Origin of the sequence: uncultured Phascolarctobacterium sp. (genome assembly GCF_934190775.1) — a bacterium.
Taxonomy (GTDB): Bacteria; Bacillota; Negativicutes; order Acidaminococcales; family Acidaminococcaceae; genus Phascolarctobacterium_A.
Map to the genome: position 1 here is coordinate 57,672 of NZ_CAKPTG010000001.1, position 57,671 is coordinate 115,342.

General features: G+C 47.7%; 49 protein-coding genes (2 of these 49 cut by a window edge). 6 read left to right on the plus strand and 43 right to left on the minus strand.

Going from position 1 to position 57,671, the window contains the following annotated elements; all coding sequences use genetic code 11:
* The 6 genes from pap to tnpA all read right to left on the minus strand — a co-directional run.
* On the minus strand, positions 1–1,248 hold the 5' portion of the coding sequence (gene pap / locus Q0G26_RS00215) for a polyphosphate:AMP phosphotransferase (RefSeq protein WP_293827421.1). Its footprint begins 228 nt before the window's first position; only the first 1,248 of its 1,476 coding nucleotides appear in the window; its start codon is at positions 1,246–1,248; its stop codon lies off the left edge, out of view.
* A 37-nt stretch (positions 1,249–1,285) separates the two neighbouring features.
* On the minus strand, positions 1,286–1,864 hold the full coding sequence (locus Q0G26_RS00220) for a hypothetical protein (RefSeq protein WP_293827424.1): 579 nt from the start codon (positions 1,862–1,864) through the stop codon (positions 1,286–1,288).
* Positions 1,865–1,878: 14 nt separating this feature from the next.
* Entirely contained in the window at positions 1,879–2,886 is a 1,008-nt protein-coding gene (gene floA / locus Q0G26_RS00225) for a flotillin-like protein FloA (RefSeq protein ID WP_293827426.1), read from the minus strand.
* Positions 2,887–2,890: 4 nt separating this feature from the next.
* The gene (locus Q0G26_RS00230; RefSeq protein WP_293827429.1) at positions 2,891–3,364 is read right to left on the minus strand and encodes an NfeD family protein; all 474 of its coding nucleotides are present in this window, start codon (positions 3,362–3,364) and stop codon (positions 2,891–2,893) included.
* A gap of 201 nt (positions 3,365–3,565) precedes the next feature.
* Positions 3,566–4,681, minus strand: a complete 1,116-nt coding sequence (locus Q0G26_RS00235; protein ID WP_366517706.1) for an RNA-guided endonuclease TnpB family protein — start codon at positions 4,679–4,681, stop codon at positions 3,566–3,568.
* A complete protein-coding gene (gene tnpA, locus Q0G26_RS00240) occupies positions 4,681–5,076 on the minus strand; it encodes an IS200/IS605 family transposase (protein ID WP_288190702.1) in 396 nt (131 codons plus the stop codon). Before tnpA ends, Q0G26_RS00235 begins: the two co-directional genes overlap by 1 nt.
* Before the next feature lie 332 nt (positions 5,077–5,408).
* Here tnpA and Q0G26_RS00245 point away from each other — a divergent pair, with 332 nt between their 5' ends.
* Entirely contained in the window at positions 5,409–5,894 is a 486-nt protein-coding gene (locus tag Q0G26_RS00245) for a hypothetical protein (RefSeq protein ID WP_293827437.1), read from the plus strand.
* 198 nt (positions 5,895–6,092) lie between these two features.
* Positions 6,093–6,152 carry a putative holin-like toxin gene (locus tag Q0G26_RS11430; protein ID WP_366517707.1) on the plus strand — a complete coding sequence of 20 codons (60 nt, stop codon included), beginning with the start codon at positions 6,093–6,095 and terminating at the stop codon, positions 6,150–6,152.
* Between the two features lie 472 nt (positions 6,153–6,624).
* Here the strand turns inward: Q0G26_RS11430 and Q0G26_RS00250 are convergent, their stop codons facing one another.
* From Q0G26_RS00250 to prmA, 11 genes are all read right to left on the minus strand, one after another.
* Positions 6,625–11,889, minus strand: a complete 5,265-nt coding sequence (locus Q0G26_RS00250) for a YadA-like family protein (RefSeq protein ID WP_293827439.1) — start codon at positions 11,887–11,889, stop codon at positions 6,625–6,627.
* A gap of 333 nt (positions 11,890–12,222) precedes the next feature.
* Positions 12,223–12,924 (minus strand): LytTR family DNA-binding domain-containing protein, encoded by a 702-nt coding sequence (locus Q0G26_RS00255; RefSeq protein ID WP_293827441.1) that lies wholly within the window; start codon positions 12,922–12,924, stop codon positions 12,223–12,225.
* 318 nt (positions 12,925–13,242) lie between these two features.
* Positions 13,243–14,637 carry a restriction endonuclease subunit S gene (locus Q0G26_RS00260; protein ID WP_293827443.1) on the minus strand — a complete coding sequence of 465 codons (1,395 nt, stop codon included), beginning with the start codon at positions 14,635–14,637 and terminating at the stop codon, positions 13,243–13,245.
* A 530-nt stretch (positions 14,638–15,167) separates the two neighbouring features.
* Positions 15,168–16,580: an N-6 DNA methylase gene (locus Q0G26_RS00265; RefSeq protein WP_293827445.1), complete on the minus strand. Its 1,413-nt coding sequence runs from the start codon at positions 16,578–16,580 to the stop codon at positions 15,168–15,170.
* The gene (hsdR, locus tag Q0G26_RS00270; RefSeq protein WP_293827447.1) at positions 16,577–19,852 is read right to left on the minus strand and encodes a type I restriction-modification system endonuclease; all 3,276 of its coding nucleotides are present in this window, start codon (positions 19,850–19,852) and stop codon (positions 16,577–16,579) included. The genes Q0G26_RS00265 and hsdR overlap by 4 nt, the downstream gene beginning before the upstream one ends.
* A gap of 219 nt (positions 19,853–20,071) precedes the next feature.
* Positions 20,072–20,521 (minus strand): GatB/YqeY domain-containing protein, encoded by a 450-nt coding sequence (locus Q0G26_RS00275; protein WP_293690183.1) that lies wholly within the window; start codon positions 20,519–20,521, stop codon positions 20,072–20,074.
* 15 nt (positions 20,522–20,536) lie between these two features.
* Complete coding sequence (gene rpsU, locus Q0G26_RS00280; protein WP_021720854.1) at positions 20,537–20,713, minus strand: 30S ribosomal protein S21; 177 nt, start codon at positions 20,711–20,713, stop codon at positions 20,537–20,539.
* Between the two features lie 118 nt (positions 20,714–20,831).
* Complete coding sequence (locus tag Q0G26_RS00285; protein WP_009145890.1) at positions 20,832–21,170, minus strand: histidine triad nucleotide-binding protein; 339 nt, start codon at positions 21,168–21,170, stop codon at positions 20,832–20,834.
* Positions 21,171–21,257: 87 nt separating this feature from the next.
* Positions 21,258–22,571: a tRNA (N(6)-L-threonylcarbamoyladenosine(37)-C(2))-methylthiotransferase MtaB gene (gene mtaB / locus Q0G26_RS00290; RefSeq protein ID WP_293827449.1), complete on the minus strand. Its 1,314-nt coding sequence runs from the start codon at positions 22,569–22,571 to the stop codon at positions 21,258–21,260.
* Between the two features lie 6 nt (positions 22,572–22,577).
* Entirely contained in the window at positions 22,578–23,321 is a 744-nt protein-coding gene (locus tag Q0G26_RS00295; RefSeq protein ID WP_293827453.1) for a 16S rRNA (uracil(1498)-N(3))-methyltransferase, read from the minus strand.
* A 12-nt stretch (positions 23,322–23,333) separates the two neighbouring features.
* Positions 23,334–24,269 (minus strand): 50S ribosomal protein L11 methyltransferase, encoded by a 936-nt coding sequence (gene prmA / locus Q0G26_RS00300; protein WP_293827455.1) that lies wholly within the window; start codon positions 24,267–24,269, stop codon positions 23,334–23,336.
* Positions 24,270–24,443: 174 nt separating this feature from the next.
* Here prmA and Q0G26_RS00305 point away from each other — a divergent pair, with 174 nt between their 5' ends.
* Complete coding sequence (locus Q0G26_RS00305) at positions 24,444–25,760, plus strand: ATP-binding protein (protein ID WP_293827456.1); 1,317 nt, start codon at positions 24,444–24,446, stop codon at positions 25,758–25,760.
* A 103-nt stretch (positions 25,761–25,863) separates the two neighbouring features.
* The gene (ilvA, locus tag Q0G26_RS00310) at positions 25,864–27,078 is read left to right on the plus strand and encodes a threonine ammonia-lyase (protein ID WP_249747864.1); all 1,215 of its coding nucleotides are present in this window, start codon (positions 25,864–25,866) and stop codon (positions 27,076–27,078) included.
* A 197-nt stretch (positions 27,079–27,275) separates the two neighbouring features.
* On the opposite strand, the gene glmS is transcribed toward ilvA, so the two are convergent.
* The 23 genes from glmS to miaB form a co-directional block, all read right to left on the minus strand.
* Complete coding sequence (gene glmS, locus Q0G26_RS00315; RefSeq protein ID WP_293827458.1) at positions 27,276–29,114, minus strand: glutamine--fructose-6-phosphate transaminase (isomerizing); 1,839 nt, start codon at positions 29,112–29,114, stop codon at positions 27,276–27,278.
* Between the two features lie 41 nt (positions 29,115–29,155).
* Positions 29,156–30,172, minus strand: a complete 1,017-nt coding sequence (gene galE / locus Q0G26_RS00320; protein ID WP_293827460.1) for a UDP-glucose 4-epimerase GalE — start codon at positions 30,170–30,172, stop codon at positions 29,156–29,158.
* A 119-nt stretch (positions 30,173–30,291) separates the two neighbouring features.
* Positions 30,292–30,876 carry a hypothetical protein gene (locus Q0G26_RS00325; RefSeq protein WP_293827462.1) on the minus strand — a complete coding sequence of 195 codons (585 nt, stop codon included), beginning with the start codon at positions 30,874–30,876 and terminating at the stop codon, positions 30,292–30,294.
* A gap of 16 nt (positions 30,877–30,892) precedes the next feature.
* Positions 30,893–31,693 (minus strand): uridine phosphorylase, encoded by an 801-nt coding sequence (gene udp, locus Q0G26_RS00330; RefSeq protein WP_293827464.1) that lies wholly within the window; start codon positions 31,691–31,693, stop codon positions 30,893–30,895.
* A 14-nt stretch (positions 31,694–31,707) separates the two neighbouring features.
* Positions 31,708–32,931, minus strand: coding sequence for a phosphopentomutase (locus Q0G26_RS00335; protein ID WP_293827467.1), 1,224 nt, complete (start codon positions 32,929–32,931; stop codon positions 31,708–31,710).
* 65 nt (positions 32,932–32,996) lie between these two features.
* The gene (locus Q0G26_RS00340; RefSeq protein ID WP_293827470.1) at positions 32,997–33,635 is read right to left on the minus strand and encodes a lactate utilization protein; all 639 of its coding nucleotides are present in this window, start codon (positions 33,633–33,635) and stop codon (positions 32,997–32,999) included.
* A gap of 38 nt (positions 33,636–33,673) precedes the next feature.
* On the minus strand, positions 33,674–34,225 hold the full coding sequence (pyrR, locus tag Q0G26_RS00345) for a bifunctional pyr operon transcriptional regulator/uracil phosphoribosyltransferase PyrR (protein ID WP_293827473.1): 552 nt from the start codon (positions 34,223–34,225) through the stop codon (positions 33,674–33,676).
* Between the two features lie 68 nt (positions 34,226–34,293).
* Positions 34,294–35,238, minus strand: coding sequence for an RluA family pseudouridine synthase (locus Q0G26_RS00350; protein ID WP_293827475.1), 945 nt, complete (start codon positions 35,236–35,238; stop codon positions 34,294–34,296).
* Positions 35,196–35,645: a signal peptidase II gene (gene lspA, locus Q0G26_RS00355; RefSeq protein ID WP_293827479.1), complete on the minus strand. Its 450-nt coding sequence runs from the start codon at positions 35,643–35,645 to the stop codon at positions 35,196–35,198. Before lspA ends, Q0G26_RS00350 begins: the two co-directional genes overlap by 43 nt.
* A gap of 124 nt (positions 35,646–35,769) precedes the next feature.
* A complete protein-coding gene (locus Q0G26_RS00360) occupies positions 35,770–37,164 on the minus strand; it encodes a sodium:alanine symporter family protein (RefSeq protein ID WP_210684046.1) in 1,395 nt (464 codons plus the stop codon).
* Between the two features lie 237 nt (positions 37,165–37,401).
* Complete coding sequence (locus Q0G26_RS00365; protein ID WP_021720018.1) at positions 37,402–37,914, minus strand: cob(I)yrinic acid a,c-diamide adenosyltransferase; 513 nt, start codon at positions 37,912–37,914, stop codon at positions 37,402–37,404.
* A 72-nt stretch (positions 37,915–37,986) separates the two neighbouring features.
* Positions 37,987–38,400: a nucleoside-diphosphate kinase gene (gene ndk / locus Q0G26_RS00370; protein ID WP_293827484.1), complete on the minus strand. Its 414-nt coding sequence runs from the start codon at positions 38,398–38,400 to the stop codon at positions 37,987–37,989.
* An 81-nt stretch (positions 38,401–38,481) separates the two neighbouring features.
* Positions 38,482–39,324 (minus strand): zinc metalloprotease HtpX, encoded by an 843-nt coding sequence (gene htpX / locus Q0G26_RS00375; RefSeq protein WP_293827487.1) that lies wholly within the window; start codon positions 39,322–39,324, stop codon positions 38,482–38,484.
* Between the two features lie 96 nt (positions 39,325–39,420).
* Positions 39,421–39,855 (minus strand): aromatase/cyclase, encoded by a 435-nt coding sequence (locus Q0G26_RS00380; RefSeq protein ID WP_009145909.1) that lies wholly within the window; start codon positions 39,853–39,855, stop codon positions 39,421–39,423.
* 14 nt (positions 39,856–39,869) lie between these two features.
* Positions 39,870–41,117: an aminotransferase class III-fold pyridoxal phosphate-dependent enzyme gene (locus tag Q0G26_RS00385; protein ID WP_293827490.1), complete on the minus strand. Its 1,248-nt coding sequence runs from the start codon at positions 41,115–41,117 to the stop codon at positions 39,870–39,872.
* A gap of 513 nt (positions 41,118–41,630) precedes the next feature.
* Entirely contained in the window at positions 41,631–42,902 is a 1,272-nt protein-coding gene (locus Q0G26_RS00390; protein WP_293827493.1) for a divergent polysaccharide deacetylase family protein, read from the minus strand.
* 15 nt (positions 42,903–42,917) lie between these two features.
* Positions 42,918–43,811 (minus strand): site-specific tyrosine recombinase XerD, encoded by an 894-nt coding sequence (xerD, locus tag Q0G26_RS00395; protein ID WP_293827496.1) that lies wholly within the window; start codon positions 43,809–43,811, stop codon positions 42,918–42,920.
* Positions 43,812–43,924: 113 nt separating this feature from the next.
* Positions 43,925–44,176 (minus strand): RNA chaperone Hfq, encoded by a 252-nt coding sequence (gene hfq / locus Q0G26_RS00400; RefSeq protein WP_210684039.1) that lies wholly within the window; start codon positions 44,174–44,176, stop codon positions 43,925–43,927.
* Positions 44,177–44,255: 79 nt separating this feature from the next.
* Positions 44,256–45,191, minus strand: coding sequence for a tRNA (adenosine(37)-N6)-dimethylallyltransferase MiaA (gene miaA, locus Q0G26_RS00405; RefSeq protein ID WP_293827499.1), 936 nt, complete (start codon positions 45,189–45,191; stop codon positions 44,256–44,258).
* Between the two features lie 3 nt (positions 45,192–45,194).
* A complete protein-coding gene (locus Q0G26_RS00410) occupies positions 45,195–45,983 on the minus strand; it encodes a class I SAM-dependent methyltransferase (protein ID WP_293827502.1) in 789 nt (262 codons plus the stop codon).
* A complete protein-coding gene (mutL, locus tag Q0G26_RS00415) occupies positions 45,983–48,013 on the minus strand; it encodes a DNA mismatch repair endonuclease MutL (protein ID WP_293827504.1) in 2,031 nt (676 codons plus the stop codon). The genes Q0G26_RS00410 and mutL overlap by 1 nt, the downstream gene beginning before the upstream one ends.
* Positions 48,013–50,595 (minus strand): DNA mismatch repair protein MutS, encoded by a 2,583-nt coding sequence (gene mutS, locus Q0G26_RS00420; RefSeq protein ID WP_293827507.1) that lies wholly within the window; start codon positions 50,593–50,595, stop codon positions 48,013–48,015. The genes mutL and mutS overlap by 1 nt, the downstream gene beginning before the upstream one ends.
* Positions 50,595–51,923, minus strand: a complete 1,329-nt coding sequence (gene miaB, locus Q0G26_RS00425; protein ID WP_293827510.1) for a tRNA (N6-isopentenyl adenosine(37)-C2)-methylthiotransferase MiaB — start codon at positions 51,921–51,923, stop codon at positions 50,595–50,597. The genes mutS and miaB overlap by 1 nt, the downstream gene beginning before the upstream one ends.
* Before the next feature lie 208 nt (positions 51,924–52,131).
* Between miaB and Q0G26_RS00430 the strand changes: the two genes are divergently transcribed.
* Entirely contained in the window at positions 52,132–53,166 is a 1,035-nt protein-coding gene (locus tag Q0G26_RS00430; protein WP_293827512.1) for a DUF2939 domain-containing protein, read from the plus strand.
* A 94-nt stretch (positions 53,167–53,260) separates the two neighbouring features.
* Here the strand turns inward: Q0G26_RS00430 and Q0G26_RS00435 are convergent, their stop codons facing one another.
* The 3 genes from Q0G26_RS00435 to Q0G26_RS00445 form a co-directional block, all read right to left on the minus strand.
* Positions 53,261–54,181 (minus strand): carbon-nitrogen hydrolase family protein, encoded by a 921-nt coding sequence (locus tag Q0G26_RS00435; RefSeq protein ID WP_293827514.1) that lies wholly within the window; start codon positions 54,179–54,181, stop codon positions 53,261–53,263.
* 86 nt (positions 54,182–54,267) lie between these two features.
* On the minus strand, positions 54,268–55,530 hold the full coding sequence (locus Q0G26_RS00440; RefSeq protein ID WP_293827516.1) for an aminotransferase class V-fold PLP-dependent enzyme: 1,263 nt from the start codon (positions 55,528–55,530) through the stop codon (positions 54,268–54,270).
* 33 nt (positions 55,531–55,563) lie between these two features.
* Positions 55,564–56,805, minus strand: coding sequence for a dicarboxylate/amino acid:cation symporter (locus tag Q0G26_RS00445; protein ID WP_293827518.1), 1,242 nt, complete (start codon positions 56,803–56,805; stop codon positions 55,564–55,566).
* Between the two features lie 208 nt (positions 56,806–57,013).
* Between Q0G26_RS00445 and Q0G26_RS00450 the strand changes: the two genes are divergently transcribed.
* A protein-coding gene (locus Q0G26_RS00450) for a MurR/RpiR family transcriptional regulator (protein ID WP_293827520.1) crosses the window boundary here: on the plus strand, positions 57,014–57,671 show its 5' portion. It continues 188 nt past the right edge of the window; only the first 658 of its 846 coding nucleotides appear in the window; it begins with the start codon at positions 57,014–57,016; its stop codon lies beyond the right edge, outside the window.

Consider the following 57,671-nt stretch of genomic DNA (forward strand, 5'->3'; position numbering starts at 1 on the left):
ATCATTGAAGCGTCGCAGCTGCTCATCCTTGTCAATCTGCAGCCAGAACTTGGCAATGGCGATACCGTGCTCGCTCCACTGCGCCTCCATATCCTTAATCTCATCGTAGGCGCGTTGCCATTCCTGCGGCTTAGCAAATCCTTCGATGCGCTCTACCATAACACGACCGTACCAGGTGCGGTCAAAAATTGCTATGGTGCCCGGCTGCGGCAGTCTGGTCCAGAAGCGCCACTGATAATGGAACTGCTTTTCAACCACGTTCGGCGCCGCAATCGGGTGCACATGGAAGCCCAACGGGTCCAGTGCCGCCGTCAGTCTGCGGATAGCGCCGCCCTTACCGGCAGCGTCCCAGCCCTCAAAGCCGATAACTACCGAAATCTGCGCCTTGAACATTTCAATCTGCAGCTGTGTCAGCTTTTTCTGGTACTTTTCGAGCTTTTCCTTATATTCTTCCTTGGTAAGCTCCTTGTTGGCGTCAATCGTGCTCAGCACATCATAGGTTGCCGCGGTGCGCTTATCGGAAGCAGGCTCGGCAGGCATCTGCACAGCCTTTTCGATAGCATCCGCAATCTTGGTGAAAACCTCCAGACGCGCGCTGCGCGGATCATCGTCGGCAATCAGATGCCAGGGAGCGTTGACTGTATCAGTAGCCTCCAGCATTTTTTCGTAATGCGGCAAAAATTTATCGTAATCTTCGCTTTCATCAATCGCAGGATTCAGGTCACGCCACGCCTTGCCCAGTGTTTTGGCATTCTTGGCGATATTTTTCTTTTGCTGCTCCGGGGACAGATGCAGGAAAAATTTGAGCACGAGATAATTATCGTCCGTAAGCATTTTTTCAAAGTTGTTGATATGCTCAAAGGAAACAGCAGGATACTTGGTGTTATCCTCTTTATCCGCCAGCTCGTTGGCATTTTTCAGATAATACCAGCTACGATGATAAACAGCAATATGTCCTGACGCCGGCAAACGCTTCCAGAAAGCACTGAAAAACGGTTCCTCCTGCATTACGCCGCGCAAACGCACGCTGGAATAAACATTAAAGCCGCGGGCATCCATCTGCTGCATCATTTCGTTAATCAGCGCACTGCGGCGCGCTCCGCGCCAGCCCTCAAAAACGATGATAATCGGTCTTTTAGCGTCACGAGCCAGGCGCTGTGCCTTTCCCAGGCGTTCACCCAGCACATCCATCTGCTTGTTATAATCTTCCTTGGACACTTTTTTACTCAAATCCAGCTTTTCCAGCATTCTGCAACATCTCCTTACTGTTTGCGAGAATCTAAAATCAGCGCTCCTCATAGGGGTTGAGAGCGCGCGGTTTTCCTAAAACCTCTGCCATGATAATGCCGTTGACGAGCGCCGCATGCTTCAGCTTGACGCGCTTTTTCGCTGCAGGCTGCGCCTGCGCGTAGCGCGCATTAAACGCTGCCGCAGCAGCGTTCATCTTCGCTTCATCGTAGCTGTAATCACCGTGGGGATCGTAATAAACCTTCCCCTTGTCATGCACCAGGTCTTCGTTTTCGCGGTGAATCCTGCCGGTGTGGTCATGCATTGCTTCGCCGTCGCGGTGAACTCTGCTGTCGTCATCACGCCTTACGCGCGTTCCGTCATGCACTACGCCGCTTTCGCGGCTGTTTTGACGCTGGCGCGCCTGCGCCGCTTCCGTCGTCTTTTTCAGGCGGCGTTCAAATTCGGCAGCAAGGTCTTTAGGCTTAGCCTGCGCTTGCTGCTCTGCCTGCGTCGGCTGCGGCTCCTGCGGCAGCTCCTGCCGCTGCTGCCTGCGTCTGCGGCGTTTGCGCCTGTCCAAAAACACATTGGCCAGCATTACGATGACAAAAAGCAGAGGGATTAAATTATCACCCATAAGCTACACCTCGCTTATTTACTGCCCTCAGGCTTTTCCTCGCCCTCCGGACTTACCTCAGCAATCGTGCGGCGCATCTGCGTATCTGCCTGAATGTTGTTCAGGCGATAGTAATCCATTACGCCCAAACGACCGTTAGCCAGCGCCTCCGCCATAGCTGTCGGAACCTTAGCCTGTGCTTCCACAACCTTCGCCTGCATTTCCTGCGTATAGGCCTTCATTTCCTGCTCCTTGGCCACAGCCATCGCACGACGTTCCTCAGCGCGTGCCTGAGCAATGCGCTTATCAGCCTCCGCCTGGTCGGTCATCAGCGCAGCACCGATGTTACGGCCTACATCTACATCCGCAATATCAATAGAAAGAATTTCAAAAGCAGTACCTGCATCCAGGCCTTTATCCAAAACTGTTTTGGAAATATAGTCAGGGTTTTCCAGCACCTTGCTGTGGTCGGCGCTGGAGCCTACGTTAGTGACAATGCCTTCGCCGACACGTGCAATAATCGTTGCTTCGCCGGCACCGCCTACCAGGCGGTCAATGTTTGCGCGCACGGTTACGCGCGCCTTAACCTTCAGCTCAATGCCGTCCTTGGCAACAGCGCTTACTACCGGAGTTTCGATAACCTCGGGGTTAACGCTCATCTGCACAGCCTCCAGTACATTACGGCCTGCCAGGTCGATAGCACAGCCACGCTCAAAGCTCAGCTCAATCTGCGCTCTGTGGGCTGCAATCAAAGCATCAATAACGCGGTCAACGTTACCGCCTGCCAGATAATGCGCCTCCAGCTGGTTGACGTTGACGTCCAGGCCAGCCTTGTTGGCCTTAATCAGCGGCAGCACAATCTGCGACGCGGGCACGCGGCGCAAGCGCATACCGATAAGGTTGAAGATGCCTACGTTAACGCCGGCAGCAATTGCGGAAATCCACAGGCCCAACGGCACAAAGTTAAGAAAAATTGCTATACCGACAATGGCCAAAACTACTACAAAGCCACTGCCGAAAATCATACTGAATAATACATCCATAATGTCACTCCTTCGTTTGTTCTACAAAAATTTTGCTGCCCTCTACCCGCACGATAATCACGGGCGCAGACTTTTCGATATAATCTCCCTGGCTGCTCACATCAAGACGCTTGCCGTCCACCAGAATCGTGCCTGCAGGACGCAGCGTAGTCAAGGCCCTGCCTCTTTTGCCCACCAGCATGCTCCAGTTTTTACCGCCGGTGTAGCCTTCGCTGTTCTTTTGGCGCGTCCACAGCACAAAGGGATTATACTTGCTTTCTCTGGGCAGATACACGCACAGCAGGGTAATCACCAGCACCAAAAACAGATACACTGCCAAAAGCACCAGCGCCGCCCAGGCATTGCCGCCCAAAACATAAAAGCTGCCGACTGTCAGGCACACCATGCCGCTGACACCGAAAATACCAAAGCCCGGCACCACAAATTCTATCAGCAGCAGGACTATACCCGCCAGCATAAAATAATATTCCAATGGCATGACTGCACCTCCTCAACGCTTGTACAATTATAGTATAGCAGAGTAAAAGCATGAAGTAAATGTGAACGTACCCCTGCCTATAGAAGCGGGAGCTTCCTGCTTCAGCGAGAACAGCACCACTAACTCCGAAGAGTTATGGCGACTTACACTCTCTCCACAGGCGTAGATTCCCGTGCGACCCACGGTACTTTATGAGTTACGCTAGGCAGATATTCGCCTAGCTTCTTCTCTAATATTTATTGCAGCGTTCTTGTCACGGTTATGATGACTGCCACACTTAGGGCAATCCCATTCCCGCACAGATAAGTCTTTGGTGTCATTGTTCTGGTAGCCACAGACATGGCATAGCTGACTGCTTGGATACCATTTGTCTATCTTGATAAGTTGCTTACCCTGCCATGCAAGTTTGTATTCCAGCATACTTGTGAACATGCTCCAGACATTGTCGGATATGGATTTACCAAAGCTGAACTTGCCACCCTTCTTTCGCTTCGCCATGGCCTTTACGCTAATGTCCTCTATGCCAATCGCATCATAGCAGTCTGCAAGATAACGAGCTTTCTTATGCAGAAAATCACGGCGTTGATTAGCAATTTTCTCATGGAGTACAGCCACACGCAGTCTTTGTTTATTCCTGTTACGGCTCCCTTTTTGTCTCTTGGAGAGTTTTCTTTGTGCCTTGACCAATTTCTTTTCGGCTTCCCGTAAGAAATTTGGATAATCGGCATTGTCCTCATCGGAAGCAACATACAGCCCGTGCATAGCAAAATCCAATCCAAGAAAATTCTTCGGTATAATGGGAAGTATTTGGTTTTCATACTCCACCAAAATGCTGATATAGTATTTTCCTGACGGTGTTTTGCTTATGGTTACAGTCTTTATGGTGCTATTCTCCATCAATGGACGATGCAGACACAGCTTCACCAAGCCTATTTTAGGCAGCTTGACTTTGTTTCCCTCGATTCTTACTGAGCCATGTTGGTTGTTCGTAGAATATGAAGCATGACCTGTTTTCTTCGACTTGAAGTGTGGCTTGCCAAAATGCTTCCTATTGCTCCAAAAGTTGTTATACGCCTTGTTCAGGTTTATTTGGGCATTGGCGAGAGCAAGGCTGTCAACCTCTTTCAGCCAAGGAAATTCTTTCTTGTACTGTGCAGGTGTATTGTTAAGCCTCTTGCCTGTTTCCTTATAGTAATCAAGACGATCTCCAAGCATCTTGTTATAGATGAATCTGGCACAGCCGAAAGTCTTGGTAAACATAATCTTCTGTTCAATTGTCGGGTAGAGCCTGTATCGGTATGCCTTATTCACTATAATCACCTGCCTTGATTTTCTATGTATTTACGAATTGTCTCAATAGGAGCACCGCCTGTCGTCAGCAAGCAATAGCTTCTTGACCAAAACATTTCTTTCCACAATTTACGCCTAACTTCTGGAAAATCTTTTTTGATTAGCCTAGAACTGGCACTTTTGTAAGCGTTGATGAATTTCGACATCTCGGTATTAGGATGGGCACGAAACATGATATGTACATGGTCTTGATCATGGTTCCATTCTTCCAATGTGATGTTATATGAAGAGCCTATGCGAACAAATATGTCTTTTGCATATTGGCTCATCTGGTCGGAAAACACCTTACGACGGTACTTTACTACCAGAACAAGATGGTAATACAGCAAGAACACTGAATGGTTATTATTGTCTAATTTCATAGTATAATCAGCCCTTTCACTTCTATGACTGATTATATCATAAAGCTATCTAAGGAGCAATTGTCCGGCTCAATTACTTACGTAAATTCGCCAGACCCACCTTCATCCCCCACCTTAGAGGTGGAGGACTTCTGGCGGATTAGGTTAAAGTTTATGCTGCCAAAAGCAAAGCTGCCTGTAATACTTTAACAAAAGAATTTTTCTGGCGCATTTATTCAAAAAGCAGTATCCTGGAGACGTGCACAGCAAGCACATTTGCTGCTTTACTTATTGCGCCAAAAATTGTATGATAAAGGAAAAGCTTCTTCTACTATAAACAAAGGCGGGACTTGATGATGAAAAAAATACTTATTTTACTGACGCTGATTTTTGCGCTTGCCTGCACTTGCACAGCCTTCGCTGGCGCAGGCACTGATACAAACGCTAACATGGAAAAAATAACCAGCACCAGCGCTGGCGACTTATATCTTGATAAGGATAATTTGCAGGCATTGCGCCAGGGCGACAAGCTTTTTTTGCTGGTGTCTGCCGAGCTGCGCTACAATAAGGAAATGCTGCCTAAGCTGCAGGCTACCAAGCCGGAGCTGAAAACAGCAATCAGCATGACGCAGATTTATTTGTATAATAACGATGGCACGCAGTATGCGCTGCTCAAAAGCCTGTACACCGATAAGGACGATAATGTTGTTTACACTATCGAAGGCTCGCCCAAGCTGCAGCCTGTCAAAAGCAAGCTGCAAATGCTGCTTTATGAAAGAGCGTTGACAGCGATGGAAAACCAAAAGCGTATTGCCGATATGCTCAGACGCAAAGCGTAACAAAAAGACCTTGATGTCAGTTTTTACTGACGCCAAGGTCTTAATTTTTTAACGAAGCTCTTTATAAGCAAACATTCTATTGCTTTAGTTGAAATTTTATGATAAAATGTTTTTGACAACCGGTTCACGGGGTGGTGTTGCCTTCATTCTCTACGAATGGAGGTGATGTCTATGGTATATTTCAGCTTTCAGGATTTAATGTCCTTTGGAATTTTTATCGTAGCATTACTTACGTTCATTTTTCAGAACAAAAAGTAAAAAAGTTACGGACATAGAAAAACCGCCCCATGACTTTGACGAGTAGCGGAGCGGATTTTTCTTAACCCTATCGGCAACCCACCTCTGTGGGCGGTTGTCTTTTCTATATCTAATATACCACATAATTCACAGCTTTGCAAGTTTTGAATTTATGCGCAACAATAAGAAAAACCGCCCCACGACTTTCCCGAGTTCGGAGCGGATTTTTCTTAACCAAATTCGGCAACCCACCTTTGCAGGCGGTTGTCATCCTCTATGACTAATATACCACAGATTATATGACTTAGCAAGTTTTAAGGCTGGAATTTGAGCAAACGCTCAAACTCCAGCCTTTTTTGTTCATAAGGTCAGTATGATGAACCCAGCCTCATGAACTGCCAGGCAAGCGGTTGGGAGCATTGCTTGGCGGAGTATGATGATTTATAGGAAAAACAGTTGTTATCCTGCTATGACTGCACCTGCTGCCAGCTTATCAGCCAAAATGCTTAGCCTGAGTTGCATCAGCTGCTGCCTTAGCATTATCTGCGCTCACCTGTGCCTGACGCGCCAGTTTGGCTGCATATTCAGCACGCTCCTGCGCTTCTTTGGCAAGCTTGGCTGCTGCCTGATATTTTTCAGCTGCTGCCAGCTCCTTCTTAGCCTGAGCCTCGCGCTGCTCTTCTAAAAGCTTTTGCGGGGATTTGTGGCCAAAGCGCCAGGTTGCACCGATACCGCCCATGGTTTCGCCGCCGGCAGTAGACAGGCTGACGTTAATCATGAAGTTCTTGTTCGGATAGTGGAAGAAGCCCATTGCCACGCCGGTTTCGCCCTTGTATTGGCCGAGGCCGATGCTGAATTCACTCGGAGCCTGCGGATCGTAGCCAATGCTCTTCAGGGAAGCGATTGCTGCTGCCATTGCGCCTACCTTATCAACGCGGGTGTTCACGTCGTCAATGCGGTTATCAAGACGAGCAACCTCTTCGCGACGAACTGCTGCTTCAGCGTTGATGCCGCCTACTGCTGTCGAGTTGTTCTTGAACTCATCGCGAGCGGAAAGCTCAGTGTCAAGGTCATCAATTTGGCCGAGGTCGGAGAGGTTGATGCGCTTGCTGTCATCTGTTGCCGAGCCGATGGAAACGTCGCTGCTGTTAATGCGGGTTGCATTGTCAGCATTAGTGCTGTCGGTATATTCCAGGCCAGTGCCGCTTTGAACAAGCTTGCTGCTCTTGCCATCTTTATCGGTTACTTCGTTAGTGATATTGCCCTTTTCACCATCTAAGGTCTGCGCAATCTTCACTTCGCCGTTCGTTACAACGCCGCCGATATAGGTCAAGCCTTGGTTGAACTCGGATTTTTGCGTAGCATCCTTATTAGTAACAGTGTTGCTGTTGCCCGCAGCGGAAACCTTGTTTTCCGTAGTAGTCGTGCCATCGGTTACCTTGGTAGTTACGCCGTCAATATCGGTCGTGAAGTTAGTATTCTTATCGCCATCTTTTATATCGCTCTTAATTGTGCCATTGCCGCCGAAAGCGATAGAACCAGTGCCAGTACCTGCTGCTTCACCCTTACCAGTGATTATAAGCTCGTCAGTAATCAGCTTGCCGGTAGTAATCGTACCGCCGTTAATGTTAGTTGTCTTACTGCCGCCATTAGCAAAGGTCGTACCGTTAGCGTCCGTAGTTACAGAGTTGTTGCCAACCTTATCGACGATGCTGTCCTTCGTAATCGTGCTCGTTGCATTGTCCGTAACCTTGCTTGTAATGCTTTCGTTCGTTATGTCGATGGAGCCTGCGCCTGCGGATACATTAGCATTATTATCGCCAACTGAAACGTTGCTCTTAACGCCGCCTTTTTCGTAGCTCATGCCTGCGCCAGTTTTCTTGGTTTCAAAAGTAGTTTTTCCATTGCCGCTAGCAGTATCATCAACAATATTAGTAATAGAACCTTTGCTAGCATTAGTACCACCAGTTACCTTGAAGTTGCCACCAGCTGCAGTAAAGCCACCATCAGCAGCCAAGGTTACACCAGAACCAATAGTTTCGCCAGTTCTTTGGTCAACAATTTTTTCACCAAGTTGAATACGCTCAACATTTAAGGTATCAGTAGTAATTACGCCGCCGTCTATGGTTGTAGTCGTACCATGCTTAGAGCTGCTACCAGCTTTACCAGTATAGGTTGCTTTGCCAGCTTCCAGAGCCGTAGACTTAGTGCCATTCGTCAGCGTCAGGTTGCTGCCGTTGAGTACGCCAGTTGCAGAGCCGTTAGTGGAAGTGATAGCGCTGCCGTTAATAGCTGTAGTCGTGCCATCCTGACCAGTGAAGGTGTTAACACCAGTTTTTGCATTGTAGCTGAAGTAAGAAGTTTTACCCTCTGCATTTTGTCCGCTAACAGTCAAGCCGTTTTCGTCAAAACCAAACTCAGCTATTTGACTAGTCATAGATTTAGCTTTCGCTTTAATCGTGCCTTTGTCGATAATAGTCTGGTTAGCAGCATTTTTGCCAAAGGTTGCTTTTGCACCATCAATAACAGTAGTATCATCGTCAGCACCTGTAACAGTAACATCGCCTTTAGTTGTTACGTCGCCGTTGCTGCCAATAGTGATATTTTTATCAGTGCCTTTACCTAAGCTAATCTTATCAACATTCAGCTCATCAGCAGTAATGGTACCAGTGGTAATCGTATCGCCATCAATAGTAGTGGTTTTGCCAGCTGCATCACTAAAGGTTGCTTTACCTTTACTATCTGTACCCAGTGCAATGCCATTAACAGTTGCTTTATCAGCTACAAGTCCACCTGCCTGAGTCCATTTATTAGTATCATTCAACAGCAAGCTTTGGTCGGTTAAACTTGTTTTCTGGCTAACCTTTACGCTACCGTCTTCAATAACAGTATTAGTCCCGACCTGAACTTTAGAGCCAGTTTTTACTGTCAGACCAGTATTATCCAACGTATTTACTCCACCGATGGTTGCCTTTGCTGCATCAATGGAAACTACTGAGCTCATAACGCCATCTTTAATCTTCACGCCTTCAATGCTCAAGCCATTAGCAGAAGAACCCTCAATAGTTTCATTTTCAATCTTGATAGCACCAATCTTCGCAGTTTTGGATTCAACATTGCCGCCAGTAATAATTGTACCTGCGCCATCTTTAATGGTTGTTGCTGTCAGCTCTGTGATTCCGGATACATTACCGCCAGCAGCAAAGCTTACGCCCGCGATATTGCCTGTCTCAGCCTGAATACTTTTAGCAGTTACATTACCGCCAGTTGCAGTAAAGCCGTTGCCATCAGTGATGGTATCAGCAGTAACCTTCGTTGCCTTTACATTGCCACCATCAAGCTCAACGCCATTGAATTTTTTGTCAGCAGTAATTTCATTACCGTTATATTTACCTGCAGTGATATCTTGTGCACTTACATTACCAGTTGCATCGACTGTATAACCCTGACTGCTGAACGGATTGCTATCGCCAACTGTTGCAGAACCAATTTTAAGACCAGTACCCTGCTTACTTACAGCAACGTCATTAATAGATGTTACACCAGTTACCACGCCTGCTTTTGTTACACCAAAGGTACCAACCTCCAAGGTTTCATTAACCTTCAGGTTATCCATATCAAGCGTACCAGTAATGGTCATGTTGTCGGCTGTAATCTTACCATTGTGAAGGGTAACTCCACCAATTTTACTTGCCTGGGTAGCGTCAGTTTCAATTCTGCCGGTTGCAATCTGATCGCCCTTAATAACAGTCTGCGAGCCTACCGCAATGCCAAAGGTTGCTGTTTTATCCACCTGCAGCTCATCTTTCAGTGTAGTTTTGCCGGCTACACCAAGAGTGCCACCAACAGTAGTGTCGCCTTTTACTGCTAAGGTGCTGCCCAAGGTTGTTGCGCCAATCACGTCCAGCGTACCGCCTACAGACGTATCTCCTTTAACGTTCAAAGTATCTTCCAGGGTTGTCGCGCCTTTGACGTTCAAAGTATCTTTCAGAGTTGTCGCACCGCTCACGTCCAGCTTGCCACCAACAGCTGCATCATTAGCTACTTCCAGGGACTCGCTCTTCAAGGCACCAGTTGCAGTAATATTTTTGCCTTGGATGTCACCGGTTGTCGTTACGTTGCCCTTAGCACCATCAACAGTAAATGCACTGCCAGCTGCGCTAATGCCTTTGTCTTTCAGCCAAACGCCATCAATAGTAACACCTTTATCAGCTGTTGCTTCGTTAATTGCATCAGTTTTAATGCCATCGCCAAAGGTAGTTTCTTTAGCAAAGTGTGCTGCACCAGCTACGCTCAAATCACCGCCAACAACAGCATCACCCTTTGCATTGAGCTTACCGTTAACAGTAATATCATTACCCTGGATATAGCCGGTTGTCGTTACGTTGCCCTTATCATCAACGCCAAATGCACCATTTGCACCTTTAATTTTGCCATCTTTGCCGTCAATAGCTGCTTTTGCTCCGCCAAAATCATGGCCTCCGGCATAGACGCCCTCACTGTCAATTACAGTAGAAGTCAAGCCAACAATAATGCCGTCTTCAGTAATCTTAACCTGGTTGGTTTTTCCTTCGTTAATCGTTACGCTCTCAATGTCAGTAATACTATGTTTATCAAACGTTACGCCGCCAACCTCAGAGCCATCAGCAACTTTGATTTTAGTTTTACCGTCAGTCATGCCGTGAAGATTTACTATGGCTTCACGAGTCAAAGTTGCTTGCGCAGAAGTGCCATTAGCAAATTCTTCTTCAAGAACAATGCTTTTTGCTCTTACTTCGCCGTTAGCCAGCCTTACGTCGCCAGCATGAGTAATGCCATCTATATAAGTAGCCTTGTCTGATAAAACCCTATCATCGTCAGCATATCTAATTTTTTGCGTGTTATAAGCTAATGTTCCTTCAGCAGAAGTATCGCCTACAGCTGCAACCGCCTTATCATAGCCTTTTACTTTGGCAGCAGTGATTTCCTGCATGTCTGAAGAACCGCTCTCTCGCAATTTCAGGGAATCAGTTGTCATTTCGCTGCCATCTGCGCTAATGCCGGCTGTTTTAATTTGCAAAGATGTAATATTCTTCCTAGCTGCGGTATCCATTGCTGTCAGCTCATCTACTTTGGTTTGTAACTGACCTGTAGCTGTTTGCAAAGTACCCACATCAGTTTTAATGTTAGTTACCTTGCCATCGACGGCCTTAATATTATTTGCATTATCCTTAATATCCTTACCAACATTTGTAGTTCCATCTGTTCCTGTCAGCTCCAAGCTGTCAGCTGTAATTGCGCCACCGCTAGAAACCGTAAACTTACCATTAGCAGCTCTAAAAGAACCATTTTCACCATTAATAGCGAACCTGCTATTGTCATACGTAGCTTGAGTAATATCTGTACCGTCATAACCAATATACAAACCATTTTGCGCTACTACCTTACCGCCTTCCATACGAGCATCGATGCCAGAAGCGATAATATTGGCACTTACAGAACCAGTTGCAGAAATATCATGATCAGAAATCATAACATGTTTGCTAGTGTCACCAATAGTAATTCCATAAGTAGTTCCGCTACCACTGATAGTCACACCGCCAACAGTAAGCGTATCAATTTCCGTATTACCGCCTTGTTTCAATTTATGTGTACTAGTATCATAATTCACCAACGCATCCGCAGCATACACCGGCTCAAGACCAATGCCCCCCCCTGTGAGAATTGCACACGTTACGGCAAGGGCCAACGCCTTGACATTACTCTTTTTCCTAGTCATAATCATCATCCTCCTTAACGTATAAACCAAACTCATGCGTGCGCCATCCGCAGCTAACAGCCTCCGGCGCCTTCCGCACAACTCTTATCGTCGTCATTATCTCATAAAAATCTGTAAATTCAATATACTGTATCGTAAAGCGCAAATTCTCATCGTAAAACGCATTTTGCAAACTTTACTTGAATATTTTTTGCTGTAAACTGTAACAAACAAAACAATAATTAAAGCACATTTCCACTAAAAGCTAAAAACTACCCACTATCCACTAAAAAAACCTCCGCAACGGCCTTCATAACCGTAACGGAGGTTCTCTCTTTTTATAACAAAGTATCCTTAATCCTGCAGCAGCGCCCACTGCATATAGGCATTGCGCACAGCTGCGCTGTCGCGCACCCTGATGGGTGCTTTGAAGCCATTACCCAGCAAAAAATAATTGCTGTAAACACCCTCTACATAATGCATGTTAATCAGCACGCTGCGATAGGTCAGCAGAAAATAATCCTGCGTCAGCTTTTCCCGCACCTTGTTGATGGAGCTGTACACCTTATAGGTGCGCTGTGCTGTGTGAATATAGCAGTATTTATCCTGCACCTCTACGACAATAATATCCTTGGGTTTTAGCTTTACCGTCTCTAACGCAGTATCAAAAGTAAGATACTCTTCCTTGTCAAAAGCACCGCAGCGCTTCAACGCCTGCTCCAGCTTTTCCGGCTGCAAAGGCTTCAGCAGATAGTACGCCGCCTCCACCTCATAGCTTTCGTTGGCAAATTCATTACTGGTAGTAAGGAAGACCAGCTTAAAGTTAAGCCTGTGCTGACGCAAACGCCGCACAAATTCCACGCCATTACCAGGCTGCAGATAGATGTCCATAAAGACAATGTCAGCGCTATTCAAAAACAGGTATTCACAGCACTGCTCCCCTTCAGTAAATGTACGTATATCCAAAAGCAGCTGATATTTCCTGCCTATTTCCTGCAGTTGTTGCTTAAGCTCTTCCAACTCGTTTACATCATCATCACAAGCCACAATACGCATAATATCACTCTTTTCCTATAATTAACATACTCCTATTGTATTGTAGCAGAGTTTTTTTACAAGTACAAGTTAAACTTAATAAACAAACATTTTATTGTTTCTGTTTTTCATTTATAACAGTAACTTGCATTATGCCATATGTATATAACAAATGCAGTTACAAACTCCTATAAAGTCGAACAGGAAGGATTTTGCACAAAAATCCTTCCTGCTTCCACCGCGCGCACCATTCGGTACACGACGGATCTTTTGTTTTTATTTTTTGCGTACATGCTTAGCGTAAAGCAAAATGTGCTATGCTTTGTTCTTTGCTTATGTTCAGTTTTCCGCCAGCACCTGCTTTAAAAGCTCCAGCGCGCTCGCTTCGCTCGCTTTGTTCGTGCCCAGCTCACCGCGGAAGGCACGCGCCAGGATGGATTTCTTCATCAGGTCGATGCTTGCCAGCGCCTGCTCCGCAGCCTGCTGTGCTGCGCGCTCGCGTGCCAGCAGATCGTCGATGAGGCGCACGATTTCGTGCTGTTCGGGGAGGGATGGAATTTTTAAGATAATACTTCTAATATCTTTCAACCCTAAACCTATCTTCGTAGCTCCGCGTTGTTTATTTTGCATCTGTTTTAATCCAACATCCGATACAAAATACCAAGCTAAAAATTCTGCATACAAATTATCTTTTGGTCTTGCTAAAGCAACATGCTGATTTATATAAGCATCCATATCTTCTCGTACTAAACCAATCATACCAACGTCAGCAGTAATCGAAATCAAAATGTCATTCTTTTGCAATTTACTTCTTTGCCCTTCTACTTGGTCCGGTAATTCAACATATTGTATATCAGAAAAATCCAGTTCTATTGTTCCATGATTCAAATTTCCCATACGAACAAAGATAGAACCCTTGTCAGAATAATATTTAGCCCATCCACGAGAACCGCTCGTAACATACTCAAAAAAATCTTCGCCTTTTTTCTCTTCCCAACTTTCATCGCTAACGCCGTTTTCCCGACGCCACTGCTTGGTCAGCTCGCCCGTAAACGCCTTGTGCAAAATTGCTGCCTTGCGCACAGCAAAGCTGTCGGCAACCTCCTGCAATCTTTCCTTCGCTTCATCAAGCTTGGCGAAAAGCTCCTCGATGCGCTCAACAATGCGTTGCTGTTCGGAGAGTGGAGGGAGAGGAATTGGACAATCTTTAATTATCTCTAGAGTCAGATTTGGAATTGATGTTACTTTCGTTTGTTTTGTCAAAACCGAATTTATCAAAGGACTTTCAATAGTGTTCCTGATGTAATTTACATCAATTTTATCAGCAAACAAACGCACAAAAGCTATTGCCTGATTTGTGTTTATCGGCAAATCACATTCTCTAACAATAGCACTTTTACCCAAAGAACCTGCTATCGATATCAATAAATCATTAGCTTTTAAGATAGAACGTTTTAAATAATTCTCATGCATTTCCTCTGTTATATGTGTTATTTTGCTGTGAGAAATATATCCGTCGCTTGTAAGATTCTCTACTCTTAAAAAATTTACACCTTCATCAACATATGCTGCACTACCACCTTTAGGCGTAGTACCTTTCGAAATAGCTTCAGCAAATGCTCCAAGCCTCACCCACACCCAATTCTCCGGCACCTCATAAGGCTGTTCCTCCGCAGGCACCAGCGCCTGCTGCAAGCGTTCTTCTATTGTCAATGCTGTCTTTTTCTTTGGCATTGCCAGCTCTCCTTTATAAGCAAACATGTTATTGCTTTAATGTATAATTTATGATAAAATGTTTTTGACAACCGTGTTGCAGGGTGGTGTTGCCTTAATTCCTCAGGAATCGAGGTGATGCTTATGAAGAACTATTCCTTTCAAGATTTAATGCTCTTCGGAATGTTCATTCTGGCATTACTTACATTTATTTTTCAATATTGTAAATAACCCAGACATAGAAAAACCGCCCCACGACTTTGGCGAGTTCGGAGCGGATTTTTCTTAACCAACTAGGCAACCCACCTCTGTGGGCGGTTGTCTTTTTCTATGTCTAATATACCACACAATCCATAGTTTTGCAAGTTTTGAATTATGCAGGATGCAGTGAAAGCCTCTCCTTGGGGGGAGCTGGCGCCCGCAGGGCGACTGAGAGGGGTCTGCTGGCTTTATGCTTTCTTATAGTGAACCCCTCTCCGTCATCGCTACGCGATGCCACCTCTCCCCAAGGAGAGGCTCTTCCCTTTCTTCCTTCATCCTTCACTCTATTCTTATCTTTGCAAGCTCCTCAGCTCCTGCGCCACGCTCTGCAGCAAATCCACGGCCTCCGCCAGCTTTTCCGCAGCCTCTGCCGCGCTTGCCGCCGGGTCCGGCAAATCCTCGTAATCCAGCACGCTGTCGTCCTTAATCAGTCCCAAGTCCAGGCTGTTGCCCTTTTGCGCAATTTCCTCACGCGTAAAGCACTGCCAGCGCTCGTCCGCCACCTTGCTTCTGTCCTCTGCGCCGTAGGCCGCCTCAAAGCCGGCAAAATCGCTTGCCTTCAGCGGGTTCGTCTTGCCGAAGGACGGCATATTGGTGCGCAAATCATAGAACCACACGGCCTTGGTGCTGTCCTTATCCGTTTTTTCGCGCGTAAAGAAAAGTACGTTGGTCTTGACACCCTGCGCGTAAAAAATACCTGTCGGCAGGCGCAGAATAGTGTGCAGATTGCACTTATCCATCAAATCGACACGAATTTTTTCGCCGTCACCGTCGGCAAACAGCACATTGTCCGGCAGCACTACGGCAGCGCGCGCCTTGCCGTCAGGCTTCAAGCTGCGGTAGATATGCTGCAGGAAGTTCAGCTGCTTGTTGCTCGTGGGATAGGTAAAGTCGTCACGCGTTGCGCGCTCACCGCCTTTTTTCGTGCCGAAGGGAGGATTGGTCAGCACCACGTCATAGCCCTGCATTTCCTTGCCCATGTTGGAAAGCGTATCGCCCAAAACAATTTTGCTCTGGATGTCGTGCAGCATGGCGTTCATCAGCGCCAGGCGATGCGTATCATGCACCAGCTCGCAGCCGGTGAAGGCCTGCGTATATTCAAACTCCGCCGTTTCCTCATCCAAATCAAAGAAATCGTCCGTCTGCTCACGCACAAAATTGCTGGCAGCAATCATAAAACCGAAGGTGCCGCAGGCAGGATCGTTGCAGCGCTCGCCGGCCTTGGGTGCCACAAGGCGCGTCATTACGTCAATCAGCACACGCGGAGTGAAGTACTGCCCGGCACCGCTCTTCTTTTCGTTAGCGTTTTTCTCCAACAGTCCTTCGTAAAGATTCCCCAGTCCCTCCTCCTTCGCGCTGAACCAGTCCAGCTCGTCAATCGTCCTGATAATCTTTTCCAGGTTCTTCGGCTCATCGATGTTCGTCGCCGCGCCCTTGTAAATCTCCTGAATGCGTCCTGTGCACTGCTCGCCCAGGTAATCCAGCAGCTCCTTGTAAAAGCTCTTCAGCTCCAGACCCTTGCGCGCCAGCAAATCATCCCAGCGATAGCCCTCCGGGATATTTTCCTCGCTGCCGGTTTCCTTGGCCATTTTCAAAAATAAAATATATGTCAGCTCCGTAACGTACTGATGATAGGTAATGCCGTCATCACGCAGCACATTACACAAATTCCAGAGCTTTGCTACAATCTCCTGTGTATTCACGCAGTCTTGCCTCCATCTTCATATAAATAACTATTGAATTCGCTCACGATATTATCCAAATCGTTGGCGAATATTTTTTGTGCCCGCGCATAACCGCCCAAGCGCTGCAAGCGTTTGTCCTCCTTAAAGGCCTCCACGCTCAAAATATCCTGCTGCTGCATATAGCTGCGGATGATATCCAGCCACTTCTGCTGCGCAGGCGTAAATTTGTGGTTTTTGTTCAGCTTGTCAAAGGCACGGCTCAGCTGCGAGTTTTTGCTCACCAGCTCCGTTCCCAACATATAGCGCCTGATGAGGCTGATAATGCCTGCCACCATCGTGCTGTTCGTGTATTCCGAATAGGCATCATTCAGCTGCAGTGTTGTAAAGCCGTTGGCATCGAGCGTCAGCAGCAGCTCCTTCAGCTGCGCCTTCGTCAAATCCTTCGGACGGGTGCAGATAATATGCAGGGCAGCAATTTCGTTGGCGTGGCTCTTTAAGTACGCCGCAAAATCGTTCAGGTAATCGCCGGGCTTGGTCTTTTGCGCACCGTAACCGCGCGTATGGCCGGTAAGCTCATCCTTGCCCTCATAAATCATGCCGCCCATATCACCGCCGGCCCGGTATTTTTCCAGCTGCTCCAGCGCCTCCTTATGCTGCAGTAAAAGCTCCTTGGCCTTGGTGGGATCCGCCTTCTGCAGCTCACCGGCAAAGGCTGCCACATCCTTGCCCGTCGCCAGCACAAACTCCTTCTTCGTCTGCTCGTCCAGCTTATTCAGCTTGCGGCGCAGCTTTAAGGCCACCTGCTTGGCAATATCTGTAATCGCCTCCGGCTCCTCTGCTTCCGCCAGCTGCTTCAGCAAATCCTTCACGGAAATCTGCGGATTGGCAACGGCAGGCATCGTTACCACCGGCTGCAGGCTGTCATATACGCCCACCGGGTCATAAATCTCAAAATGATCCTTGCCGATTTTATCGCAGCGACGCGTTGCACGTCCCAGCATCTGCTCAAACAGGATACGCGATTTCACGCAGCGCATAAACACCAGCGTGGTAATCTCCGGCACATCAATACCGGTAGTCAGCAAATCCACCGTCACCACAATGCTCGGGAAGCGTTCGTTCTTAAAGCGCTTGATTTTCTCCTGAATCTTTTTCTGGTCACCGTTAGCCACGCTGCCGGTAATCTTCATAATAGCGTCGCTGTCCAGATTATCCTTGGCATAAAGCTCCTGCAGCATGCTCACAATCATATCGGCATGCGTATCGGTAGCAGCGTAAATCAGCGTTTTGCCATATGTTTCCGGCGCGTCGGGATAAAGATTTTTGGTAATCTCCGCCAGCACCGCCCTGTTGAATTCGGGCACGATAACCTTGCGGTTGAACTGGTCCACATCAAGCTGCACATCATCATCCAGATAGGCAGTGTCGATTTTGCCAGTCTTTTTATTGATATATTTAATAGTATCGCCCTTGTTTATTTTAATTCCCTGCTCGCTGAGCTTCGTTTTCAGCTGATGCGGTGCATCATGGTCAATCAGGTACCCGTCCAACACCGCCTCGCGATAGCTGTAGGTATAAACAGGCTCGCCGAAAATTTCCGTTGTCTGCAGGGCAGGCGTTGCGGTGAGCGCAATTTTTACCGCATTAAAATAATCCAGCACATAGCGGTACTTGCTCTGGTAATCGCGCTGGTCGCGATAAAGCTGCTCCGCCTCCGCCATTTCCTTATCCAGGATATAACCGCGGTGCGCCTCGTCGATGATAATTAAATCGTAATCGCTGACTGCGGGAATGCGGTCCTCGCTTTCGGCGTACATAATGCGCTTCATCATGCCCTGTACGGTAGCAACATGCACGGCGGTTTCCGCATCAATCAGCTTATCGGTAAGCTCCTTGATATTGTAAATCTGGTCCAGCGTCTGCAGGCTTTCCAGCTTCACCTCTTTAAAGACATCCTGCGCCTGCACGCCTAAGGCGTTGCGGTCAACAAGGAATAAAATACGCTTAAAGCGCTTCGCCTTCAAAAAGCGGTAAATCATGCCCAAAACCGTGCGTGTTTTGCCGGTGCCTGTGGCCATCGCCAGTAGCGCCGTCCGCTTGCCACAGCGCACTGCCTCATCCACCGCCTGCACAGCCTTCAGCTGATAATCGCGCAAATGCAGTCCGTTTTCATCCTGCAGAAAATCATACGGCAAAGCATCGAGAGCAGCGTTGCCCTCGGCGGTATTTTCCTGCAGCATTTCTTTTAAACCTAAGGGAGAAGGCCAGCCTGCCATGGCACGCGGCATATTGCCGCTTTGGCGCAAATCCGCAAACCAGATACCGGATTTTATCTGCAGCTGCTGCACATACGGCCTGCCGTTGGCAGCAAAAACAAAGGGCACCTTAAAATCCTGCCACTGTCCCAGCAAATATTCCGCATCGCATTTTCTGATGGCGCGCGCGTAATCCTTGCATTGGTAGCTGATAACGCTGGAAATATCCGTGTCCCACTTTTTCGCCTCGATAATGCCCACAAGCTTCTCACCGATAAAGAGCGCATAATCTGCGTAGCCATTTTCCTCGTTGCCCGGCACCTTGTCCGTAGGCCATTCGGCAATCGCCAGATTGCGTCCCTTCGCAGGGCGGCAGCCCTTGCTGTAACGCAAAGTTGTGGTGTCCGCCTCCCAGCCAACCTGACGCAGCTGCTCATCAATCAGGCAGCGTGTTTCCGCCTCTGTCTTAGGACGTCTGTTGGCAGCCTGCAGGTTCGTTTTGCTGCGCTCCTGCTGCGGCACAGGCACAGCCTGCTTCGCCTTCTCGTTGTCCTGCTTACGCAGGCGCGCTTCCTCAGCCTTGTCCTTAGCAGTTTCGACAAAGGCTGCCTCTGCCTGCTCTGTCGGCAAATGATATTCCTGATGCTGATAGCTGTAATCGCCATACACCTGCATAAACCATTCGCACAGGCTGTACGCCTGCGGCAGCAGGAGCTTGGCCTTCTGCAACGAATCCGTACCCTCGTGGCGCGCTTCATTACCTCCCAAGCGCAGGCGGTGCATAATGCGTGCCAAATCCTCTGTGATATACTCTTCGTTTTCCAGCAGGCGGATTTTGTTTACCAAGATATCCTTCATCTGATAAGGCATTGCTATATTGTCAAAATCAAACATTTTATTAACGATATCTTCGCACAATAATCCCAGTTTAAAAAGGCAGGAATTGGAATCGCTGTACAAATAGCGCTCCGCAAACTCGCCTGTTTTTTCCAGACCGGGAAATTGTGTGCGTAAAAAGCTGAAGCTAGATGCCATAAAAACGGCCTCCTTTAAGCTGTAAAAAAGATAATAATATATTTATATTCGCCTTGAAAAACAAATTCCCTGCTGAATATGTTTTCGCAAAAGATATTGCCGTTGCAATAAAAAAGCTGCCTGCCCTCCTGCGCCCGGAAAGCGTGCAGTCTTTGAATCGCTAATCGCTACAAAGTAAAATAACCGCGCCAAGATTTCTCTTAGCACGGTTATCAGTTGTTATTTGAGCAATTCACGAACCATAACGTTAATACGTTTGCCATCTGCACGGCCTTTGGTTTTTGCCATAACTGCCGGCATTACCTTGCCCATATCCTTAGGACTTGTAGCGCCAACAGCAGCAATAACTTCTGCCACGATAGCCTTCAGCTCGTCATCGCCGAGAGCTTCCGGAAGATATTTTTTCAGTATAGCAATTTCTTCCTTAGCTTGGGCAACCAATTCGTCACGACCTGCTTTTTGGAATTCCTCAACAGAATCCTGACGCATTTTGACCTCTTTCATCAAGACAGCCAGAACCTCATCATCTGTAAGTTCCTTTTTGTCATTGATTTCAACGTTTTTAATATTAGCACGCACCATGCGGATAACAGACAAACGCAGTTTACCTGCTTCTCTGTCCTTCATGGCCTGCTTCATATCAGCAGTCAATTGGTCTTTTATAGACATACAGCCCGCCTCCAATTATCTGGTTTTACGTTTTCTGGCTGCTTCGGATTTTTTCTTACGTGCAACGCTCGGCTTTTCATAGTGCTCGCGTTTTCTTACCTCAGAAAGAATGCCTGCCTTTTGGGTTGCTCTTTTAAATCTGCGCAGTGCGCTGTCTAAAGTTTCATTCTTGCCAACTTTAATTTCTGCCATCTGTTCTCCCTCCCTCCACACACTTAGGGAAGTGTATATGCAAATTAAGTTTTCAGCCGTTGCCAGCTAAAAACACTTACTGATTAATTATACAAGAAAAGACAAGCATTGTCAAGGTTTAGCATGGGGGCCAACCCAAAGCTTTGCCGCCAATTACGTGAATATGTAAATGTTTTACTGTCTGACCGCCTTCATCGCCGGTGTTGATAACAACGCGGAAGCCTTTTTCGGCAATCCCGGTCTTTTCAGCGATCATTTTAACCTTGCCCAGCATATATGCAACCAGCTCGGGGTCCGCAGTAGTGATGTTAGCTGTGTGGTCCTTAGGCATCAGCAGCACATGAACCGGAGCAGCCGGAGCAACGTCATTGATAGCAATCATTTTATCATCTTCGTACACTTTGGTAGAAGGGATATCGCCCTTAATGATTTTACAAAAAATACAATCCTCAGCCATTTCATTTCCCTCCTCTCGTTCTATCGTATCTAGTAATATTCTGTGTTTTTTTCTTTTATCCTGCTAAAGAAACAATTTTTTCACAAATTAATTCAATTCTCCCAGCAAAAAATCCTCTTTGATGCCGGTAATTTTTACCTTGGCAATGGTGTTGGCCAGCTCCTTTGTTCCCGGAACGAGAACGCGCAGGTACGGACCGCAAAGGCCCTCCATATGCTCATCATCCACAGGCTGTTCAAACAGCACTTCTTCCACCTTGCCGACAGTGCGCTGCAGCATTTGCTGATGCAGCTCCTCGTCCACCTGCGCCAGACGCGCTGCACGCTCGCTCTTCACTGCCTCGTCCACCTGCTCCGGCATTTCGGCAGCAGGGGTTCCCTTGCGCTTAGAATAAGGGAAGATGTGCATTTTGGCAAAACCGCATTTCTTGGCAAATTCCAGCGTAGTCGCAAAATCCTCCTCAGTTTCGCCGGGGAAGCCCACAATAACGTCCGTAGTAATTGCCACATCAGGCACCTGAGCACGGATTTCGTTCACCAGCTCCGTAAAGCGTTTGGTATCGTAAGGACGGTGCATAGCGCGCAAAATCTTGTCGCAGCCGCTTTGCAGCGGCAGATGCAGGTGACGCTGCAGGCGCGGTTCCTCGGCCATCAGCTGCAGCAGGCGCGGTTCCACCTCTACGGATTCCAAAGAACCGAGGCGCACACGCTGCACACCTTCAACGCTCAGCGCTGCCTTTACTGCGTCATACAAAGTAACGTGCTTGCCTTCCTTCGCCAGCTCTTTGCCGTAGCAGCCAAGGTGAATGCCGATGAGCACAACCTCCTTGTAGCCTGCGGCAACCAGCTTGCCAACCTCCTCACGGATGCTGTCCAGGCTGCGGCTGCGCAGCGGACCACGGGCAAAAGGAATAATGCAGTAGGTGCAATATTGATTGCAGCCCTCCTGAATTTTGAGGAAGGCGCGGGTTTTATCGGTTTCCGTGCCAACGCCCAGCTCTTCGAACTTAGTGTCCACAGTCATCTGCTGTACATTATCCAGAATCTCCGTGCGCTTGTGCTCCAGTGCTTCTTCGACCAGCTCCACAATGCGGCCGCGCTCCTGATTGCCGATAATTACATCGACACCCTCGATAGCACGCACTTCCTCCGGCGCAGTCTGCGGATAGCAGCCGGTGACAACCACCAAAGACAGCGGATTGTGACGCACAGCACGATTGATAATCTGACGCGATTTGCGCTGACCGGTATTGGTAACAACGCAGGTATTAACTAAATAAACGTCTGCCGGTTCCCCGAAAGGCACAACCTCATAGCCGGACGCACGGAAAATCCCCTCCATGCTGGCAGTATCGGCCTGGTTAACCTTACAGCCCAGCGTATAAAATGCAATTTTTCTCATCTATGTTTAATCTCCTAAATCTCCTGTTTCATAAAAAATCGCTGAAATAGCGACAAGTCCTGCCGTTTCCGCGCGCAGAATGCGTCTGCCCAGCGATACAGGCACAGCACCTGCGGTACGTGCCGTTTCCAGCTCCGCTTCGCTGATGCCGCCCTCAGGACCGATAATCAGCAGCAAATCCGTCAGCGCGCCCTTGGCCTGCGCCTCCTTCAGCGCCGCCTTCAGGCTCTTTTTATCCTCGCACTCGTAAGCGATAATCTTCGTAGCGCAGTCATTCGCCGCCAGCATCTGTGCCATCGTCTGCACAGGCTGCACCTCGGGAATAATATCACGCTTGCTCTGCTTTGCCGCGGACTCGGCAATCTTCTGCCAGCGCTCCACCTTCTTGGCAGCCTTCGCACCGTCAAGGCGCACCACGGAATGCTCCATAGCCACAGGCACCACGCTGTAAGCGCCCATCTCCACAGCCTTCTGGATGATGAACTCCATCTTCTCGCCCTTCGCCAGGCCTTGCGCCAGAATCAGGCGCACCGCCGGCTCATGGCTTTCCGCCAGCTTCTCCAGGCAATGCACAGTCACGCACTCGCTGTCAATCGCTGTAATCTCCGCCAGCGCACTCACGCCGTCGTCACTCACAATCTGCAGCTGCGCACCTGGCTGCATCCGCAGCACCTTACTGATATGACGCGCATCCACGCCCTCAATAGTCATTGTTTCGTTATATAATTGCGGTACAAAAAAACGATGCATATAGGTTTCCCCTTACTTCTTCTTCTTCATCTGCATAACAACCCAGCCGCCGCGATGGTCAACCGCATCAACATAAAGGCCCTGCGCCTGCGCCGCAGCCTCCACATCCGGCATACGCTCCTCAATAATACCGCTCGCCAGCAGCACACCATTGTCATTCAGCTTCTGCGGAATATCCTGCAGCAGCATAATAACAATATCGGCAATAATATTAGCGATAATAACATCAGCCTTGCCCTCGGTGCCATGCAGCAAATCGCCCTCGCGCACCTCAATCTGCTCGCTCAGGCCGTTATCCGCAACATTCTCCTTCGCCACGCGCACTGCCACGCCATCAATATCAACAGCCTTAACAGACTTAGCACCCAGCATCGCCGCAGCAATCGCCAGAATACCGCTGCCGGTACCAACGTCAAACACGGTAGAATCAGGCGTAATAACCTTCTCCAGACGTTCCATCATCATATTGGTAGTGTGGTGCGTGCCTGTGCCAAAAGCCATACCCGGATCAATTTCAATAACATGCTCGCCTTCCTTAGGAGCATATTCCTCCCAGCTCGGCTTAATAACAAGGCTCTTGCCAACATGAGTAACATGGAAATACTGCTTCCATTCGTTAGCCCAATCCTGCTCGCTCACCTTGCGGAAGCGCGTATTGCCAAAGCGATACTTGCCAATGCGCTCCTCAATCAGCGCCAGCTGCTCGTCAATCTCTGCCAGGCGTTTTTCCAGCTTCTCATCATCAGCATAATAAGCGCTGACGGTAACAACCTCGGTATTCTCCTGCTCCGGAATATCGCACAGCTCCCAGGTACCGCTGTTGCGCAAATCATTAATCAGCTGCGGATCCTCAATCGCAACTCCCTTAGAACCGATGCTCGTCAGCATATCTGCTACGGCCTCAACTGCTTCATGCGTTACCGCTACATTAACTTCTATCCACTGCATTTTCTGCACTCCTTTATAATTTATATTCATTTTATTATACAACAGAAAAGCCTCGCATTTCAACACGCCATTTTATCTCTGCCGTTAGAAAAAATTTGCTTTAATTTTAGTTTACATTTGCTATAATTATCTTAAAGAAGCTTTTTCTATATTATTTCTAAGGAATGATGTTATATGCAGATTCAAGATTTGATTATCCTTATCTATATTATCCTGCGCGTTGCCCCCAGCTCTTATCTATGCTACTACCCCTTTTTGGAAGACCTGCGCTTATCCAAAAAAGCAGCAATATGCGGCTTTTTTGCTATTATTCTCATTGAATGGGGCATTTTCATCTTTACCGGACGCAATTTCGATAAGCTGCCGACATTATATGGCGTTTACCTACTCTACATATTCTACTACTTCGCCATCGTAAAAGGTAATAAAAGTAAGCAGCTTTTTTGCATCCTGCTCTCTGGCAATTTTGAAAATGTTCTGCAGACACTTGCTATGCTCGCAGAACGCTTTTCGCCCACTCCCGGCTACTACTATGCCACCGCCACCTTCGTGCTCCTGCTGGCACAATCTGCTTATTTTTCCTGGTTTTATTATACTGTAAAGAAATTCAAGCAGCTCTTCCGCAGCACTAAATACAATAAGATTATCACCTATTCCAACTATATTTTAGCTTTTAACTTCGTTGCCCTGGTACTCATCCGCAATTTTTCCGAACCACGCACCTGGAATCTTTTCTTTGCCCGCTTTCTGTGCATCATGCCGCTCTTCTTCTTTGTTTACATGATGATGGATCTGCTGAAGGAAAAAAATGATAACAAGGTGATGTCCATCAAGCTCAGCTCACTGGAAGAGCTGCGTCGCAATGAAAAGCCTTACTACGATTTTGTTATCGAAACCTGGCAGAAATCGCGCCGCCTGCGCCATGACCAAAAGCATCTCGTGCTTATGCTCAACCAGCTTTATGAAGAAAAAAAGTTTGATAAGCTTGGCCAGCATCTGCGTACTATCCTTAAATACACAGAACAGCTGCAAACAGTAAAGCTTTATGGCAATGAAACCATCGACGGCCTTATCGGCTACTGGCAGATGCAGGCACAGGAAAAAGGCATCCCCTTTGCCGCGGATATCAGCTTCAGTAAAATCAAAATCAACGATATTGATCTGGCCATTATTTTAGGCAATGCCCTGGAAAACGCTTTTACCGCAGTTACCGAAGACTGCATGGCCCAGGGCAGCAACTGTTATATTAATGTGAAAATCAGAGAAAGAGCCTCTCTATTGCTGATAGAGGTTGTTAATTCCTTCAGCGGTAACATCGTGCGGTATAATGACCAGTTTTATTCTGCCAAGCGCGACTACAAGGAACCTGGCACCGGACTGGAAAACATCAGGATGATTTGCGAAAAATACGCAGGCAATAACAATATCAGCTTTGATAACAACAGCTTCAAGCTGCAGCTAATGCTGCCAAACACACACTTAGAAGGTTAAATCTTGACGCACAAACTAAAAGCGCTTATACTAAAATAGATTGTAGCTTTTGCCACAGTCTATTTTAGTATTTTTATTTAGGGAAAGAAAAGAAGGTAACACAATGCTCTCATTAGACAAAATTTATCACGCAGCCTTCATCCTTAAAAGCGTAGCACGTAAAACAGATTTAATAGCTGCTCCGCATTTAAGCGAAGGCAACAACTTGTATCTGAAAACAGAAAACCTGCAGGTAACAGGCAGCTTCAAGGTACGCGGTGCCTACTACAAAATCAGCCAGCTCACACCTGAAGAAGCCAGCAAGGGCGTAATCGCCTGCAGCGCCGGCAACCACGCACAAGGCGTAGCACTGGCTGCAACCAGCATGGGCATCAAAAGCGTCATCTGCATGCCGGACGGCGCCCCGATTATGAAGGTAGAGAACACCAAGCGCCTGGGCGCGCAGGTGGAGCTTGTTCCCGGTGCCTACGACGAAGCACATGACCGCGCTGTACAGCTGCAGGAAGAAACAGGCATGACCTTTATCCATCCGTATGACGACGAGCTTGTTATTGCCGGCCAGGGCAGCATCGGCCTGGAAATTTTAGACCAGCTGCCGGATGTTGAAGCAGTAATCGTACCGATTGGTGGCGGTGGCCTTATCAGCGGCGTAGCCTTCGCTATCAAAAGCCTGCGTCCGGAGGTTAAGGTTTACGGCGTGCAGGCAGCAGGAGCAGCCAGCATGTTCAAAGCCTTCCATGACCATAAATATGAAACCTTAGATCACGTCAGCACCTTTGCTGATGGCATTGCTGTAAAAACTCCTGGTGAAAACACCTACGAACTCATCAGCAAATATGTTGATGATATCGTTACCGTAAGCGAGGACGAAATCGCAACCGCAATTTTAACCTTGATTGAAAAGCAGAAGCTGATTGCCGAAGGTGCAGGCGCAACTCCGGTAGCAGCAGCGCTGTTCGACAAGCTGCCGATCAAGGGCAAGAAAACCGTCTGCGTTGTATCCGGCGGTAACATCGACGTTAATATTCTTTCGCGCGTAATCACCCGCGGTCAGGTTACCAGCGGCAGAAGGGCAGACCTCGTTATCGCTTTGCAGGATCGTCCCGGCCAGCTGCGTGAAGTGAGCGAAATCGTAAGCAGCTGTGGCGCTAACGTTGTAGGCGTACAGCACAACCGCAGTGATGCCGATATGGATATCACAGGTTGCTTCCTGCGCTTAGAACTAGAAACCCGTGATGCGGAACAAATCAACGAAATCCGTGCAAAGCTTACCAAGGCAGGCTTTACACTGATTGATAAAAACGCCGCTCATTATTAACAACAAAAAAATTACCACAGCCTACATAAAATGTAAGCTGTGGTTTTTTATTGCAGAGTTTGCGATCTTTAGGCGTTATATTCCTCTATCTCTCAAGAGTGGGGAGAATGTATCAGAGGCGATGCGAAGCCGACGAACGCGTACTTTTAGTACGTGGAGGAGGGTTTGCGATGCATATGATGCATTACACCCCACTCTTATTCTACGGTAACGCTCTTAGCCAGGTTCCTAGGTTTATCTACATCCAAGCCCTTAGAAACACTCACATAATAGCCCATAAGCTGCAGCGGAATAACTGCCAAGCTGGTCATGAAATGCTCGTCGGTCTTAGGAATATAAACTGTGAAATCAGCGGTATCCTCAATGTTATAGTTGCCATAGGTAGTCAGGCCCATCAGATAAGCGCCACGGCTGCGGCACTCTACCATGTTGCTGACAGTCTTTTCATAAAGCTCGCTTTGAGTCAGCACGCCAATAACCAGAGTACCATCTTCAATCAGGCTGATAGTACCATGCTTCAATTCGCCGGCAGCATAAGCCTCGCTGTGGATATAGGAAATTTCCTTCATCTTCAGGCTACCCTCCAGGCTGACAGCGTAATCCAGGCCACGGCCGATAAAGAAGATATCCTTAGCGTTGACCTGCTTAGCGGCAAACCATTGGATGCGTTCCTTATCTTCAATAATTTTTTGGATTTTATCCGGCAGCTGGGCCATTTCCTGAATCAGCTCCAGATATTTTGCTTCGTCAATAGTGCCACGTACAATAGCAAACTGAATTGCCAGGCAGTAAGCAGCAATCAGCTGAGTGCTGTAAGCCTTAGTAGTTGCAACGGCAATTTCCGGGCCTGCCAGAGTATAGAAAACATTATCTGCTTCGCGGGCAATAGAGCTGCCTACTACGTTGACAATGCCAAGAGTTTTGATGCCCTTTTCTTTAGCCAGACGCAAAGCTGCCAGACTGTCGGCAGTCTCACCGGACTGGCTGACAATGATAACCAGCTCGTTCTTGCTCAGCAGAGGCTTGCGATATCTGAACTCAGAAGCCAGCTCGGTACGAACCGGAATCTGTGCCAGATCTTCAATTACGTACTGCGCTGCTACGCCTACATGATAAGCACTGCCGCAGGCAACGATGCAGATCTGGTCAATCTTTTTGATATCCTCGTCGCTGAGGCCGACAGCGCTCATATCCAGCTTGCCGTCAACCAGTACGGAATTCAGAGTATCGCGTACTGCCTTAGGCTGCTCGTGGATTTCCTTCATCATAAAATGCTCAAAGCCTGCTTTTTCAGCAGCTTTAGCATCCCATTTAATTTCGGTCAACGGTTTTTCGATTACTTCCTCGTCAACATTGTAGAAGGTAACCTCGCCGTTAGCCAGACGTGCCATTTCCAGATTGCCGATGTAATAAACCTGGCGGGTATATTTCAAAATAGCAGGCACGTCGCTGGCAACATAGCATTCGCCGTCCTGCACGCCGATAATCATCGGGCTGTCCTTGCGGGCAACATAAATTTCACCGGGATATTCCTTGAACATTACCGCTAAAGCATAGGAGCCGCGCATACGGATCATAGCATGGCTCAGAGCATCAGTCGGAGTATGCTCGTATTTTTTATAGTAGTAGTCAATCAGCTTAACGGCAACCTCGGTATCAGTCTGAGAATAGAAGGTGTAACCGTTATGCAGCAACTTTTCCTTCAGCTCTTGATAGTTTTCGATAATACCGTTGTGTACGGCAACTACATTGCCATCTGCACTTGCATGCGGATGCGCATTAGTTTCAGAAGGCTCACCATGGGTTGCCCATCTGGTATGACCGATACCACAGGTACCGATAAGGCTTTGACCGCCATTAGTTTTGGCGTAAAGCTCCTTCAGGCGGCCTTTAGCCTTAACAATCTGCACCTGTGCACTGCCATCGCGCACTGCCAGACCGGCAGAATCGTAACCACGATATTCCAGCTTAGACAGACCATCTAACAGAATAGGCGCTGCCTGCTTATTTCCACAAAATCCAACAATACCACACATAAATACTTTTCCTCTTTTTCTACTATTTTTTTCTTTTAACCTTATGCTTCAAAGCCATTAGGGTTGTTCTTCTGCCAGTTCCAGGAATCACGGCACATGTCCTCAATGCCCAGCTCTGCCTTCCAGCCCAGCTTTTCCCACGCCTTTGACGGATCAGAATAGCAGGTAGCAATATCACCTGCACGACGTTGGTCAATTACATAAGGTATCTTAATTCCAGTAGCCTTTTCAAATGCTTTGACTAAATCCAGCACTGAATAGCCAATACCTGTACCAAGATTATACACCTCTACGCCGCATTTGTCATCTATTGCCTGCAAAGCTTTCACATGACCTTTGGCCAAATCCACTACATGAATAAAGTCACGCACGCCGGTACCGTCCGGAGTGGGATAATCATTGCCAAAAACATGCAGTTTCTCCAGCTTGCCCACAGCAACCTGCGTAATATACGGCATCAGGTTATTGGGAATGCCATTAGGATTTTCACCAATCAGACCGGAGCTGTGCGCACCGATAGGGTTAAAGTAACGCAGCAGTACCACATTCCATTCATGATCAGCCACATACATATCACAAAGGATTTGCTCCAGCATCGACTTGGTCTGGCCATAGGGATTAGTGCACTGCCCTTTAGGACAGGTTTCCGGAATAGGCACTACAGCAGGATTGCCGTAAACAGTAGCCGAAGAGCTGAAAATAATATTCTTACAGCCTGCCTTACGCATTACATCCAGCAATACCAAGGTACCGGAAATATTATTCTCATAATACTCCAAGGGCTTCTGTACCGATTCGCCTACTGCTTTTAAACCGGCGAAATGAATACAGCAGTCAAAGCTATGCTCAGCAAAAACCTGTTGCAGGCCGGCACGATCCCTGATATCAGTTTCATAAAAGGGGATTTGCTGACCGATGATTTTTTCTACACGCTGCATTGCCAGCCTGCTGGAATTAACAAGATTATCCACTACTACAACACTGTGTCCGGCGTTAAGCAGCTCTATAACTGTATGTGAGCCGATATAACCGGCCCCTCCTGTAACTAATATATGCATATTTTCACCTCAATTTACGCTTCAGGCAACTATTCTATTATACCGCCTTCAGTATTATTTTACTACCTGCTGCCTTAAACTAAGGTGAACAAGCTAACTATTTTTTTCATATTTTCTGTTTAACTGCCGATAATCGGCTTATTTTCCATAGTATTTACCAGCTTGGAAAGCTGCCATTTAATCGTTTCCGCCGGCTTGTCATAATTGCCCATGTCGCGCAGTCCGCTTTCACGCACACGCTTCTTCAGCAGCTTATTGCCATCCTTTTTATATACGAAAAGGTCTGCATCCGCTACCACACGCACATAGGTATCGTGATCAAAGCGGAATCCCCAGCCGCTGACAAGGCTTTCATCCATTTCATAGATACGTGCAACAACCAGCACATCCATTTTGCTTTTTTCCGCCAAAGCAGCTAAAGATGCTGCATCCAGCTTTACGCCGTCACGCACTGCCTGGCTCACCAGCGTCTGAGGCTCGCCACCATCTATGATTTGATAATATGGGAAACGGTAGGCCAGCTTGACCATCTGGCGCCATTCCTTATAAACAGCACCATCCACACCGCCATCCTGGTCGATAACCACAAAGCCCACAGGACGCTCCGCAAAATCTGCCCGCGCCGTCTGCGGCATAAATGCTGTAAACAAGGACGCAAATACTACTAAAAAGCAAACCTGCAGCAGCCATTTAATTTTTTTCATAAGAATCACCTGCCTATTACTCAGCTGCCTCCGCCAGCAGCAGCTCGACAGCTCCGCGTGTCACCTGCACCATATAACCGAAGGCACGCTGATAAACATCAGGTGGTGCCACGCTTTCGCTCTGCGTGCGCTTAACTACCACGCCACAGACAGCGCCAGCCTCTAAGCCTAACGCCTGCGAGGTTACGAACAAAGCGGAGGTTTCCATTTCATAATTCAGCACTCCCAGTGCCTGCCATTCCTGCATCGTCCCGCGGAAGCGGCGCGGCACATAGCCGGTGAAGCTGTCATAACGCTCCTGCCCCGGCCAGAAGGTGTCGCTGGAGGCCGCAATGCCCAAGTGATAGGGAGCGCCGGCACTTTTAGCTGCCACCACCAGTGCCGTTGTCACATCAAAGCTGGCAACCGCCGGAAATTCCAATGGTGCATAATGCTGCGAGGTGCCATCAAGGCGAACAGCGGCTTTATCAATTATAATATCACCGAGATTAACCTTTTCCTGAATCGTACCAGTTGTACCAAAGCGGATAAGCTTTTTAATGCCCATGCGGGCCAGCTCTTCCAGGCAGATTGCTACGGAAGGACCGCCCATACCTGTCGAGCAGACCAATACCGGAGCATCATTGATTTTCGTCAGCCAGCTGGTGTATTCGCGATGGCTGGCAATAAAGCTGGCATCACTGCCCAAAGCCTTAGCCAATGGCTCCACACGTCCGGGATCACCGGGAAGCACGGCAACAGTTGCGCCCTGCAGCTGCTGTGCCGAAAAACCTACATGGTATAAAATCTCCTCAGGTGCTGCGTAATGTTTGCTCATCTTATCCACCTCTTTCAAAACAAATCTGTTTTGGTGCCAGTAAATGTCGGTTCAATCTTCATATAATCGGCAATCGTTTGTCCTATATCAGCAAAGGTCTGCATAGGTGCAAGCTGCTTACAGGCAATGCCTGCTCCCGAAAAGAGTACGGGGATTTTTTCACGCGTATGGTCCGTGCCGCTCCAGCTGGGGTCATTGCCGTGGTCTGCCGTCATCAGCAGCAAATCGTCCGGGCGCAGCAAAGCGGTAATTTCCGGCAGTCTGCTGTCGAAATATTCCAGTGCTTCGCCATAGCCCTGAATGTCACGACGATGTCCGTAGGAGGAATCAAAGTCAACAAAATTAGTAAAGACAATGGTATTATCCGGAGCATCAGCTACAGCCTGCTTCGTTGCGTCTACCAGCTTGTCCAGGCCGCCTGCAGCATAATGCTTCGTAATGCCGCGATGTGCAAAAATATCGGCAATCTTGCCTACGGCGTATACATTACCACCTGCTGCCACCATTTTATCAAGCAGCGTCGGCTGCGGTGCCGGTACTGCGTAATCGTGACGGTTGGTTGTGCGGGTAAAATCTGCAGCACAGGTGCCGACGAACGGACGCGCTATTACCCGGGCAATATTATACGGCTGCACCAGCTTAAAGGCCAGCTTGCACAGGTCGTACAGGCGCTCCAGGCCAAAGGCTTCCTCGTGCGCTGCTATCTGCAGCACGCTGTCAGCAGAGGTATAGATAATTGGCTTGCCGCTTTTTACATGCTCCTCGCCCAGCTCCTTGATGATTTCGGTACCGCTGGCATGACATTCGCCCAGCACGCCCGGCAAATTACCCTGGCTGATGATTGCATCCACCAGCTCCTGTGGAAAGCATTTCGGCACATCAGGGAAATAGCCCCAGTCAAATTTAACCGGCACACCGCTGATTTCCCAATGTCCGCTCAGTGTATCCTTACCGCGGCTGACCTCCTGCGCATAGGTATAAGCACCGATTGTATGCTCAGCGCCCAGGCCTGCCGGCAGCGCTTCGCCACGGCTCAGCTCTGCAGCTGCCTGCAGTCCGCGCTCAGCCAGATGCGGCAAATGCAGCGGCTTCGGCTCTTCGCCCGCATGACGCGGATTTTTTGCCATCCATCCGCAAATATGTCCTAAGGTATCTGCACCCTTATCGCCATATGCTTCGGCATCATGGGCGTAACCAATACCAAAGGAATCCAATAACAGAATAATAGTACGTGCCATTTTTTCACCTGCTTTCTTATGCAAAAGGGAGCTGCTAACACCTATGCTAAACAACTCCCCTTGAATCAGAACCCTAAGCTTTCGCCAACTAAAATAACCTTAATGCGTCCCTTATTGCGGCTAGTACGTGTAATAACAATCTGCGAGCAGATGCAGTCCGCAGAAAGGCAGTCACCGCAAAGTCCCGCTTTATAGCAGGGTGTCTGCAGGCCTGCAAACCTTTTGGCATTTATCGGCGCAGCCACATTACGCGCTCTGTCCATGGCAGCCTCTAAAGAGCCTGCGACCTTGTTAAGCCCGGCAATAACAAGTACCTGCTTCGGTCCGAAAATCAAAGCAGCACAGCGGTTGCCATTGCCGTCAATGTTTATCAGCTGGCCATCACTGCTGATGGCATTGCTGCTCATTAAATACGTATCACACAAAAGTGCCTGACGCATCAATTCCATTTTTTCTTCCGGCGTTGCTGCTGCAGCTCTGTCGATAACCTTATTGCGCTCTTTCACTGCGTCCAAAAGGCCGATTTCATCAATCGTTACAGAACCGCCCCAGGAAACAACATCCTCCTGCGGAATCAGCTCCAAAGCCTGCTTAAGTGCTGCCTGCTTATCAGCACAGTAATAAGCATCGAAGCCACGCAGCTTCATTTTTTTAACCAGTGTTGCGCCTAAAGCCTCATTGCGCAATACTTCAGCCTGCTGCATAAAATTCTCCTCCTGTTACATTAACAAGCTACGGTTGATTACTCCTCGATATCACCAATTGCTACTTCATCAATGCCGTCTTCCTCTGCCAGATAAACGTTGATAGCTTCCTTGTGGGAGGTAGGAACATTTTTACCGGCAAAGTCAGCACGGATCGGCAGCTCGCGATGTCCGCGGTCAATAAGAACTGCCAGCTGAATAGCCTTTGGCCGGCCCATATCCATCACTGCATCAAGAGCAGCGCGGATAGTACGACCGGTGTAAAGCACATCATCAACAAGAATTACGGTTTTGCCATTCAGGTCCAGGTCAATTTCTGTACCGTGTACAATCGGATTATATGCAAGAGTAGACAGGTCATCACGATAAAGGGTAATATCCAGCATTCCTACCGGCAGCTCAACATTCTCTATATCTTTAATTGCTGCTGCCAGGCGTTCTGCGATAGGTACACCGCGGGTACGGATGCCGACAATGACAACATTATCTACGCCCTTATTTCTTTCGATAATTTCATGAGAAATACGGATAATCGCACGGCGCATAGCCTCTGCATCCATAATAACATTCTTTTTAATAAAATTGCTCATTTGGCTCACCTCTTATTTTTATTCAGGCTTTTAACCTGCTATCAAGACTGCCCTAAGGCAGAACTCAACTAATTAAATTGTCCCAAGCGCAGGCGGGTAACAATCTTATGCATATCCTCCGGCAGCGGAGCTTCAAAGCTCAAGCGTTCTCCCGTACGCGGGTGGATAAATTCCAGTGTCTGCGAATGCAGAGCCTGTCCCTGAATGCTGAAGGGAGTTTTCATCGGAGAATATTTCGGGTCACCTACCAAAGGATAGCCCAGATACTCCATATGTACGCGAATCTGATGCGTGCGTCCCGTTCGCAGGCGGCAGCGCACAATAGTATATTTGCCGAAGCGCTCCAAAACCTCGTATTCGGTAACAGCATCACGTCCGCCTTCTTTGACAACCGCCATTTTCTTACGGTCGTTTTTATCACGGGCGATAAGCGTTTCAATCACGCCGCTGTCTGTCTTTATGTTGCCACGTACTACAGCAAGATAGGTACGCTGAGCTGTTTTAGCCTGTATTTGCTGCGATAAGGACAAATGCGCCGCATCATTCTTGGCACAAATCATAATACCGCTAGTATCCTTATCCAGACGATGCACGATACCCGGGCGGATAACGCCGTTGATACCGGATAAGTTTTTGCAGTGATACAAAAGCGCATTGACCAGCGTTCCGTTTAAATTGCCGGCCGCCGGGTGGACTACCATACCGCGCGCTTTGTTGACAACAACAACATCCTCATCCTCATAAATAATATCCAGAGGAATATTTTCCGGCTGTACATCCAGAGGCTGCGGCTCAGGCAAGGTAACATCAATCTCGTCACCCAGACGCAGCTTGTAGTTGGATTTCAACACCTTGCTGCCGCGCACCGCACGGCCCTCCTCCAGCAGCTTCTGCATATTCGAGCGCGTAAGCTCCAGCATTGCTGCCAGGCCTACATCAGCACGCTGACCGGCCTCCTGTTCAGTTATAATTAATCTTTGCTGCTCAGCAGCTCCGTTTGCAAAATGCTCCATATAATCAAACCTACTCCTACACAAATTGCGATATCTGCCACATTAAATATTGGCCAGATACGAAAATCAAAAAAATCAATTACCACGCCGCGCGTAGTACGGTCAATAAGATTGCCCAAGGCACCGCCTGCAAAGAGTGCTGTTCCCCAGCAGGCCATCGCGCCGATTTTAGTAATCTCCTCGCGCATATACCAGACACCGCCGATTACTGCAAGCGCAATCACCACGAACAGCCAACGACTGCCCTCCAGCATACCGAAGGCGGCACCCGGATTCAGTATAAACGTCCAATGAAAAACGTTGTTAATCACCGGCACGCTCTCCCCTAATGCAAAATGTGTTACCACATAATACTTTGTTGCCTGGTCCAGCAGGACCACCAGCAAAGCTAATAAACCATAAATCATTTTTTTCTCCTATTATCTTGATATGTATATTATAACACACCAAAGACATAAAAATACAGATGACACAAAAACTTAATAATGAAAAAAGCCACTGTATCTCTACAATGGCTTTCGTTAATGTTAATTAATTATTTTCAGTTGCCAGATCTTCGCGAATCTCAGCCAGCTGTTTACGACGGCTGTGAACCTTTTCCCAATGCTCGAAGTACAGCTTGGTTTCTGCAACAACCACACCGCTCAGGCCCAACAGAGCAATCAGGTTAGGAATAGCCATCAGACCGTTAACGATATCAGCAATAATCCAAATCATTTCCAGCTTCAGGAATACGCCCAGGCCTACCAGAATGATATAGCCGATACGGTAAGGCATGATGCATTTTACGCCGAATAGATATTCTGCGCAACGCTCGCCGTAATAGCTCCAGCCGATAATAGTGGTGAAGGCGAAGAGTACCAGACCGCCGGTCAGGACATACTTGGCAACAGCCGGGAAAGCAGAAGCGAAAGCAGCCTCAGTCAGAGCAGCACCGTTCAAATCGCCGGCCCAGGCACCGCTGACGATAATGGACAGGCCGGTCATGGTGCAGATGATGATGGTATCGATAAAGGTACCGGTCATAGAAACAAGGCCCTGTTCTGCAGGCCATTTGGTTTTTGCTGCAGCTGCTACGATAGGAGCAGAGCCCAGACCAGATTCATTGGAATAAATGCCGCGGGCGATACCGCTGCGCATTGCCAGCATAATTCCGGCACCGGCAAAGCCGCCTGCTGCCGCAGTACCGTTGAAGGCACCGTCGATAACCAGCTTAATTGCAGCCGGCAGAGCATCAGCATAAAATACCAGCACGGAAACGGTTGCGATAACATAAACAGCAGCCATGAAAGGAACAATCTTGCTTGCTACGTTAGCAATGGATTGCAGCCCGCCGATAATAACAACAGCAACAAGAACAGTCAGGATTGCTGCTACAACGTATTCGGAAACGCCAAAGGATACATTAACAATAGAAGTGATTGCATTTACCTGAGTAAAGGTACCGCTGCCCAGGCAGGCAGTCATAACACCGAAGATAGAGAACATTACAGCCAAAGGCTTGAATTTTTTGCCCAGGCCCTGTTCAATATAGTACATCGGACCGCCGGAAGCGTTGCCGTTTTCATCATAGGTACGATACTTAACAGCCAGCACGCCTTCGGAATATTTGGTTGCCATACCGAAGAAAGCAGCCAGCCACATCCACAGCAGAGCACCGGGGCCACCGAGCTTAATTGCTGTTGCTACGCCAACGATATTACCGGTGCCGACAGTTGCGGCCAAAGCAGTGCACAAAGCCTGAAAGCTGCTTACATCACCTTCGCCCTTGCTGCGGGCGGTAAAAATCAGCTGCAAGGCTTTAGGCAGCTTCATAACCTGAAGCAGACCAAGACGGACGCTCATTAAAATGCCTGTACCCATAAGCAGCATCATCAAAGGCGGGCCCCAAATGAAGCCATCAATAGAATTCAAAATCTCCAACATAAAAAAATCCCCCCAGTAAAAATTTAAAACACGTTTACAATTTAAGGCTTTTTCCCGAAGCCCATGTATAGTATTGTAGCACATCAATATATAGTGTACAATACTTCACACGATTGTATACACGTATTCTTCTTAGCAGCAGGGAATAGTGTGACAACTTATTGCATGCAAGCAAAAAAGCTTCCACCTGCGGTCAAAGACCACAGGCAGAAGCTTCTATTCCTTAATCAGCAATGCTTATTTTACTTCGCATTCTACACGTGCCAGGATAAAGCACAAATCAGACAAACGGTTCAGGCAAACCAGAACATTGGGGTTAACCGGTTCGTTTTCAGCCAGACGCAGCAGGCAGCGCTCGGCACGACGGGTAGTAGTGCGCGCGATGTCCAGTGCGGCAGCGCCTACAGTATCGCCGGGGATAATGAAATGACCCAGCGGCTGCAACAGAGAATCAAACTTGTCGATTGTATCCTCAAACAGCTTAACGTGTTCTTCTTTGATGTAAGGTTCGGGCAGGTTGAGGCTGGCAATATCAGCCATCACAGACATGAGCAGCTTTTGTACATTGAAAATGGTTTCACGTACGTCCTCACGCGTAACCTGAGCACGTGCCAAACCTAATGCCGAGGAAATTTCATCCACAGTACCATAGGCTTCTACACGCAGGCTTTGCTTGGGAACACGTTCTCCTGTGTACAAACCGGTAGTTCCTTTGTCACCGGTTCTGGTATAAACAGCAGCTTTCTTCATTTCTGCACCATCCTTTCCGTGAGAGTGTAACCCCTCTCAGTCAGCTCATGGCTGCCGAAAGGCTAAAGTTAATTAGTAAATTTCTTCCGGAGTGAAGAAGTTGTTGATTTCGCGCTCAGCAGCTTCCGGGCTGTCGGAACCGTGAACAATGTTTTCACCGATGCTCAGAGCGAAGTCGCCGCGGATAGAACCGGGAACTGCTTCGATCGGGTTGGTAGCACCGTTCAGTTGACGAACAGCTTTGATAGCGTTTTCGCCACGGATTACAGCGCAAACCAGCGGAGCGGAGGTGATGAAGTCAACCAGTTCGCCGAAGAAGGGTTTGCCTTCATGCTCAGCATAGTGGAATTTAGCTTGAGCTTCGGTAACTTTAACCAGTTTCAGAGCTGCAACTTGCAGGCCTTTGTGTTCGAAACGAGCGATGATGTCGCCGATCAGATTTTTCTTAACTCCATCGGGTTTTACGAGTACAAGTGTTTGTTCCATGTGTGAATCTCTCCTTAAAGTTTAATTAATTTTTTATACTAACCCAGTCACCGATGTGACTTAGAGGTATAGTTGAATTTGTTAACGGATACCCATTTCTCTTGCCTGCTCACGCAGCAGCTGAACTCTTTCCTCTGTTGCAGGGTGAGTGCTGAAAAGCTGCTTGGCATCAACACCGGCAAAGGGGTTGATAATAAACATATGCGCAGTTGCTTCGGTAGCACCGGGCATTACGCGACGCTCCGCATAGGCTTCAATCTTCAGCAGGGCATCAGCCAGAGCATTGGGATTGCCGCAAAGCTCACCGCCGGATTTATCTGCCATATATTCGCGGGAACGGGATACTGCCATCTGAATCAGCATAGCTGCCAGAGGCGCCAAAATCATAACCAGAATAGAAGCGATAGGATTACGGCTTTCGCCATTCTCATCACGACCGCCGCCAAAGAACATACCCCATTGGGCAATCGTGGAAATAGCACCTGCCATAGAAGCGGCAATAGTACTTACCAAAATATCACGATGCATAATATGGCTCAGCTCATGGCCCAAAACACCGGCCAGCTCTTCCTTGGTCAGCATATCTGCCAGCGCAGTATTTACCGCAACGGCAGCATGCTCCGGATTTCTGCCGGTAGCAAAAGCGTTAGGCACCGGACTGTCGATAATATAAACCTTCGGCATAGGAATATTGGCTTTTTTAGCCAGCTTTTCTACTATTCCGTACAGCTCCGGCGCACTGTTGCGGTCAACCTGTTGTGCATCATAGTGTGCCAGAACCATCTTATCGCTGTTCCAATAAGCAAAGAAGTTCATTGCCACGCCTACAAAAAGCATTACGGTCATGCCACGCAGACCACCGAAGAAGTCGCCCAGGAGCATCAGCAGCGCTGTCATTAACGCCATTAAAAACGCTGTTTTCATCTAAGTAATTTCCTCCTCATAAAAGACCTGCACTGTAAACAGGTACAGGCATTAATAGAATACATTTTCAACATATCTATTATAACAAGTAATTACTTATTTTTCAATTTGGGCCTTGATAGAGTTTAACATATTTTCACTGTTTTCACGAACTTTTTTCTTAAGAATAGGATTCAGAAGGCCGGCAATCATCGGAATACCGAACTCAAAATCAACTGCCAAAGTTACCTCGCAGCCGTCAGCCTGCGGTGTAATAAGCCAGGAGCCTTCCATTTTCTTTAAATCACCCTCGGTCTGAGCGTAGGTAATCTTCAGCTCCTCAGGATAGAAGGTATCGCGCTCGGTCCAGACGATTTTGCGTCCGTCAACATTACTTACCCAGTGAGAAACAGTGTAATTCTCACCGCGCTCCAAGATTTCTACGCTTACCAGGTCATGCATAAAGTTAGGGTAAGCAGCCATATCCTTGATAATATCATAAATTTTTGCACCATCACCCTTGATGGTGGTTTTGCTCTCTACATAAGGCATAATCTTATCTCCTCTTATAAATCTTCAATAACATCCGCGGTTTCTTTAACAGCGCCTCTGAAGGCCTCCAGAACATGGTCAATAACCTCTTTAGGCATAATCAGCGGCGGCTCCATACGGATAACCTTAGGATTGTTCAGTGTATAAGCAACAATAATGTGCTGGTTAATCATCAGGCTCATCAGCATACCGCCGGCGCCCTCTTTGGTCAGCTCAATACCGATCATCATACCACGACCGCGTACTTCCTTGATAACGGAAGGATATTCCGCAGCGATAGCCTCCAGACCGGCCTTCAGATAAGCGCCTGCCTCACGGCCGCGACGCAGCATATCCTCTTCCTTGATAGTCTTGATGGCTGCTACACCGGCAGCGCAGGCCAGCTGGTTGCCGCCAAAGGTAGAGGTGTGCAGGAACGGTGCTTCAATCAGACCGGCCCAGGCACGCGGAGTGCCGATAATCGCACCTATGGGCATTACACCGCCGCCCAAAGCCTTAGCGCAGGCCATCAGGTCAGGAGTAACGCCGTCATGGTTAACGCCAAACCATTCGCCTGTACGGCCGATACCTGTCTGTACCTCATCGGCAATCAGCAGAGCACCCTTCTTCTCGCAGATTTCCTTCACCTCGCGCAGGTAACCTGCCGGCGGAACAATAATGCCGCCCTCACCCTGAACAGGCTCCAGGATAACAGCAGCAGTATCCTCATCAACAGCTGCCTCAACAGCTGCGGCGTCGCCGTATTCTACATGAGTAAAGCCATCGAGCAGCGGTTTAAACGGCTCGCGATACATATCACGTCCGGTAGCAGTTAAGCTACCAAAGGTTTTGCCGTGAAAAGCATTCTTCGCAGCAACGAATTTTTTGCGTTTTGTTGCCAGACGTGCTACCTTCAGGCAGCCTTCAACGGCTTCAGTACCGCTGTTGACAAAAAAGCTGTACTGCAGCTCACCGGGAGTAATCTCGGCCAATGCCTCCGCCAAATCAGCCATCGGACGGTTGAACAACACCTTGCCGCACATCGGCATAGCATGCAGCTCCTTTTCCACAGCCTCGACAACCTTCGGATGACGATGACCTAAAGCAAACATACCGTAACCGCCCAAACAGTCAATGAACTCCTGACCTTCGCTGTCGGTAATAGTCCAGCCCTCAGCGTGACCTTCGATGCTTGCCAGGCCCATGAAGCGGAATAGCTTTGCCTGAGCGGGATTGATATACTTTTCATATTTACCGATTGTTTCTTCTACATAATTAGACATTTTCTTACCTCGATTCAGTTTATGTAAATTAGAGTTTTGCAAACAGAATATGTACTCATAAGAGCCTCTCCTTGGGGAGAGGTGGCATCGCGTAGCGATGACGGAGAGGGGTGTATCATTTTACCGTATAAAACACTATTCACGAACAATCCCCTCTCAGTCGCCTTTTAGGCGACAGCTCTCCCCAAGGAGAGCCAATTTTTCTTAAGAATTACAACTTTTGAACAACACACCAGAGCAAGCAACTAAATATATCGTGCAGCGAATAAAAATTTTAGCAAATGAGTGTCTGGAACCATAGAAACAAGGCAACCGAAAACTAAAGGTTACTTGCGAACAAAATCGGCGCCGCACGTTTCGTCCTGGTTCCACACGAAATTTGCGTTGTGCCCTATGGGCACGGGAAAATTTTTCTGAGCGGAACGATATGTTAGTTGCGCAGTTATCAAGCGAATATTTCTTACTATCTTCTTTCAGTTATGAAAGAAGCAGAATCCCAATACTAATACTAATTTAATACAGCAGCTCCGTCACCGGCACAAAGGTTATCCCTGTCCGTTTAAACTCCGCAGCATACATCTCCCAGCATTTAGCCGTATTCGGTCTGGCGTGGCAGATAGCAATAACGCTGCCGTTCTTTTCCGCCATAGCGAAAGCCTTATATATCTGCTGACGAATCGCCTGCACGTCAGAGCTGTTATCCAAAAAGATATCATTACGAGCCGTCGAAACGCCTGCCTGCTGTGCCATTGTGCGTGCTACCGAAGCAGAATTTGTACGACTGTCCACAAAGAACAGATTTTGATGACGCAGCTCCTGCAAAACAACACGCATAGTTTCCTTATCAGCAGTTGCCTTCGAGCCCTGGTGATTATTTACACCCACAACTCCTGGCAGACTATTAAGCGCACGCCTCGTAAGCGACAACTTATTGGCAGCAGTTAAATCAGTGCGAATTGTTGCAGAACCCTCGCTCATCGCACTGCGGTCAATAGGCTCCATCGGCAGATGCAGCATCGGCACACGTCCTTTAGACTTTACCATCTCCAGAACATCGCTGCTGTACTGCTTATACGGCAATATGGCATAGCTGAACGGCAAACCGGTATTCAACAGCTTGCGCACCGGCGCCATATCATAGCCGCAGTCATCAATAATAATGGCTACTTTTCCTCTGAATTGCCTGACGGTCCCCTGCTGCTCCGCTTCTGCCTTCTGCTCGGGTAAATCCTTAATATCCTTATCCTGCTTGGTAAGGTTACTATTATGAAAGAAAACAACAGTATCCGTCACAAAGCTCTTGCTGCCTGTGCCGGCCTTAACCTTAATGCCAATTTCAGCCTTATAAGCATCCCATTTTTTGTATTTGGCAGGCTTGCCGCTGATATAAACCAATCCTGCCTGCTCTACCTTCGTCTGCAGCCAGTCGCAGGCACCGGCAAGACTGGTACCGGATGGTACACCCACCGCCAGCTCACGCTGGTTAATCTGCACCTTAGCACCGGATTCTTCTACCTCAACATCCTTTTTGCCATGGTCATTTTCAATCAGCTGCCAATTATTTTTCTGCAGCAAAATATTATCCAGCAGACGCTGTGCCTCTATGGACTCGTCCAACAGACTAACAGTCTGCGCCTCATCGCCCTTTTTAGCCAACACATCCTTTTTGCTTTGGCTGTTGGCAAAGAAAAGTCCACAGGCAATGGCAATTACTGCCACAATTGCTATTAAAATCAGAACACCATACTTGCTGCCGGAGGATTTCTTGTTCCTTCTTCTTGTCATAGCTGTTCTCCCTTCTTAAGCCCTTGGATGTGCCTTATCATACACCTCACGCAAGCGCTCCACATCAAGATGCGTATATATTTGCGTTGTAGAAATATCAGCATGTCCCAAAAGCTCCTGTACTATGCGCAGATCAGTACCATTATTTAAAAGATGGGTAGCAAAGGAATGGCGCAGCATATGCGGTGTAACGCGCTTGCTGATGCCTGCGCTCTTGCCATAGGCCACAATTATTTCGTAAAAACGCTCCCGCGTCATCGGTCCGCCCCAGCTGGTTACAAAAAGCTCTGCAGCCTTATCGGGCTTGCCATGCAACAGCTGCGGCCTTACTACCGTCAGATAATGCTCCAGATAATGCAGTGCAGTGCGTCCTAAGGGAAGCATGCGTTCCTTGGAGCCCTTGCCCATAACAATGACATACTGCATCTTCATATCAACATTCTTCACCGGCACATTTACCAGCTCCGACACGCGCATACCGGTAGCATATAACAGCTCCAGCATCGTCTTGTCGCGATAGCCGTCCAAGGTTCCCAAATTAGGCTCATCCAAAAGCTTTTCTACCTCCTGAACGCTCAGCACCTTCGGCAGATGCAGTCCTCTGCTCGCCGCCTCCAGCACCTCGGCAGGATTACGGCGGATATAACGCTCTGCCGTCAGAAAACGGTAAAACGCCTTAATCGAAGCCAGCTTGCGTGCCACCGTCGAGGCAGCGCGGCCTTCCTGCTTCAAACGCACAAGATAGGCAATCAGCTGCTGTCGCGAAACCTGCAACAGCTCTTCATCTGCTTTCAGCTGCAAGCTTTTCATCAGCAGGCGCAAATCACGCATATACGCCAGCTGCGTATTTTTAGACAATCCCAGCTCTACCATCAGATATTCCTGGAACAATGCCAGATAGTCAAACATAAAAACCTGCCTCCACCCTACAAATCTGCCATTAGCAAAAATTTCGGATGCATTCATCTTCAGAAAAAGAAAAACAACGCTGTTGCGCCGTTTTTCTTCATACCTGTACTATATTAAAATTCTTTTTTCTCAGGCTGCATAATAGTAATATTAGTTGCCGGGGAAATAGTGGAAATAGCATGCTTGTACACAAGCTGCTGCTTGCCTTCGTTTTCAATAATAACGGTAAAATTGTCAAAGCCTCTTACCAAGCCACGAATTTGGAAGCCATTCATCAGATAGATAATAACACCCAGATTTTCCTTACGAACATGGTTTAAAAAGCTGTCTTGCAAATTCATTGCGGGTTTTACTGAAGTAATCATTAAAAGCCCCTCCTACTCATTTCGTTATCTCCGGAAGTACAGATTCCTAAAAACCTACACTCCTCTTTATACTTATATTTTACACCGAAATGCCACTTTCTACAAGTATTTCGGTAATATCTGCCACTGCCTGTTGATAATCAGGCTCATCGTCCAGATGCAGCCAGTGAATATACGGCATTTTTTTATACCAGGTAATCTGCCGCTTGGCAAAGTTGCGCGTTGCCTGCTTCAGCTTATCCACAGCAGCAGCATAATCCATGCTGCCGTTTAGATACCACACCATTTGCCTGTAGCCGATGCTCTGCATTGACTGGCACTTGGGCGCTACACCCTGCTCCAGCAGGCTGCGCACCTCCTGCTCCAGACCGGCCTCCAACATCAAATCAACACGCCTGTTGATGCGCTCGTACAGCGCCTGACGCTCCATCTCCAGGCCGATAACTACGGCATCATAAGGACTTTCCTGCGCGCCGTACTGGTTGACAGCCTCGCCCTGCATGGCCGATTCCAGCGCACGGATAACACGACGCACATTATTGGGATGAATGCGCTGCGCCTCCTGCGGCGCCAGCTCCTGCAGGCGCGCATGCAGCGCCAACGCGCCCTTTTCCTGCGCCTCGGCCTCCAGCCTGCGGCGCAGCTCGCTATCCTCATCCGCATTGTTAAAGGCATAATCCTCAAGCAACGCTTTGATGTACAGTCCTGTACCACCGGCAATTATCGGCAGATGTCCGCGCGCATTGATTTCCGTAATCAGCGCAGACGCACGCTCCTTAAAATCCACAACGCTGAAGGAAGCGTCCGGCGGCAGAATATCCACCAGATGATGCGGCACAGCCGCCAGTTCTTCAGCAGTAGGCTTCGCCGTACCGATATTCATATTTTTATAAACCAGCATTGAATCACCGGAAATTATTTCGCCCTGAAATTGCTTAGCAATTTCAATTGCGCAATGACTTTTTCCGGTTGCTGTTGCTCCTAAAATAACAACTACCTTGGGTTTTTGCACCATAAATCACCTTTTTATTATTCCGTACTTAATCCTGCTGTATTTGCCGCCGACAAATTCCTCGCAGCCATACTCGCGCAGAATATATTCGCTGCGCTCCTTGATAACCACGCGCGGCGCTGCCTTAAGCGCCAGCTGCAGCGTTGCTTCCGACAGTGCTTCCTCATAGGAAAGCGGTCGCAAAGCTTCCATGCCCTTGGCACCATTAACAGGATGGCGAAACATCGGATCGAAATAAATTACATCAAAGCTATCTGGCGCACACTGCGCCAGATAATCCTCCGCCAACGCCTGCACCGGCTGAATCCGGCGCAGTGCCGCTGTCAGGTCTGCATCTTCTGCCACATAATGCTGCAGGCCATAGCTCACGGCAAAATGCAGCAGCGGTGAAGCCTCCAGCCCCACGACTGTTCCAGCCTCACCGACAGCATAGGAGCTGATGGCGGCATCCGCCGCCAGGCCCAGGGTAGCATCAAGCACTCTTTTCCCCGGACGCAGGTCCAACGCCGTCAGCAAATGCTCCGTCGCGCCACGCTTCAGCTGCTGCAGACGCAGTACCGCCATCCCCGGATGATAGGCAAAGCTGCCTGCATCACTGTGAACACGCGGGCCTTCCTTCTCTCCCACAACCAACGCCGCCAGATTATATTGCGCCATAAGCTCGTCTACACCCATGTTATGCGGTCGCTCCACATAAATTGCCCCCAGCTGCTCCGCCCAGGCCAAGGCCTGGGCTGCAGCGGCGCTGCCTGTCGCATTTCTGGCTGTTGTTACGCCAATTTTGCCTGTAAGCATTAAAAGCCCGTCCTTTTAAACATTTTATACAGCTGATTGCTGTCAATTTCAATCATGCAAGGTCTGCCGTGCGGGCAGGTAAACGGATGCGTGGTATTACACAAATCAATAATCATCTGACGCATCTGACGCATATTCAACAGCTGTCCTGCCTTAATCGCTGCCTTGCAGGCAGTCATGTGCAGCACCTCCTGCCGCAAATCACTACCGTTGACATTACGCATTTCGCGCAGCATTTTGCTTATAGCGTTGATAAAATCCTCAGCGGCATCTGCCTTGATATCCGTAGGCAGGCTGCTTACGCGCAGCAAACTTTCGCCGGCGCTGGCAGCATCCACACCCAAAGCCAGGAATTCATCCCTGTGCTCCTCAATCAGCGCAATATCATCGGCAGCCATATCAACATACAAAGGCATCAAGAGCTGCTGCGACGGTATCTGCTCATGCGAAGCCACCAGCTTGTCATAAAGAATACGCTCATGGGCAGCATGCTGATCAATAAGATAAAGCGTATTTTCACTTTGAGCAATAATAAAGGTTTTATCAACCTGACCAATCGGCCAGATTGTATCCATACCACTGTCAGTATCAGTAAAAGCAATAGTTTCCCTATTGACCGCAGGTGCAGCCTCCGTCGGCTGCGGCTTAGCAAATTCACTGCGTGCCTCATGCACCTCCAGCACAGGCTCCTGATAGCCATTACTGTAGGAAGCAGTCGGGGCACTCTTAGCAAAATCATCAAACGGCTGCCACATCGTCTGTTGCTCTGCCTGTTCTTTTTTTACAGCAGGAGCAGGCTGCTCAGGCACCAGCAAACTTTCGGGAGCAGGTGCAGTCTGCACATCTTCCTTGCGCTCCGGAGTTTTGAAAATCTGCTCCGTACTGCTCTTGAACACAGGCTGCGGCGGCTGATACTCCGGCTTCGCTTGCGGTGCAGGTGCACCCGGCACAGAAACAGCTTGCGGCTGCGGCTTCACAAAAACATTCAGCTCTGAATCAGGCAGCAGCGCTACCTGCGTCTTTTGGGCGCTCATCGGCTTCGTCAGCGCATCGGTCAACGCCTTATACATAGCCTTATAAATCAGGCTGTCATCACTGAATTTGATTTCGCTCTTCTGCGGATGCACATTAACATCAACGCTGGCTGTATCAACTGTTATATTGATAACAGCAAAGGGAAAACCGCTTTTGGGAATCTGCGACTGGTATGCATGGTCCATAGCCTTGGAAAGCATTTTGCTGCCAATGCAGCGGCCATTGACAAAGAACGTCTGCCATTGGCGCGTTCCCTTCAGCAGCGTAGGCTTGCCGATAAAGCCGCTAACGCTTACCTTAGGATCGTTCAGTGATACCTCCAGAAGGTTTTCGGCAACATTCTTGCCATACAGTGCTTTAATCGCATGCTCCAAATCTCCATCACCGGGAGTGCTGAGCACCTCTTTATCATTGTTCACCAGCTTAAAGCGCACATCAGGACGTGAAAGCGCCAGCCTTGTCAAAAGCTCACTGATATAACGTCCCTCGGTGCTCACTGTTTTCAGGAATTTGCGGCGTGCAGGCACGTTGAAGAATAGATTCTCCACAATTACGGTAGTACCCGTACTACCGCCGCTTGCGGTAACCTCCGTATTTTCGCCGCCGTCAATATGCACAGAGGTAGCGAATTCCTCGCTCTCCGGACGGGTGAGCAACGTAAAGTTAGAAACAGAAGCGATACTGGGCAAGGCTTCACCGCGAAAGCCCAAGGTATTCAGGCTCAGCAAATCCTCAGCCTTCGTAAGCTTGCTTGTGGCATGGCGCAGCACCGCCATTTTGGCATCAGCTTCACTCATGCCGCAGCCATTATCAGTTACTCTGATATATTCCGTACCACCAGCAAAAATCGTTACTTCAATTTTATCCGCACCGGCATCCAGTGCGTTCTCAACCAATTCCTTTACTACGGACGCAGGCTTTTCTACAACCTCGCCGGCAGCAATCTGATTGGCGGTATTCGTATCCAACAATCTGACGGCATGCTCTTCTGCCATTATTTACCCAGCTCCTTTCTTGCTTCATCCTGCAATTTATACAAGGCGCTCATCGCCTCAATCGGTGTCATACTCATAACATCGAGCTTTAAAAGCTCATTGGCAATAGAACTGCCAAACAGCGAGCCCATCATATTATCCGGCGCTGCAGCAGCTGCAGGCTGCTGTACCCGGCCGTTATCATTATCATATTCCTTCAGCAGCTCTTCTGAACGCTCCAGCACCTTCTTCGGCAGACCGGCGAGGCGTGCAACATGTACGCCGTAGCTGCGGTCTGTACCGCCCGGCACAATACGGCGCAGGAAGATAATATCCTTGCCTCTTTCCTTAACGGCAACGGAATAATTCTTCACACCGCTCAGCACATTTTCCAAAGCAATCAGCTGATGATAATGCGTAGCAAACAGCGTCTTTGCCTTGATGCGGTCATGGATATATTCCATAACTGCGTGGGCAATACTCATGCCGTCAAAGGTACTGGTACCGCGGCCTACCTCGTCAAGGATAATCAGACTGTTTTTCGTAGCATATTTTAAAATCTGCGCTACCTCGTTCATCTCCACCATAAAGGTGCTCTGGCCTGTTGCCAGATCATCACTGGCACCGACGCGGGTGAAAATCTTATCTACCGGGCAAACGCTCGCCTGACGCGCAGGAATAAAGCTGCCGATTTGCGTCATCAGCACCAGCAGTGCCACCTGACGCATGTAGGTTGATTTACCTGCCATATTCGGACCGGTAATAATTATCATGCGCTCATCGGTATTATTCAGATTGGTATTATTCGGAACAAAAATCTCCTTTTCCAGTAAGCGCTCTACTACGGGATGACGTCCGTCAACAATCTTGATTTCTCCGTTATTATTCAGCTCAGGTCTTACATAATTATATTTATAGGCAGCCTCTGCCAAGCCTGTCAGCACATCAATGTAGCTGACAGCGCGGGCAGTTTCCTGAATCTCCTTGATTTTGCCGCGAATCAAATTTCTCAGCTCATCAAACAGATAATACTCCAGCTGCTCAATTTTTTCCTTGGCACCGAGAATCTTATTCTCAAATTCTTTAAGCTCGGGAACGATATAGCGCTCCGCATTTACCAAAGTCTGCTTACGCACAAAGTACGGCGGCACGCTGCTGCTCTGTCCCTTGCTTACCTCGATATAATAGCCGAAAACCTTGTTGAAGCCGACCTTCATGGTTTTAATGCCGGTTTCCTCTTTGATTTTCTGCTCAAAATTCTGCATCCAGGTTTTATTGTCGGCAGCAATTAAACGCAGCTCGTCCAGCTCCTTGTTGTAACCATCGCGAATCATACCGCCCTCGCGGATAGAAAACGGTGGTTCATCAACAAGCGCCTGCTGCAGTCTTGCAGCCAGCTCCTCATGCAGATGCAAGCCTTTCCACAGCTTATGCAGCAAACCGCTCTGGCAACCTGCCAAAATACCCTTCAAGCCCGGCAGCACGCTCAGGGAATTGCGCAGCGCCACCAAATCTCTGGCATTGGCACTGCCTACCTCCGTGCGGCTGACAATGCGCTCAAGATCCGCAACTGCCTTCAGCTGCGCCGCTATCGTTTCGCGCAGCTCTGCGGCTGCCGCCAGTTCGGCTACCGCCTCCTGGCGCTCATAAATGCGGCCCACATCCAGCAGCGGGCTTTCAATCCAACTGCGCAGACGACGTGCACCCATCGAGGTATTGGTAAAATCAAGCACCTGCAAAAGCGTACCGCGCTTCGAACCGTCCGTCATATTGCGAACCAGCTCCAGGTTACGGATAGCAGTTACGTCAAGGTTCATAAAGCTATTACGTTCAATCCGCACCAGACGGTTGATATGGCTCAAATCCGCCATAACTGTTCCGTGCAGATAACGCAGCAAAAGCTCAACTGTGCTGTGCACCTCATCAGGCACATCATTGCCGGCAAAATGCTGCGCAAAATAATCAGCATCAGGAGCACTCTCTTCGTAACGTGTCACCACGCATTCCGGCAATCTTGCCGCCAGCCATTCCTGCAGCTTCTCACTCATTTCATCAGAAGCAAGGCGCACAACAAGCTCTGCTGGCTGCAGTCTGTAAAGCTGCTCGGTTATATTCAAAAAGCTTTCCGGCGTCTGGTCAAGAAACCATTCGCACTCACCCGTAGTTACATCAGCCGCCGCCAGGCACATTTCCTTTTCCTGGGCCTGCTGTAAAAATATCAGATAGCGATTGTGCTTATCCTCCAAAAGCTGTTCGTTCAGCGCCGTTCCCGGCGTAATAATTTTAATAACCTTGCGCTCAACAATGCCTTTGGCGAGCTTTGGATCCTCCACCTGCTCGCAGATAGCGATGCGGTAACCCTTTTTTATCAGCTTGGCGATATATCCGTCCACCGAATGATAAGGCACACCGCACATCGGCATATTTTCCATACCGTTAGAGCGCTTGGTCAGTGTTAAATTCAGCTCACGTGATGCAGTAAGCGCATCATCAAAAAACATTTCATAAAAATCGCCCAAGCGAAAGAAGAGCAGCTCATTTTGATGCTCCTGCTTCACTGCCATATATTGCTGTACCATGGGCGTAACATTTGCAGCAGCCATTAATCAACCGCCTTACCTTTCACTAGCCAGGTCTGTGCAGCTTCAATCTGCACGTTAACCTTCTGTCCTACCTCGTATTGCTTATCTTCAATCGGCCACAGTACCAGAACTCCTGTGCGTGTGCGTCCGTTCCAAACTGTTTTCTGCTTGCTGGGGCCTTCTGCCAATACTTCCACAGTCTGACCTACCAGCTTTTCATGGCACTTCAGGCTGTTTTCGTTCTGCAGCGCCATCAAATGGTTCAAACGTTCCTTCTTCACTGCCAGCGGCACCTGATTTTCCATTTTGGCAGCAGGTGTACCGCTGCGCTTAGAATAAATAAAGGTATAAGCAGAGGTAAAGCCAACCTGACGCACGACATCCAGAGTTTCTTCAAAATCCTCTTCGGTTTCGCCCGGGAAGCCTACAATGATATCTGTAGTAATCGTTGCGTCCGGCACATACTTGCGTACCAGCTTCACCAGCTCCAGATATTTTTCCTTCGTGTAACCGCGGTTCATACGGCGCAGAATTTCTGAGCTGCCAGCCTGAAACGGCAGATGGAAGTTTTCGCAGATGTGCTCACATTCTGCCACAGCCTTGATAACCTCCTCGCTCATATCGCGCGGATGGCTGGTCATATAATGAATACGCTCCACACCGGGAATAATATCCACACGGCGCAGCAGCTTAGCGAAAGCGTCCTTATCGCCAAAATCCTTGCCGTAGGAATTAACGTTTTGTCCCAGCAGGGTGAATTCTTTATAGCCATCCTTAACTGCTGCCTCAATCTCAGCAACAATATTGTCAATGCTGCGGCTGCGCTCGCGTCCGCGCACATATGGCACGATGCAGTAGGTGCAGAAATTATTGCAGCCATACATAATAGGAATCCAGGCAGCAAAGGAGCTTTGGCGTACCATGTGTCCCTCAAACTCGCTTTGATGAATAGTCAGATCGGTATAAACCGCAGCCTTGCGCTCTGCCAGAAATTCCAGCAGCAGACGTTTAAAATCGTTAACATAAGCAGTACCCAGCAGCAAATCTACCTGCGGATGCTTCTTACGCAGCTTTTCGCCGTCCTTCTGTGCCATGCAACCGGCCACACAGATAACTACATCCGGATTGGCACGCTTTACAGCCTTTAATTCGCCAATCTTGCCGGCAATTTTCTTTTCCGCACTTTCGCGCACGCAGCAGGTATTGACGATAATAATATCAGCAGTATGAAAATCAGGATTAGGTGCATAGCCCAGCTCCTGCAGCTGACCTGCATAATGCTCCGTATCGGATTCATTCATCTGGCAACCATAATTTATCAGACAGTAGGTTTTATTTTTATCACTCATGTAAATACCTCCGTATAAAATCAGTCTATCATTATATTATAACCAATTACACTCACTTCCCGCAACATTTCCCCTGGAAAGATGTAGGGAATAATTTATAAAATATTTTAGTAGTAGGTATTGAAATCTGCCCTTAAGATGATTACAATATATGCAGGCAAAGAATTTTTCTGATTGCCTTTTAATATAGTTTAGGAAGGTCAAAATCATGCAAAGCAAAAAGAAATGGTTTGTTGTATTTATTCTTCTCGCTGCCCTTGCAGGCGCAGCCTTTTATTTTCTTTATTTCATCCGTACACCGGCCTACGCTCTGAACGAAGCGCGTGTTGCACTGCAGCAGCATGACAGCGCAAAATTCTCACGCTACGTTGATGTTCCCTCTGTTATGGATAACGCCTTTGAGGATATCATCAAGGCCGAAAGCAAAATCAACAATGATAATGTTTTCTCCAATCCGTTCGCACTCGGCATTCTGCATATGCTGAAGCCGTCCGTTGTAGACCTTATGACGCAGGAAGCGCTGGACAAAATTGCTGCGAAGCCCGACAATGCGCCTAAGCAGACAGTCGACCCGGTACCTGACGCTATGAAGCGTAACCTGGAGCGTCACATCCCCATCCAAAACCTTACTGTCAAAGATCTGAAGCTCAGCAAACATGAGGGTGAGACAGCAAAAGCAACCCTGGTGCTGCACAACAATGAGCTGGATAAGGATTTTATTGCCGAGCTGTTAATGCAGCAAAACGATAAGGGTGATTGGCAGATAAAAAAAGTCAGCAATCTAGCAGACTTTATCGTCCAATTGGACGCAGCCAAACGTGCTAAACAGGCCTTGCTGAACAAGCCTGTTATGGAACGCCTGAACAAAGCGCTGCAGGCAACCAGCGAACGCCTGACGCTGAACAAGGACAGCAACAAAATCGGCAGCGAGGAAAAAGCTACGCTTACTGCTACCATCATGGCGAAAAACATGACCAACGTTGCTATCAATCGTATGTATTACGATGTAACAGTGTTCAATGACAAGGGCGAGCGGCTGTATTCCTATCCGGAGCATTACCAGGGCAGTATTGCCCCCGGACAGGCAGTGGAGCTCACAACCAGCAAAACTCTGAATTCCATGCTGCCGGATGATAAAAAGCTGATGAATCTGGATATTACCAAAGAAACCGTAAAAATTCAGGTCACCTATATTGCTTTTGACAACGGCGAGGTAATTTCCCCTAAGGGTTTGATTGAATAACCGCAAAAAATTAAACGCTTACATCCCACGCGATGCGTGGGGCGTAAGCGTTTTTTGTTCTTTTGATAAAAATATAGATTTTTACACCACAGCTTTACTCTTTAACATGCAGCTGCAAAACATCCGGGCGTGAATAATGACCACAGGCGTCAAATTCCATACGGCTGGCAGGCACCTTGTCCATATCCAAATCCGCATAAATAATTGCTTCCTTATCCCAGACAGGCTTGGTAATATAATGTCCGTAAGGATCAATCACACAGCTGCCGCCGCGGCAAACAAGCTCCGGCAGCTTAGCGATTTCCTCCTGCGCATGCAAATCAGCAGGATACATATCTTTAGTGAAGAACTGATCACAGTTAATGTAATAACAACGTCCTTCGAGCGCAATATGCTGAATAGTAGCCTGCCACTCAGGATTATCATTAGTATTGCAGGAAATCAAAATCGTGACGCCTTTTTGGTATAAAGCCACACGTGCCAAAGGCATGTAAGACTCCCAACAAATCAAATTACCAAGCGGTCCCCACGGCGAAGCCACCACCGGGAAATAAGCCTTATCCGCATCACCCCAGACAAAGCGCTCTGCTCCCGTAGGTTTAAGCTTACGATGCAAAGCAGCAATGCTTCCGTCAGGAGCAAAGATAATGTTGCTGTTATATAGTGTGCCGCTCACAGCATCACGTTCCGAGATACCGATGCTTACATAAGCACTTACCTCACGTGCCGCTTCTCCGAGCACGTCAGTTTCTGCGCCAGGCACTACAAAGGAGCCATCATAGTAGCGCTTCCAGTCGGCACGTCCGTCCTCCTGCCTGCTGCCTACGGTAAAGCCAAAGGTCATGCCGTAAGGATAGCAGGGAATAATCAGCTCCGGCAGCACGATAAGCTGTGCTCCGCCGGCACCTGCCTGCTTAATCAGATCAATACATTTGGCCAGCGTTGCATCCTTATCAAACATTACGGGCGCACACTGCACTACAGCTACACGACAAATTTTTTCTAAATCTAACATTTTATTCCCCTCAGATGACTCTTAACTCTTATTATCTAAAATACTTACTGTAATCTTTTTATGCGTATACTAATATTTTACAGCGCTCAGAGCTTAGCTAATTCCTGCGTAACCTTCAAATATGCTTCCACCTCATCAAGGTTATGGCAATGGAGCGGAGAAACACGCACTATGCCTTTTAAGCCAAAAGAGTGCAGCATTCTTACAGAATACAGACTTGTATCAACACGGTCAAAAACAACTATGCCACGTTTGACATATTCCGCCGTAGCCTGAGTAGGAGTCAGATTATCAAAGCCAATAGCTAAAATCAGGTCACGTCTCGTCAAATCCGGATTGTCATTATAAACAGTTACACCCTCTATATGTCTGAGTCCGGGAACATCAGCAGTGCCTTCGAGCATATAGTGCAGCAATGCTCTTTCCTGCAGCTCCAACTTAGTCATACCCTCTACAAATTGCTCTCTACGAGTACCATTTTTATTATCAGCAAAGCTGCAAACATAATCGAGAATGCTGGAAATCATCGCATATTGAGCAGGCGCGTCTGATCCCAGGCCCCAGAAGTTTTCCGGTTTTTGGGTAAGACGGGCATGAGGCAATACAGACAGGCGATCACTCAGCCACGCTACGCCAAAGCCACGCACACCGAAAAATTTATAAGGAGCAAAGTTAATGCCGTCAATATCCAGCTCTGAAAGATCCATAACTGCATGAGGTGCATGCTGAACTGCATCAACTGTAATATAGATATCCGGTTTTATGCTTCTGGCCTTTTTTACAATTGCCGGAATATCCATAATCGCACCGGAAATATTGGATGCGTACATTACATTCAAAAGGCAGGTATTTTCATCAATCAAATCACATATTGCATCAACTTCACAGCCACCGGTAAGGATATCAGAAGGAGCAACACGCAACTCTTTGCCTGTCGTTGCGGCAAAATGCTCAGAAGAGTCATAAGAAGAAGGATGTTCCAGAACTGTCGTTACCACATTGGTGCCAGGAATATTTTTCACTACTGTTTCTACCATCGAAAACATCAATTGTGATGCTGTAAGTCCTGTAGCGATACTGCCTCCCTTTACATTGAAGATAACTCTTACATCATCCTCTGCCTTGTGAACAAGATTTTTAAGCTCAACTGCCAAAGGATGCTTTCTGCCATCACAATCAGGAATCATATCCAGCTTATGAAAGCAGTCAGCTGCAGCCTTTAAGCGCAGAGAACCGCCAGCATTTTCAAAAAAGATTCTTGGTGTGCCATCAGGATTTTTATCAAGCAGATAGAACGCATCTCTTGCCTTTGCCATATCAGCTTCATTTAATAATTTACCATATTTCATTTCATGTACCTCCACAAATTTAATCCAACAATCTTATTCTTCGGTCTGCGGCTGGTCAACCATGGATGCATCCCAGATTTTTTCATTTTTTGCAACAAGCAATGTACCAAGGACGTCACCAGATACGTTAACGGTAGTATGACTCATATCAATAAGTCTGTACATACCGGCAATCGGTCCCATCATGTCCATCGGCAAGCCCATAAGATTCAAGAAAATAGCACCGGTTACGATACCGCCGCCAGGAATACCAGGTGCTGCTATAGACATAATGGTTGATATAGTTATAATCATTATTGTCTGCGACCAGGTCATATCCAGACCATAAATTTCAGCAACAAAAAAGGCCAAAATTGTTTTATAAAGAGCTGCACCTGTCAGGTTTATAGTTGCACCCAGCGGCACAGAAAAAGAAGCTATAGACATAGGAACATGCAATTTATTAGTTACACAATCCAAAGTAATAGGGATAGTACCGGCACTGGAGTTAGTTGCTATGCTATTAACCCAAATCGGAATCATAGATTTACACATTTTGATATAATCGACTTTAGTGTACAAATAGGTTATACCGCTCAGCAATGCCCAAATAAGCAGGCAACCTACATAATCTGTAACAACAAATTTTGCCAACGCACCAAACAGCTGCGGTCCATAAACGGCCGTTGTATTAGCCATTAAGGCAAACACGCCTATAGGAGAGTAAAGCATAACAATATCCAACATTTTATATATAATTTGAGCTACGCTTTCGCACATCTCAACAACTTTTTTACCCTTTTCGCCAACATATACTATAGATACAGCAAAAAGCACCGTAAAGAAAATCATCTGCAGGATATCCTGCTTCGCCATCGCATTGATAATATTGGTAGGTACCATATTAAACAAAAAGGCAGAGAAGGAAATTGCTTTTAAGTTTTTCGGATCATAAGCCTTCATGTTACTGGTATCAAAATTAGCACCAGGGTGGAAAATGCTTACTACACCAATACCAACGATACAGGCAACCACAGTCATGATTACATAGATAAGCACAACCTTGCCACCGATTCGTTTAAGCTTTTGCACATCACCAATCGCCGCAATACCGCTAGTCAAGCTGAAAAAGATAACCGGGACTATCAGCATCTTAATCAGATTCATAAAAAGCGTGCCTGCTGGTTTTACCCAAATAGAAAAATCTTTAAACAAAAGACCAGCTGCAATACCTAAAACAAAGCCAATAGCAACTCTGTAAGCGAGGTATTTTTTCGAGAACAAAAAATTCGTCATAATAAAGCCTCCTTTTCTGCGAATCCGCTTCCTTGCATTATTTACAACATTTTTATTCCAATCTGTTGTATTAACAACATTATACTTTTCTATCTTCTAAGCTGTCAATAAGAATTCGCAAAATTCATTCGCAACAATTTTGTAAGCGCAATATTTGTTGCAAAAGATACATTTTCAGCTATAATATAATTATCGGGAGGGGACTAGTATGAACTTTGAGGACAGAATAAAAGATAAAACACTTACAAAGAAGGAAAAAATTATAGCTGATTATATACTTGATAATATGGAAACTATAGGCTTTGGTCCAATTAAGGATGTTGCCAACGCCTGTGGTGTCAGCGATACTTCTATCATCAGATTTTTGCGCGAGCTCGGATATGCAGGCTATACAGATTTCAAAAAATCAATTAACGAAAAATTTTTAGAACAATATAACGCAAATCTTTCACCAATGCAAAAATTTAACCAAAGCAAAAATTACATCAACACCGGCAGTATAGCAAGCGAAGTATTGTATAATTCCATAAATAACATTAACAAGGCTATCAATTCTCTTGATGATAAGCTTTTGCTGGACATAGCAGATTGTCTGATTAATTCCAGAAACAAATATATTGCAGCCTTTCGTGGAACCTCCTGCTGCGCTGACTATTTTTGGAGGAAAGCGATTTATTTTCTGCCAGGACTGGTGTTATGTAACAAGGCAGAGAGTGAAACTCTGGAAAAGCTTGTTGACATCAGCAAAAACGATTGTATCATGATGTTTTCTTATCCCAGATACTCGCAAATCTGCACCATAATCTTAGAGCTTGCCAAAAAACGCGGCGCCAAGATTATTCTTTTTACTGACAGAGTTACTTCTC

Coding starts and splice junctions, on each gene's coding strand:
- Q0G26_RS00220 (WP_293827424.1), bottom strand. CDS start 1,864: ATGGGTGATAATTTAATCCCTCTGCTTTTTGTCATCGTAATGCTGGCC.
- floA (WP_293827426.1), bottom strand. CDS start 2,886: ATGGATGTATTATTCAGTATGATTTTCGGCAGTGGCTTTGTAGTAGTT.
- Q0G26_RS00230 (WP_293827429.1), bottom strand. CDS start 3,364: ATGCCATTGGAATATTATTTTATGCTGGCGGGTATAGTCCTGCTGCTG.
- tnpA (WP_288190702.1), bottom strand. CDS start 5,076: ATGAAATTAGACAATAATAACCATTCAGTGTTCTTGCTGTATTACCAT.
- Q0G26_RS00245 (WP_293827437.1), top strand. CDS start 5,409: ATGATGAAAAAAATACTTATTTTACTGACGCTGATTTTTGCGCTTGCC.
- Q0G26_RS00250 (WP_293827439.1), bottom strand. CDS start 11,889: ATGACTAGGAAAAAGAGTAATGTCAAGGCGTTGGCCCTTGCCGTAACG.
- Q0G26_RS00255 (WP_293827441.1), bottom strand. CDS start 12,924: ATGCGTATTGTGGCTTGTGATGATGATGTAAACGAGTTGGAAGAGCTT.
- Q0G26_RS00260 (WP_293827443.1), bottom strand. CDS start 14,637: ATGCCAAAGAAAAAGACAGCATTGACAATAGAAGAACGCTTGCAGCAG.
- hsdR (WP_293827447.1), bottom strand. CDS start 19,852: ATGGCATCTAGCTTCAGCTTTTTACGCACACAATTTCCCGGTCTGGAA.
- Q0G26_RS00275 (WP_293690183.1), bottom strand. CDS start 20,521: ATGTCTATAAAAGACCAATTGACTGCTGATATGAAGCAGGCCATGAAG.
- rpsU (WP_021720854.1), bottom strand. CDS start 20,713: ATGGCAGAAATTAAAGTTGGCAAGAATGAAACTTTAGACAGCGCACTG.
- Q0G26_RS00285 (WP_009145890.1), bottom strand. CDS start 21,170: ATGGCTGAGGATTGTATTTTTTGTAAAATCATTAAGGGCGATATCCCT.
- mtaB (WP_293827449.1), bottom strand. CDS start 22,571: ATGAGAAAAATTGCATTTTATACGCTGGGCTGTAAGGTTAACCAGGCC.
- Q0G26_RS00295 (WP_293827453.1), bottom strand. CDS start 23,321: ATGCATCGTTTTTTTGTACCGCAATTATATAACGAAACAATGACTATT.
- prmA (WP_293827455.1), bottom strand. CDS start 24,269: ATGCAGTGGATAGAAGTTAATGTAGCGGTAACGCATGAAGCAGTTGAG.
- Q0G26_RS00305 (WP_293827456.1), top strand. CDS start 24,444: ATGCAGATTCAAGATTTGATTATCCTTATCTATATTATCCTGCGCGTT.
- ilvA (WP_249747864.1), top strand. CDS start 25,864: ATGCTCTCATTAGACAAAATTTATCACGCAGCCTTCATCCTTAAAAGC.
- glmS (WP_293827458.1), bottom strand. CDS start 29,114: ATGTGTGGTATTGTTGGATTTTGTGGAAATAAGCAGGCAGCGCCTATT.
- galE (WP_293827460.1), bottom strand. CDS start 30,172: ATGCATATATTAGTTACAGGAGGGGCCGGTTATATCGGCTCACATACA.
- Q0G26_RS00325 (WP_293827462.1), bottom strand. CDS start 30,876: ATGAAAAAAATTAAATGGCTGCTGCAGGTTTGCTTTTTAGTAGTATTT.
- udp (WP_293827464.1), bottom strand. CDS start 31,693: ATGAGCAAACATTACGCAGCACCTGAGGAGATTTTATACCATGTAGGT.
- Q0G26_RS00335 (WP_293827467.1), bottom strand. CDS start 32,931: ATGGCACGTACTATTATTCTGTTATTGGATTCCTTTGGTATTGGTTAC.
- Q0G26_RS00340 (WP_293827470.1), bottom strand. CDS start 33,635: ATGCAGCAGGCTGAAGTATTGCGCAATGAGGCTTTAGGCGCAACACTG.
- pyrR (WP_293827473.1), bottom strand. CDS start 34,225: ATGAGCAATTTTATTAAAAAGAATGTTATTATGGATGCAGAGGCTATG.
- Q0G26_RS00350 (WP_293827475.1), bottom strand. CDS start 35,238: ATGGAGCATTTTGCAAACGGAGCTGCTGAGCAGCAAAGATTAATTATA.
- lspA (WP_293827479.1), bottom strand. CDS start 35,645: ATGATTTATGGTTTATTAGCTTTGCTGGTGGTCCTGCTGGACCAGGCA.
- Q0G26_RS00360 (WP_210684046.1), bottom strand. CDS start 37,164: ATGTTGGAGATTTTGAATTCTATTGATGGCTTCATTTGGGGCCCGCCT.
- Q0G26_RS00365 (WP_021720018.1), bottom strand. CDS start 37,914: ATGAAGAAAGCTGCTGTTTATACCAGAACCGGTGACAAAGGAACTACC.
- ndk (WP_293827484.1), bottom strand. CDS start 38,400: ATGGAACAAACACTTGTACTCGTAAAACCCGATGGAGTTAAGAAAAAT.
- htpX (WP_293827487.1), bottom strand. CDS start 39,324: ATGAAAACAGCGTTTTTAATGGCGTTAATGACAGCGCTGCTGATGCTC.
- Q0G26_RS00380 (WP_009145909.1), bottom strand. CDS start 39,855: ATGCCTTATGTAGAGAGCAAAACCACCATCAAGGGTGATGGTGCAAAA.
- Q0G26_RS00385 (WP_293827490.1), bottom strand. CDS start 41,117: ATGTCTAATTATGTAGAAGAAACAATCGGTAAATATGAAAAGTATATC.
- Q0G26_RS00390 (WP_293827493.1), bottom strand. CDS start 42,902: ATGACAAGAAGAAGGAACAAGAAATCCTCCGGCAGCAAGTATGGTGTT.
- xerD (WP_293827496.1), bottom strand. CDS start 43,811: ATGTTTGACTATCTGGCATTGTTCCAGGAATATCTGATGGTAGAGCTG.
- hfq (WP_210684039.1), bottom strand. CDS start 44,176: ATGATTACTTCAGTAAAACCCGCAATGAATTTGCAAGACAGCTTTTTA.
- miaA (WP_293827499.1), bottom strand. CDS start 45,191: ATGGTGCAAAAACCCAAGGTAGTTGTTATTTTAGGAGCAACAGCAACC.
- Q0G26_RS00410 (WP_293827502.1), bottom strand. CDS start 45,983: ATGCTTACAGGCAAAATTGGCGTAACAACAGCCAGAAATGCGACAGGC.
- mutL (WP_293827504.1), bottom strand. CDS start 48,013: ATGGCAGAAGAGCATGCCGTCAGATTGTTGGATACGAATACCGCCAAT.
- mutS (WP_293827507.1), bottom strand. CDS start 50,595: ATGGCTGCTGCAAATGTTACGCCCATGGTACAGCAATATATGGCAGTG.
- miaB (WP_293827510.1), bottom strand. CDS start 51,923: ATGAGTGATAAAAATAAAACCTACTGTCTGATAAATTATGGTTGCCAG.
- Q0G26_RS00430 (WP_293827512.1), top strand. CDS start 52,132: ATGCAAAGCAAAAAGAAATGGTTTGTTGTATTTATTCTTCTCGCTGCC.
- Q0G26_RS00435 (WP_293827514.1), bottom strand. CDS start 54,181: ATGTTAGATTTAGAAAAAATTTGTCGTGTAGCTGTAGTGCAGTGTGCG.
- Q0G26_RS00440 (WP_293827516.1), bottom strand. CDS start 55,530: ATGAAATATGGTAAATTATTAAATGAAGCTGATATGGCAAAGGCAAGA.
- Q0G26_RS00445 (WP_293827518.1), bottom strand. CDS start 56,805: ATGACGAATTTTTTGTTCTCGAAAAAATACCTCGCTTACAGAGTTGCT.